Here is a 57,671-nt window from a genome sequence, read left to right on the forward strand (position 1 = left end):
CCTGGATGAAGCAATACCCGGATGAGGCGAAAGCCGCACTCTCCGCTGACGGCAAAATGTACATGTTCCCGAACCAGGGCTTCGGAGAGACGAACCGGATGATCTGGATGTACCGCCAGGATGTTTTTGACAAAGAAGGGATTAAGGCTCCCGCTACCTATGATGAGCTGCATACGGCTCTGAAGACGCTCAAGGCGAAATACCCGGACAGTTACCCGCTGTCGGTCCGTTACGGCCAGATCCCGGATGAGATGAATGCGAATATGACGGTTAACTATAGGACAGGCGAAGGGGCTTACTACGATTTCGATGCAAAAGAATGGCGCTATGGGCCGACAGAGGACAGCTACAAGGAAATGGTCGGCATGTGGAAGCAGTTCTATGACGAAGGGCTGATTCCGCCGGACTTCCTCTCGCTGCAAACCAAGCAGTGGCAGGACATGGTGTCCACCGGCAAATCTTTTGTAACCGTGGATTATATCAGCCGGGTGGACTTCTTCAATAATGCGATGCGCAAGGAGAATCCGGAATTCAATATGCAGTTCATGGCTCCTCCCGCAGGGCTTGAAGGCGGCAAGCAGCTGAACCCTTACTTCCATTACATGGAGGGTGGCCTGACGGTAGCTTCAACCTCCAAGAATATCGAAGATATCATGAGTTATATGGACTTTTTCTATTCGGAAGAAGGCCGGACGCTCAGCAGCTGGGGTGTGGAAGGCGAGACGTATGTGAAGGAAGGCGAGACGATCAAGTTCAAGCCGGAATTCACCGATGTGATTGAAATGCGGAAGCAGACGGGACTTCAGACCAGCGGAACGTATACGTGGATTGACTTCAATGCCCATCTGTCCCTGTTCTCGGCTGACCTGAAGCATGCTTATGAAGAGGCTGTCAAGTATGATCCGGCCAACATGCAGCCGCGTCCGGCCTTCACCGAGAAGGAGAATGAAGTCATCTCGATCACCGGACAGGCGATCAAGAAGCACCGCGATGAGAGCTTCGCCAAGTTCGTGACCGGCTCCCGCAAGCTGGCGGACTGGGATAAATATGTTGAGGAGATCAATAATCTGGGCGTCGACAAGCTGCTCTCGACTTACAAGGAGGCGTATGACCGCGTTCAGAATATTCAATTAAGCAGCAAGTAATTGCAGGACAGAACCGCTGAAGCACAGGCAAGGCATTCAGGGTATTCGCTTGACCATTATAAGGAGGCGCCGCTTATGAAGCAATGGCTGCAGGGCTCTGGTAACCCGTTTGGATGGATTCTATCGGTGTTAGGTCTGATTGTTGTACTCTCAGCAGTGGCGGTCCCGGGCACAGCCCGGGCCGCAGGCACCATTACACTGGATGAACCGCCTGGGGGATACGCTTCCTCCGGCGGGCCGGTTGAAGTCAGCGGCACCTATACCGGACTGTATGATGTCCGGCTGTATGCGAACGGGACGGCACAGTTCGAGGCGCTGCTGGATGACCCGGACGGGGATGACAGCGGCAGCTGGTCTTATACGCTCGACACCTCCCGGTATAACGGTCCGGTGGAGCTGGTGGCCCGCGGGCTGGATACCACCACCCGCTACGGGGTGTGGAGTCCGTCTGTCACCCTTGAGGTGAACAACCCAGCAGGCGTTGCACCAGTGGTGACGATTACGGGTCCGGATGAAGGGATTGCTGTGACCGGATTGGTGACGGTCACCGTTCAGGCAGAATCGGCTACGCCGGTCTCCGCCGTGCAGGTCCGGGTGAACCGGGGCCCTTGGCAACAGGCTGCGTATAACGGCACGGAATATGTATATGCCTGGAATACGGCGGGCATCGGCGACCGCACGGTCAGCCTGGAGGCCCGGGCCGCGAATGCGCCGGGACGTTACGGCTACAGTCCGACCGTCTATGCGCAGGTCGGTGCCGGTACCCACGATCCGGCAATTCCCCTGCCGGATCAGGACCGGGCGATGTGGATCTGGGAGCCGGAGAGCTATAAGCTGCTGCTGAATCCAGGCTCGCGCGAAGTACTGGAGTCCTTCGTTACGGATACCACGACCTTCGGTTCAGAGCCGGTCACGACCCTGTATCTGGCCGTGGGCAACTACGCCGGCTACCGGGCGCTGGAGGAGCAGGAGGATGAGCTGCGATCCTTCATGCGCTGGGCGCATGAGCGGAACTTAAATGTTCATGCCCTTGTGGCGGGCGGAACCTCCCCGGCTTATATGGGCGCATACGAGCGCTATCATAGTCATGCCATCCGTGAGATCGAGCAGATTATCAACTACAATCTTGCAGCGGCCGAAGATGAGAAGTTCGATGGAATCAATGTGGACATCGAGCCGTATATATCCCCGGACTTCAAAGATCCAAGCAAATTTCTGCAAAAGGAATACCTGGATGGCCTGCGTAAAATGATTGACCGCCGGGATACAGCCGGTATCCGGCTGCCCTTTGGCCCGGCTGTGCCTAAATGGTATGACTCCTCTGAGCAGGGGGCGAATATCCAGTGGAACGGCACAACGAAATGGCTGTCCGAGCATATCCAGGATATCTCTGATTATATCTCCATCATGGATTACCGGGATTCCGCAGACGGAACGGCCGGTATCATTGCCGGAGCTGCCGGTGAGCTGGCCTATGCCGAAGCCATCGGCAAGCCGAATTCTGTAGTCATTGGAGTGGAGACGCTGGATATTGCCAACAGCGGCGACCCGGAGACGATCACCTTCCTGGAAGAAGGGCTCACGCATATGGAAGCCGAGCTGGACAAGGTCTATGCCGCTTCCGGGCTGAGCAGCGCCTTCGGCGGAATCGCTGTCCATCACTATGATTCCTACCGGGCCCTGCCTTCGTATTGGGGACCGGGCGGCGTTTTCTGGACAGCACCGGAAGATCATGAAGCCCCGTCCGCCCCTGCGGGTACGCCAACCGCTGTTGCCAGTGACTATCAGAGCATAAGACTGAATTACGGAATGGCTACTGACAATTTAGAGGTAGACCGCTACGTTATCTACCGCAGTACGGTCCCCGGCTTCACGCCAACCTCGGCGGATATCGCCGGACTTGCCCGGAGCCTGAATTATCAGGACAAGGGACTGCTCCCGGACACCACCTACTATTACCGGGTGGCTGCCCGCGATCTGGCGGGCAATATCGGCCCGTTATCCGGTGAAGTGTCTGCTGTCACCGGCAGTACGGCGCTTAAGCCGTTGATTGTGACGGATATGCAGCTCTCCTACACTGGTACCGCTGCGGCAGCTTCGATGAAGGTGCGCGATTATGCCACAGGGGAAGTGCTTACAGGAGCTGCAATAGAAGGCCGCTTCACGTATTCGGCGGGCCGTTATGCAGCGGCAGTTACGGGCGCGGATGGACGGGCAGCCTTCACCTCGGAGGCGATTCCGACCGGCCGTCAAGCCGGGTTCGAGCCGAGAAGAGTTCAGGCTCCCGGTTATTACTACGCCAGCGCCCATGACCTGCCGCACACCACGGCGCTGCTGCCGCATGGCGGGCTTAGCGGATTAACGTTATCGGCAGGAGTGTGGGACAAGCCTTTCGCGGCGGGTGACAAGGCCTATACCGTAACAGTCAACAGCAATGTATCTTCGTTACAGATCACCCCGGTTACCGCCAAGGCATCGGATGCAGTACGGATTAACGGGATGACTGTGGCATCGGGAACGGCCGCGTCCGTTACGATCGGGTCAGAGCCTGCTGATGTGCCGGTCTTAGTCTATCACAAGGATGGAACCGTGGATCTGTATCTGCTGCGTATCGAGAAAAGTGCTCTGGCAGATCCGGTGGTTCCGGTGACCATGGATGCTTATGTCCATGAGCATCAGCCCTCCGTTAATTTCGGGCAGGAGCCTGTGCTGGAGATTGCCGATCTGCCGAATGCACAGGGCGGAGGGGACCGCATCGCCTTCATGAAGGCTGAACTGAATCTCTCCGGGACAGCGGTGCAGACCGTAACTATGAACGTGTATGTCACTGCTGCCCCGGCTTCTCCGGTTACCCTTGCACTGAAAGGGTACACTGGAGCGCAGTGGACCGAGAACGGCATTACGTGGAATAACCGTCCCGTCAGCGGCGGAACTAACCTCGGAACGGTCCGGGTCACCGGGGCTGGGTTGTACAGTGCGGATGTAACTTCTTATGTGCTTACGGCAACGGCAGCGGGGCTTACACCAACCTTCCAGTGGAGTGATCCTAATACATCGGGAATCGTTGTAACGCTGGCCAGTTCAGAGAATTCGGATAACAAGCCTTATTTGTTGGTTAATAGCGGAATGTAAAAGAGAGGGGGCGGTCTTTCCGCCCCCATAAGGAGGAGGGCTCATCATGGAAGAGAGGTTCATTCCGGCAGAGGAGCATTTAGTAGAGCGTATTCGTGTTCTCGTCTATAACGAGCGCAGCCAGATGGGAGCAGCGGCCGCAGGAGCGGTCGGGCGTAGCATCAGAGACTTGCAGAAGCAGTCCACGACTCCGGTCCGTATCGTATTTGCAGCGGCTCCGTCACAGAATGAGTTGTATGAAGGGCTGGTGAAGGAACAGGGGATTGACTGGTCCCGGGTACACGCTTTTCATATGGATGAATATATCGGCCTGCCGGAAGACGCCCCCCAGCGCTTCGGCAACTACCTGCTGGAACGGTTGTTCAGCAGAGTTAATCCCGGACGGATCGAGCTGCTAGGCCGGTCGGGCAATATTGAAGAGGAGTGCCAGAGATACGCAGCGCTGCTGAATGAAGCGCCTATTGATATCGTCTGTCTCGGCATCGGGGAGAACGGGCATATTGCGTTCAATGATCCGCCTGTAGCCGATTTCGCCGATCCGCTTGTTGTTAAGGCGGTCGAATTAGACGAAGCCTGCCGGACACAGCAGGTAAATGACGGCTGCTTCGCCAGCCTGGACGATGTACCTACCCATGCGCTGACGCTGACCGTGCCTGCCCTGATGGCAGGCCGCCATCTGTTCGCCATTGTTCCCGGCTTGGCTAAGAGGGCCGCGCTTCAGGCTGCGCTTCATGGTCCGATAAGTACCGCGTGTCCGGCGAGCGTACTGCGGACACATCCCGCCATTACGCTGTTCACGGACCGGGATGCCTTCAGCTCATGAACGGTGTGATTTCGGGAAGACATTACAGAACCGGCCTGCCGCTTGAGGTCCACGTTAACGGTGGAGTTATTGAAGCGGTTCATACGCTGGCCGAGAACCCGCATATGGCAGATTGGCCCTGGCTTGCGCCGGGGCTGGTCGATTTGCAGGTGAACGGCGGCTGGGGCCTGGACTTCAATACGCTGCCGCTTGTACCGGAGACTGTAGCCGGACTCTCACGCCGCCTGCTGGCCCGGGGAGTCACCTCGTATTGCCCGACCCTTATAACCAATGGGCCGGACCAGCTTACCCTGGCGGCGTCCGCGATTGCTGAAACCGTGCGGACACAGCCGGATATCGCCGGGCTGATCGCAGGCATCCATCTGGAGGGGCCTTTCCTGTCGCCGGAGGATGGTCCGCGCGGGGCGCATCCCCTGGAGCATATCTGCCCGCCTGACTGGGAAGCCTTCTGTCGCTGGCAGGAAGCGGCGGAGGGGCTGATCCGGATTATCACTGTGTCACCCGAATGGCCGGGGGCCGCAGCCTTCATCTCCCAGTGCAGCGCCACCGGCGTCCGGGTATCCATTGGGCACACGGCCGCGTCGCCGGAGCAGATCCGGGAAGCGGTGGCTGCAGGCGCGGTGATGTCCACTCATCTGGGCAACGGAACACACCTTACACTCCCGCGCCATCCCCACTATCTGTGGGAGCAGTTGGCTGCCGATGAGCTGTACGGCTGCATAATTGCCGACGGCTGCCACCTGCCGGATGCGCTGCTGAAGGTGATTCTGCGGGTCAAGCAGAGCCGGGCGATTCTCGTCAGCGATGCCGTCTCGCTGAGCGGCATGGCACCGGGGGCTTACCGGCTGCATATCGGCGGCGACGTGGTGCTGACGCCGGAAGGGCGGCTGCATCTGGCCGGCCATCCGCGGCTGCTGGCCGGTTCGGCCATGATGCTGGCGGACCAGGTGGCCTACCTGGCCCGGGCCGGGCTGGTGCCGCTTGCGGACGCGCTCGATTGCGCTTCGCTTCATCCGGCCCGGCTGCTGGGCCTTCCGCAGGCTGCCGGACTTACCGCAGGCAGGCCTGCGGATCTGATCGGCTTCCGCAAGGGCGGCGGTGGAGACCTGGAGATCCAAGCGGTATGGAAGAACGGCCGGCTTGCAGCGGCCGAGAAGCATTAGGCGGCGCGGTAGCCCATTGTAATCGGAAAACCGATTACAATCAGACTGTGAGCAGCGCGTAGGCCCAATGTAATCGGAAAACCGATTACAATCAGACCGTGGGCGGCGCATAGGCCGATTGTAATCGAAAAACCGATTACATTCGGACTGTGAGCGACGCGTAGGCCCAATGTAATCGAAAAACCGACTACATTCGGACTGTGAGCGACGCGGTAGCTTCGCCTTATTGATCCGATCCATAAATTTAACCAGACGAGGTACTAGGAGGAGAGAGAGCGATGCTTAGCTTAATACCCGAGCCGAAGCAGATAAGGATGACAGAGAAGGAACCATGGCGGGCAGGCGGGGAAGTCCGTCTGCGGCTGGTCATGGAAGTGGATGACCCCCGGCTGGTGCTTCATTGCCGGCGGGCTTTTCCCGGCCGGGAAGTCACCTCTGCCGCTCCGGAAGCAGGTGAGGGATACTCGCTGCTGATTGAGGGGTTTGCAGAAAGTAAGGAAACTGAGAGCATTGGGAGTACTGAGAGTACTGAGAGTACTGAGAGCACTGAGAGTACTGGGAGCACTGGGATCACTTCGGCGCACACTGAACCCGGAGCTTCCGGGCAGGATGCCGCATGGGCAGCGCCTGGAGAAGCCGGATGGAATAACGTCAGGACTTCAGCTCCTGATCTTAATGAGGCGGACCTGTCCGCGCTGAAGGGCCGGACGGAAGGCTACTGGCTGGAGGTTAGCGCAAGCGGTGTGATCATCCGCGCACTGGACGCTCCAGGGCTCTATTACGGCTTGCAGACGCTGCTGCAATTGCAGAGCCTGCACGGTGATAGCGATATTCCGGCGGTGTCCATTACGGATTGGCCCGATACGGAGCTTAGGGTGATGAATTTCGATCTGCGACAGACCTTCTCGAAGCCGGAGCGGCTGACCCTATATCTGGCTGATTTCTCACGCTATAAGACAAATGCGGTGCTCATTGAATACGAGGACAAATTCCCGTTCAGCACGTACCGGGAATTCGCCCATCCGCAGCATGCGCTTAGCCGGGAACAGCTGGAGGCGCTCCAGGCTGCGGCCCATGAGCATTATATCGAGATTATCCCGCTGCAGCAGAGCTTCGGCCATCTGGAGTATGTGCTCCGCCATGATGCCTGGAAGCATCTGCGGGAGACCGAAGAGTCTACAGGCGAGATCTGCCCATCCCATCCGCAGACATATGAGCTGATTACCGGCCTGCTTGCGGAGATGATGGACGCCCATCCCGGATCGCGTTACATCCATCTCGGCTGTGACGAGGTGTACAGCCTGTGTGAATGTGAAGTGTGCAGCAAGGAGTTCGACGGTGTGCGAGAGCGTGCCTTCATCTCCTTCCTGAATCGTCTGATCGAATTCACGGCCAGCCGGGGACGGCAGCCGATCTTCTGGCATGACATGCTGGACAAATACCCGCCCGCAGAGCTGGCGAAGCTTGATCCGCGCAGCGCAGCGATGATCTGGATCTATAACGGCCGCAACATCAAACATGAAGTCACTTCCCTGACCCATAAGTTCAGAGCGCTTGGCATTGAGGTGATGGGTGCTCCTGCGGTCCGCAGCTTCGACTGGGCGGAGCATCAGAACTACCCGGTGATTGATAACCGGACCGACAATCTGCTGCAGTGGGCAGAGACCGCAGAGCAATTGGATATCCGCTGTATGGTGGCAACGAACTGGACGGGTCCCTTCAGCCTTGGCGTTCCTTATGGCGTGTTCGAGACCACCTGGTACCCGATGCTCCTTCATGCCGATCTCGCCTGGAACCGGCGTGCGGATGCCGATACGTTCATCGACCGCTTCCTGGAGCTGTTCCATGGTATCTCACCCGAGACAGGCCATGCACAGCTTGGCAATTACCTGTTGGAGGATTACTACGATATCATCTGGAAGCTGCTTGATAATGTCCAGAGGAATAAGGATTACGCCGAGCTAATCGCAATTATGCATGATTTTGAGGTGGCGACCGACCGTTCCAGGGCAATCCACAAGTATGCCTACCGCTGGGAGCTGTACCCCGGCGACAGCGCGGAATGGCGCTCTCTGCTGAACAATTACACACGTAACCATAACGGACGCGAAGACGTCCGGCCCCGGATGCTGGAGGCACTTATGCAATACCAGCCCCCGGATATGGCTGAGCATTTCGTCACATCGCGTTTCTATCTGCATGATTATCTGGAGCGGACACTCTATCAGGAGCTGGGACTTGTCCACAGCGAGGGTTAGCCAACAAACCGACAGGAGGATGGAGCAGTTATGCAGCTGAATAAAGTGAATACCCCGCAAGATCCGGCAGCCATGAATCTGGAGGACAAAATATCCCTGATGTGTGTGGTCGGAACCCCCTCCACAGCAGCGGAGCCGGAATTCCGTGAACGGATGTCCGGGAACCGCTTCGGCGGGATCGGCCTGTTCCCTCATAATGTTAAGGATGAGCAGCAGACGCTGAAGCTGATGGCGGAGGTTCAGTCCATTACCGGAGACTCGGGCCTTCCGCAGCCTTATTATGTATCAATCGATGAGGAGGGAGGTACGCTCTCCAAGTTCAAGACCTTTTATCCGTACATCCCTGGTAACCGTGCCGCCGGATTAAGCCCGGATGCCGAGACCGCTTATCTCCAGGGTAAAATCATCGGCAGCCAGCTCCACGCGCTCGGCATCCCGATGAACTGGGCACCGGTGCTGGATGTGAATACGAACATAGACAATCCAGTTGTAGGGGTGCGTTCCTTCGGCGAAGACCCTGAAGTAGTAGCCGCCTTCGGCAAGGCATATATCCGAGGAATGCATGAGGCAGGTGTAGCAGTCACGGCCAAGCATTTCCCCGGCCATGGACAAGTCAGCGGGGATTCCCACGTTGTCCTGCCAGAGTGCGAACTCACAATAGAGGAATTAATGAATGGACCGCTGCTGCCATTCATCGCTGCCATCGAAGCCGGGGCCGATTCAATCATGATGGGTCATCTGGTCTTTCCGGCTATTCCCGAGTCGCAAGGACTGCCTGCTTCACTCAGCCCGTTCTTCGCCGGAGAGCTGCTGCGCATGCGTCTGGGCTTCGAGGGTGTCATCTGCACGGATGACATTGAGATGGGCGCGATCAAGAAGAATTTCAACCCGGAAGATGTGGGAGTACTGGCTGTGCTGGCCGGCAACGATATGATTCTGATGTGTCATACGCCGGAATTCCAGGAGCGGGTCATCGCTGGTATCCGACAAGCTGTTCTGGACGGCGTCATCGCCGAGTCCAGAATTGACGAATCGATCAACCGTATCCTCCGCCTCTATGCGAAATTCCAGCAATATCAAGCGGCAGCACAGCCCATTCCGCGCGGGAGCTGGAAAGAGGCGGCCCTACAATACGCGCGACGCACGGTCAAGATCAGCCGTGACCCGCAGCAATTACTGCCGCTGTCTGCAGAACGCTCCTATCTGCTGATCTTGCCGCGGCAGGAGCAGCTCACCATCGCCGACAACTCCGGCGGCCAGACCATCGGCTTGGCCTCACTGCTGGAAGCGCAGGGCTTGCCCGTGCAGGTAGAATATTGCAGCATGAAGCCTGAAGCTGCTGAGATTGCGGGCTTATGCGCCAAGGCTGCCGGACATATCGTGATTCAGGGGACGCTGAATGCCCATCTGTTCCAGGGACAACTCGAACTTGCCGCGCAGCTAGCAGCGACGGGGCCCCTGCTGAACCTGGTGCTGCGCAACCCGTATGACGATGCTTACCTGCCGCAGAACGCCGGAAGCATCCTGCTGTGCTCAACCTCTGATTATTCGCTTCAGGCGCTGGCGGAAGTATTGAGCGGCTGAGCGTCCAAATGTTCACCGCAGTGACGATTACGCTTCAAGTTCGGATTTTATCCTATATAATTCTATCCAGAGCAGACTCTCATCATGAATGAGGTCTGCTCTCATTTGTGTTGATAGAGAAAAAAATAGTACTATGGTTAAAACATAGAATCCCAATTCCTGGAGGGAATACAACACGACACTGAAGGAGGAGACACAGGATGAATAGGAAACGCACTATCTCGATATTAAATCTTTTTTTTCTAATCCCAGTCATCATTCTAAGCTTCTACACCTGGAAAGACTACAGAAATTATCTAGCGAATGTGAAGGACTACTTCCCCGCCATGGAACAGATCTTTCTGCTGGATGGGGGCAAGCAAATGCTAGGCCTGTCCAAGGAAGAAACATTTGATGAGAAATACGACGTATATCTATGGGACACCGCAACCGCAGCGCTGATCCGGCAGACCACCATCCCCACCAGCTTCCAGAGCGAGCCGGGACCAGTCACCTATCAGCAGGATGGTATTCTCATCCCGATCTATACCAAAACCTCTGGACTGATGCTGAATCTCATCCGGCCCACAGGCGAGATCGAGGAGCTGTCGCAAGGTACGCTCCATATTCCGTTCTCCTTGAGTTCGAATGCGTTCTCCTGGCGGGGCAGATTGATTGCCGCCGGGAATGTCACGGACTCCGAATGGGTGATTGCCCAGGTGAAGGACGGCAAGCTGGAACGGGTGATCCTGGATAAGCAGAAGCTTCTCCCGGCCAGACCGGTCCGGATGTCTGAGTTGATAGGCAGCTTCCAGAATGAACTGTCGGTCCCATTATTCTCGGTCAGCTTGAAGGATAACCGTTCAGCCTTGGTCAGCGGAATTCTGGACAAGTCAGGCCAGCCTGCCGTGCTGGTGGGGCAGGAGGATGAAGCCTCATTCGCTCTGCAGGACCAGGCCAGCGCACAGTTCGCTAAGGTCTTTGGCTTCAATAACGCCAAGCTGGTCCGGGTGCATGACGATTATCCGGGCATTGCTGCCTTCTACAACAGAAACGAGAAGGAATGGGGAGCCGCTGTTCCAGTGCCGAATCCGGTCTATCAAGCCCGTGTCTTCCTGCTGAATGACGATGAGTTGCTAATTGCCGGATCTACGGCAGAGGATGAAGTCGAAGGGCAGGTTACCGGATATATTTTCAATGAACGGACCGGACAGTTTCAGGATGCCTCATCACTTCTGAAGCAGTTATCGTATGACCATATCAAGGATACGGACACCCGGTTCTATAAGCAATCAGGCAGCAGCACGCTATATTATAGCAGCGGCAAACTGGAAGTAGGGGTGGCCGATCTGGAGATCGGGAAGTCCAAGGTATACACCAATCAGGAGGTGGAAGGCTGGCTCATAACTGACAGCGATACCCGGGTCTCCCTGATAAGCTTCTGGAATTATGCCAAGCAGGGCGGAGGACTTATCATCAACTGGGCAGTATGGGTCGTGATTACCCTGGCTATGCTGCTGGGCTTTGCCATTATTCCACGGAAGCTGATGAATGCCAGAAGCAAACAGATCCAGTCAGGCCAGATCGTTCAGGGCCACATTAAGAGTATGCAGGAGACAGGTCTCTATGTTAACGAACAGCCGATGGTCCGCTTCGTGGTAGAGTTCGTGGATGAAGGCCGGCTCAAGGAGGTTGAGATTAAGCAAGTCATCTCCTTCCTAAGTCCGCTTAAGGTAGGTGATCCTGTCCGCATCAGCTACAACCGCAGGAAGCATAAAGCCGTGTTCATCACCGAAGAGGATCTGAGGCAGCAATGATTTTTCGCCCGAAGCGAACTTGACGCAATTAAGCTGTATGGATCAACTTTATATTCGTATCCATCATTGGATTAAGAGGCAGGCTTCTTTATAATTTCATTGTGCAATCAACGTCATTCCATGAAGGAGCTGCAGCAATGAGAGAATTGAAAGGCAAACAGGTCATTCTTCAAGATCATGATTTAAAACGCAGGGAAGAGGCCAACCGCCGGTATCTGATGAAACTGACAAATGACAATCTCTTGTTCAACTATAAAGTAGAAGCAGGAAGATATGACGGCAGGGATATTCCAGCGGATGCACACGGGGGGTGGGAGACGCCTGTCTGCCAGATCCGCGGACATTTCCTGGGACACTGGCTGTCTGCGGCAGCGATCCGGTATCATGAGACCGGGGATCTGGAAATCAAGGTGAAGGCTGACCTTATCCTGGACGAGCTGGCAGAATGCCAGAAGGACAACGGCGGACAATGGGCTGCACCGATTCCCGAGAAATATCTGCACTGGGTAGCTCAAGGCAAGGCAATTTGGGCGCCGCAATATAACATTCATAAGTTATTCATGGGACTTGTGGACATGCACCAGTTCACTAGCAGCGGCAAGGCGCTTGACATCGCCAATCGTTTTGCCGACTGGTTCGTCGACTGGAGCAGTACCTTCACCAGAGAGAAGTTCGATGACATCCTGGATATGGAGACAGGCGGTATGCTGGAGGCTTGGGCGGACCTGCTTCAGATTACAGGAGATACCAAGTATACGACCTTGCTTGAACGTTATTACCGCAGCAGATTGTTCCGTCCGTTATTGGAAAATAAGGACCCGCTGACTAACATGCATGCCAACACGACCATTCCTGAAGTACTTGGCTGTGCCAGAGCTTACGAGGTCACCGACGAGCAACGCTGGATGGATATCGTTACGGCCTACTGGAAATGTGCGGTCACTGAGCGGGGAATGCTGGCTACCGGCGGCAATACAGCGGGTGAAGTGTGGATGCCGAAGATGAAGATGAAGGCCCGTCTTGGAGACAAGAATCAGGAGCATTGTACCGTGTATAACATGATTCGTCTGGCTGAGTTCCTGTTCCGGCACACCTCGAATCCGGCTTACGCGCAGTATATCGAATATAATATGTACAACGGGATTATGGCGCAAGCTTATTACCAGGAGTATCATCTGACCGGCAATAAGCACAGCGACCCCGCAACCGGACTGCTCACCTACTTCTTGCCGATGAAGGCCGGGCTGCGTAAGGATTGGAGTACGGAGACGGATAGTTTCTTCTGCTGCCACGGAACGATGGTCCAGGCCAATGCGGCGCTGAACAGAGGCATCTATTATCAGGAGCAGGACGACCTTTATGTCTGCCAGTATTTCCGTTCGGAGCTGACCACCGAGATCCACGGAGAGAGCGTGCGGATTCAGCAATCCCAGGACCATATGAGCGGAAGCATGCTGAACTCCTCGAACACGGCAGGACAGCAGGAATTGAATGAGATTACTGCACTTCATGAGAACATGCCGGATTACAGAAAATATGACTTCACCGTTCATACCGGCTCTGCCAGCGAGTTTGCCGTCCATCTGCGGATTCCAGACTGGATCATGTCAGAAGCTGTGATCTATGTGAACGGCGAGCTGCACGGGAAGTCTGCGGATCACTCCGCCTTCTATACAATACTGCGGAACTGGCAGGACGGCGACCGGATCAGCATCATTCTGCCCGTAGGCATCCGCTTCATTCCTCTGCCCGACGATGAGCAGACCGGCGCGTTCCGCTATGGCCCGGAAGTGCTGGCCGGTATTACGGAGAATGAGCGGATTCTATACACTCCGTTAGCCGATGCAGCCGGTGAGATTATCATGGAGAACGAGCGGGAGTGGGGGAGCTGGCGTTACTTCTTCAAGACCACCCGTCAGGACCCGGGCATCCAGCTCAGAAGAATCCGTGATATCGGGTATGAGCCTTATCAGGTGTATTTCCCGGTGCGAAACGAATAGAGGTTAAAACGGCCACCTGCATCCTTGCAGGTGGTTATTTTATGCGCAAATATATTTTTAAACGATCGGTCGTTAAATTATTGACAGGTCATTAGACTATTCCTTATAATGACATTAATTCAATCGAAGGGAGCCTGAGCGTTATCAAGAAAAAAGAGATTACATCCAGTTACATCATCCAGGCCGCATTTGAGCTTTTTGCTGAGTGTGGCATAGAGAAAACGAGTTTGGGCTTGATTGCCAAAAAAGTGGGAATCACCAAATCCTCTATTTATTATCATTTTGCGACGAAAGAAGAGCTGATCAGCCGGACCTTTGAGCATATTTTCCGGGACCATCATTTTACGGCGTACTTTGACACCGAATCCGCGAATAAAGACAATTTTGCAGAAATCCTAATCAACGGTGGTTTAAACATGCTGCCTAGCGGCGAAGAAGAATATCGTTCCACTTTAAGGGTGCTCAGTGAGTTTGCGATGCTGGCTGAGCGGGATGAACAATTTAGAGCTCCATTCCTGAGCATCCAACAAGATTTTGTAACCGGTTTTGAGCAACTTCTGGCGAAGGGCGCTGAATTGGATCTTATTGCTTCTTTAACCATCGGGGTTAACGCAGCCATACTTGCCCTGCTTATAGATAATTTATCCAGATGTAAGATGATGAAGATGGACCTCGAGTATCAGATGATTTGGGAAGAGGCTGTCCGAAAAATAATTCTTCGTGAAGATAACCAGTAACTTACAGGGGGCAGATACACTTGAAACATATTATTATTACAGGAACATCCAGAGGAATCGGCGAATCCCTCGCTAATCAATTAATCAACCCGGCCCATCATCTGATATGCATATCCAGAACGGCTAACGAAGGACTTCTGGCGCGTGCGAAGGAACTGGATTGTCACCTGGATTATTTCAATTATGATTTAACGGATATCCGTGGTATCGAGCAGCTTTGTGAAGAAATATTCAGCAGAATTGAGCTTCGTTCAAACGATGAAGCCGTCTATCTGATCAATAATGCCGCTATGCTGACTCCTGTAAGCCCGATTGATCAGTTAGAGACAGAGCAAATCATAGAGAACCTCCACTTGAATCTGTTAGCACCGATGGTGATTACCTCCAACTTTTTACGGCTTACTAAGCATATGAATGTGGATAAAAGAATCCTGAATATTTCCTCAGCTTCTGCAAAGTACATACTACCCTCACAGAGCGCCTACAGTACTGCGAAAGCGGGTTTAGACTCTTTTACCAAATGTATAGACATAGAACAGAAGCTGGCTACCTATCCGGTAAAAGCAGCAGCAGTGTATCCCGGTATGATCGACACAAGCTTGCAATCGGAAATACGGTCCGTTCCTGCTGATCTGTTCCCCTATGTTAATGAATTCATTCAGCTATCAGAGGAAGGGAGACTGCAATCGCCGGAATACACAGCATCTAAATTAATTGAGATTCTTGTCAGTGAAGAGTTCGGAAAGAATGTTATTATTGAAACCATAGATTAATGTTGAGAGAGGTGATGAGCATCAGTCCCTCCAGAAAAGTAAGCAGCTTCAGCCAGCTTGACGATTTCATGCGATCCGGCGGGTATATGGAAATCCCGGAGAATCGTGTACGGACGCTTCAGGAGCTTATACTTGACTGTCAAGCCAGCTACAGAAGTGAGCACGGCCTCAGCTTGGAATTTGAGTTCCGGCAATGCAGTTTAACTTTAATCTGCACTACTAAAGGCTATTTCGGTTCGCAGCTTGACTTCAACCGCAGAGGACGGAAAGTTACGGGGGTTGACATGCACCTGTGGCAGAACTTCCCGAAATACCTGGCAGAGCTGGGGCTGACCACCGTCAACTGCACGCAGACCAGCAGGAGTATTAGAGCGCAGTTAAGCAACGGATTGACGGTCATTTTCAAACACTCTGCGGAACATAACGATTATCTGCTAGATCGGATCAGTAGCCGTTATAGCAATCAGAGACAACTGAACCGCATCATCGCTGAGCCAATGATCCTGAAGATGGAGAGCATGGGCTGTACGGTCAGCGAATACCTGAAGCAAGGCGGATTCTTCAAGCTGCCGGGGCAGAAGGAACACCCGTTCACGGAACTGCTCACGCTGTGCACCACCAAAGAAAGCCACAGCAGTATCACGGGCACTATATTGGGATTTCAGTTTAAGTGTTGGCTGCTGGAGATTTTTTATGATGAGGAGTTGCAGTTGACAGGCGAGAATATGAAATTCATCGGGGAACACGAAGGGGATGCGAAAGAGGAAGGGCAGCAGGATAACGAATTCCGCACGTGGGGGGATTTCCAGACGTTTGCCCGGCATAACGGCATTCAGATCATAGAGCAATGCCGCAGCCTCGATGTCATGATCGTGTTCCTGGATACGGGGGCCAACGTACATTTTAATTATTCCGAAGAGCTCGGGGATTATGTTGTCACTGTGTTAGAGGGTGACGGAGCGCGCTTACGCGACAGCTATAGGAGAGTCTATAAGGATTAATGCGTTGTATTGATAAAAGGTAAGTGGAAACGGCTTTGCCGTCCTTTTAAGGACGGTACCGTTTCAGCGAGAAATAGAAGGATAATTTATCATGTGAAACATATAAATTCTTATATTTTAAAGAAAAACCACCGTTGAAGGGCAATCCCTTATCCGGTGGTTTTTTGCAGACTGCCATGGAAATTCAATTGCCATTTTTTTGCGCATCTGCACGTTGATTTGAGTATTTCCATTCATCTACTTCACGGGGATCAACGCCAAACAAATGACTGATTAGAAGCGCCAATGTAACATTCGGGAGGACCACACCGTACTCAATATTCTGGTAGTTGCGCAAGGTGCATTTCATGGTGTCATTAATCTGATGTACGATGGATTCTTGGGTATACCCTGCGGCTTTACGTGCATCCTTTATCCTCAAAATGCAATATCTCCCTCAACTTTTCGGTATGTTTTTATGATAGGGGAGGAGACCTGTTAATTTAACGCTTTATAATACACGAAATATATTGCGTATATTGTTTTTAGGTATATAATAATAGATGTAAACGGATGAAATAGTAAAATATCCCTTTATACTGACCGCCGTTGATTCAGCCTTAGTATCAACTATACGTATGCTTTTAATCCTATTTTATGGAAGGAGGTATATTGGTTTGGGATCGGTAAATTCTATCCGCGAAGAACTGCTCGCGTATATGAATAGCAATCAAATGATACATTCCCATTTTGCGGAGCTATCGGGCCTCAATTCAGGTACGCTCAGCCGGATCTTAAAAGGTAAACATCCAATCTCCATGGCACAGCTTGCGGCGATTACTGCTGGAATGAAGCTGCCGGAGGACTATTTTTTTGAAGACTACATAGAGGAATGCTTTTCTTTTGTAGTCTCCATGCGGCGGATACGGCCCTTTATTTTCCGCTCAGCTGAATTAGATCGTCTGGATTGCCTTGAACAGGTTGTGAACCGTCTGCTGGAGGATTTGTCTTATGCCTCTTTACTGTTTGAATTCGCTGAACTTTTGAATAGAGACAATAAACACCAAGCTGCAAAGATTCTGTATCGGGGTGTGAGCGAAGCCGAGAAGTACCAGCATTCCGAACGGTTAGCGTTATGCCAGTACCGGATATTTCGGATTGAAATAGAAGAACAGCACGATCTGGAGGAGAAATTACGCGCAGCTGCTCAATTTGAGTTGTACGTAAACCGCTTAGACGCAGCCGATCAGCTCGATGCAATGCAACAGCTTATGCATATTTATGGTCTGGTACACAAGTGGAAGAGAGTGGACGAACTCGCTAAGGAAATGCACCGGGTTGCATCCGCTCAATATGAACTGGAAAACCGCCGTACAGACACTATAGAAGAAGGGTTGAAGCGTCCTGAGCGTCCTTTCTACTATTATATCCTGTATGCATACTTAGGCAGAGCTACAGCCAGCGAAGCGTGCGGTGATTTCGGGCGGGCCTTATCCTTTGTACAGCTGTATGCAAATGCCGGGCGCTGGGTACAGGAGAACGATGATCAGTCCCGGCAGATCATTGCACAATTTACGGAATGGGCCGTTGCGAACACCTATCTGTACCGGTTAATGTCCGGAGAATTGGAAGTAATACATGAGTATGCAGACTTTATAGCGCTTCAAGAGAATGAAATATTTGTGGCAGTGCGTTATATCGTTCAAGCGGCGAATGTATTCAAGCTTAATGTCGACAGCATCTTAGAGAGGTTCGCGCCATACATACACTATCCATCCAACAAGACAGAGTCCGGCGGTTACAAGCAGGCCATTCTGCAAGAGAGCTATGCGCAATTCCTCATCGAGCTGGCCATCTATCTTTTCAATCACAACAAGAGTAAGGAGCAGGCATTGAACACTATATTGAATGGCTTGGAAATATCTATTGCCATGAACAGCAGCCGAAATATGCTTGCTTGTATGACACTTTTTGAGGAATATAGGGATTTCGCAGATCAGGAACTGCAGGAAAGGTTCAAAAATCTATCAAGTGAGGTGTATCAGCTCCATGCGAAAAAAGATCTTATTCATCTTGACGCTCTGTAGTGTTTCGATTGTTATTTCGACGACGTTAACCTTGGTGACTACGATGGGACATGGCTGGGGAACTTAATCATTTTCACAAAAATATACAAGGGTGCTCCTGACATCTCGGGGGCGCCTTTTTTATATGTTCCGGGGTCCCCGCAAAGTATCTGATTCTACATCGGGGCAAGCTCCACTTTGTGGGGTTGTTTTATATGTTCCGGGGTCCCCGCAAAGTATCTGATTGACCATCGAAGCTAAAACCTCACTTTGTGGGGTTATTTGTGCAATCAAATAGATATCCTATTATCTGTCATAAAAGCCTAAGATAGCATAAAGGGAGGTTTCTATAGTGAACAGAAATATGCTCGTGCAGGTCCGTATTGAACGCGCCCGGAACCGGCTTCATATTCTGGCGGAGAAACATCATGATCTTCAGCATCCTGCGGTCCTTAAGCAATCCATGGTATTGGATGAATTGATTAACCAGTATAATATGAAGGGAGAGCAGCAGAGATTAATAGAGAGCAGGAAATCACTTGAGAACAAGCATACTTTATATTGAAGATAATGAGAAGATCGGCACTTGGGTAAAAGAGGAGCTGGAGCAGCGGGGATATTCGGTCCAGTGGCTGCTATCTGGTGAAGGTGCCGAGGCTGAGGTCACACAGGTTGATGTCGTTATTCTGGATATCATGTTACCAGGGTTAGATGGATTCACGATAGGCAAAAGGTTAAAAAAAGCGGCACCTGCCATCCCTGTACTGCTGTTGACCGCCCGGACCTCTGTCGACGATAAGGTGGAGGGCTTACAATTCGCGGATGACTATGTCACTAAGCCCTTCCATACCGATGAATTGGTGGCCAGGCTGGAGGTGCTAATCCGCCGGAGCGGCGGAGTCTCCCCGGACCGTATTACACTGGGCACTCATATTGAAGTGGATATGAAGCTCCAGACTCTGTATGACAAGCGCACAGGAGAAGAGATTATATTGACAGGGAAGCAGCATCAGATCCTGATGTATTTCCTGCGCCATCCGAATCAGGTTCTGCCGAAGGAACAGCTCTATGAAGCTGTCTGGGAGGAAGCCTATATTCCTGGCGACAAGACCTTACTGGTACATCTCCACCGGCTTCGGCAGAAGCTGGAGCGTGACCCGGAGACCCCGGAGATTATTGAGACGCTGAAGGGAATCGGCTACCGGGTGAAGCTATGAAGCAGCCCCGTTCCTTGTTCCGGCATTTTCTGAAGCTGCACTTTCTGTTCATCCTTCTTCCGCCCCTAGTGCTGATTGTCTTATCATCGTTCTTCGGGACTTCCGGGCCAGAAGCAAGGTTCAATACGCTGAATCTGTTTTACATTACATTACTTATGTTCACTGGTATCATTGTGGCGTTCGTTGTTCTATCCTGGCTGTTCTTCTGGAGACTCCGCAAACGTCTGACCCGCTTACAGGAAGCTATGTCCGCTACTCCCGCTGCTACCGATTCATGGCCTGAGCCTGTCCTGATTCAAAAGGACCGTATGGATGAAATAGACCAGTTAGGCGGTTCCTTCAACCGGATGATCCGGCAGCTGGAAGACAGCCGCAGGCGGGAGCAGGAAGAGGCCGGGCTGCGGCAACGCCTCATTGCCAACATGTCCCATGATATACGGACACCGCTGACCATCATGAGGGGACATGTCACCCGGCTGAACAATGAACCTATGAGTCCAGAAGGACAGAGCTCCTTAGCCGAGATCGACCAGACTATTACCCGGACCGGCGAGCTGATGGATGATTTGCTCTCGTACACCTTGCTTACCTCTGGAAAATTCCCCTTCGAGCCTGCACCCACAGATATGGGCCGTCTGGTAAGAGCCTCGGTTGCTGCATGGTATCCGGTATTTGAAGAACATGGCATTGAGGTTGATGTTGATCTGCCCGCAGAAGAAAGCTTCCACTGGACAGCAGATCCCAAATGGATGACCCGGGTGCTCGATAATCTGTTTCAGAATATCATTCGCCATGCAGCGGACGGGAAATATGCTTACATCGGCGTGGATGTGCAGCAGGAACGGATTCTTGTCGCTGATCGAGGCTTAGGGATGGATCACTCCGCATACGGTGGCGGGGCAGGAATAGGGCTGTCAACTGTACAATACATGCTGAATACAATGAATCTGAAGGCTGAATTCAACTCAAGCGGGCAGGGGACAAGGGTAGTCATTAGCAGAATGTAACCTGAAGTTAACCCGGAAGTAAACGGCCTGCCCACCGGGGTGTAACCTTGCATCTGTATACTTAGCACCATAACGAAAGGATGTGTTATGGTTGCTTACCATCAATAACTTAGTCAAACGCCGCGGTAAGAAGGAAATTCTGTCCGGGATCACCTTCGAAGCCAGACCTGGAAGAGTCACAGGATTCCTCGGGCCGAATGGGGCCGGCAAAAGCTCTACACTCCGTATCCTGCTCGGACTGGATCATGCCACCTCCGGCAGCGCCTTGATTCATGGCAAGCCCTTCGCAGAATTACAGTATCCGCTGCGAACCGTAGGTGCTGCACTGGACGGATCTGGAGCCCATCCGATGCGGACAGGACGGGCACACCTGCGCTGGATTGCTTCCGCCGCCGGACTCCCCCGCTCCCGTGTCGAGGAGGTGCTGGATATCGTTGGTCTTACTAAGGCAGCCGGCACTAGAGTCAAGCGATATTCTCTCGGCATGGGGAGAAGACTGGGGATTGCCGCAGCGCTGCTTGCAGACCCGGAGATTCTGATTCTGGATGAGCCTGTGAACGGACTCGACCCGGAAGGTATCCGCTGGATTCGGACATTTCTGCGGCAACGGGCTGAGGCCGGGAATACGGTGCTGCTCTCCAGTCATCTTATGGGCGAGCTGGCCGAGACGGTAGACGATGTGGTGATCATTAAGCAGGGGAGAATCGTTGCGGATGGCACACTCGAAGCGGTGACCGGCAAGTACTCCACGCTGGAGCAGGCTTTCTTCGCCCTGACCTCGGGACAAGCGGGTGAGCTGCGATGAGGGCCGTTCATGCGGAATTGTCCAAGCTGTTCTCCCTGCCGGGCATCTGGCTGGCCTTTCTTATAGGAGTCTTGGGACCTGCCGCCTTTGCCGCTCTGGACTGTATCGCGCAGAAGGAGGATATTCTGGCTGGTATTACCACACGGCTGCCGGAAGTAGGGTTTCTTGGATTAGGCTTCGGGGTACAAGGCGTCATTCTTCTGGGGGTGCTGGCGGTCAGCAGTGAGTATGCGACAGAGAGTAGTGAGACCGGACACGGGCAGCAGATCATAACAAGCTTAACGGCGGTATCCTCCAGGCTTCAAGTGCTCTTGGCAAAAGCCGCAGCGGTGAGCCTAATCACCCTCCTGCTGTGCATCATGGCTATAGCGGCTATTGTGCCGGTAACGCGTCTGATTCTCGGAGAATTCGCCCCGGCCATGGAGTGGACCAGACTGGCCGGAGCCATGGGTTACTGGATGTTCACTGCGCTGATCGCCTTCAGCTTCACGGTTCTGACGAAGAACGGCATGATCCCGCTCACAGTGCTTATGATCAATTCATCGCTGGTATCCTTCAGTGTCCTGCTCGCTAAGGTGACGAAGCTGGCCTATTACTTACCGGACAGGGCGGGCATTGACATGTTCATGTCTATGAGCGATGCCTATCACACCCCGCTGGCAGGCGGTCTGGTGATGCTGGCCTGGGCAGCCGTTCTTTTCGCTATTGCAGCAATTGTCTTCCACAGGAGGGATGCCCGAGCATGAATATCCCGGCTGGCAGGAAGTTCACAAGAATCCTTGGTGCAGAATGGGGGAAGTTAGTCACCCTGCCTGCGGTATGGCTCATTCTGGCAGGGACATTCGTCGCTCAGTGCGTAGTGACTGCGGCTTATACTTCTGTGGCTCTGCAGGAAGGACCAGGAATGTATACGATCCTGAATGCAGGACTGGCTTCAATGAAGTATCTGCAAGCAGGCTTCATGATGCTTGGAATAACAGCCACAGCTTCAGAGTATACAGGGGGACAGATAAGGACAACGCTCACTACGCTCCCCTGGCGCGGGCTGCAATTGTCCGTGAAGCATCTGGCATTGGCTATGATTGCGGTGCCTGCGGCCTTCCTTATGGCCGGATCTGGTGTACTGTATAGCTTAACGATGCTCAGAGACACTTCCGCAGACATTGAACCAACCCTGATGGCCGCGAGCTTGGCAGGGGCCACGGGTTATTTAACCTTAACCGCTCTGCTGGGTGCAGCGGCAGGCGCTATTTTGAGAAGAACCGCTCCCGCCCTGGTCATCCTGCTTGGTTATTATTTCATTGTCAGTCCATTGGCTGGAGCGGTTCTGCCTGACTATCTTCCAGATGCCGCTGGCTATTACATGTATGCGCCGCCTTCCCCCGATCCCCACAATACTCTTACACGAATGCAAGGGACAGGCATATCCATATTATGGACAATGCTCTTCATAACAGCAGCGGTTGTGCTACACCGTAAGCGGGATGCTTAGGTTAAGAACTCATCTTTGGATGATGTCTACAATTTGCTTCAAGGCCTTCTTGGCTTCAGGAATAGGGAACACTGGAAACACATGATTCATCTTCGGATACTCGTAATAACAGATGTTAACGGAATTCAGGGAGGCCAGCTTTCTGAATTTCCGGGCATCCGGCAGGAAGAATTCATGCGTCCCGATGAACAGCGTAATGGTTCCCAGATTCGTAAGCTTTCCATAGATGGGACTAACCAGATAGTGTGTCCCCGGAAGATCCCCTGCGTATCTTTTCCCCGCTTCCACTAACGTTTCCCAGTCCAGCATGGGTTCTGCGTCCAGCATATTTGCGATTTCAGGATTGCTTAGGGTAATGTCAAGCCATGGAGACAACAGAATGATGTTGCCCGGCTGCGGCAAGCCTTGTTCAGACAGATATTGAGCGAAGGCCAGGGACAGCCCGCCGCCGGCGGAATCGCCCATAATCACGATATTCTCAGGCTTCCCGTTCTCCAGCAGATGCTTATAGACACTCAGAACACTCAGGACTGCATCCATGACCTGATAGTTCGGAGCCTTCGGATATACCGGTACATAGACTGTGCAATTTAACTGCCGGGTTACCTTGTGCAAAAAATGCCAGTGCCATACCAACGGCTGTTCAACATATCCTCCGCCATGGATAAAGAGAATCTGCTTGGCGTCCGCCTGGGAAGCGGATTTCAGGATATAGGTGTCTACCGGAAAACGGTTGTCCTGGCTGATCTTATATTTGGACTGGAGCTTCACGGGCAATTCATAGGGTTGACTGTTTATCACTCGGCGCTGCTCCATGTACTCTCCGGCGTTAATTTTCTTTTTATTCAGGAATAGCAGCCGCTCTACCAAGAAGCTTCGTATACTGCGCATGTTATCGACCTCCTTCCTTTAGAATACAGGATGATTATGATAAAATATATTTAAATATATTTTAGTTATCTAAACAAAAAATTAAGGATGGGACCGATTGCATGAACATTTCACAGCTGCAATATTTGATGTCGGCGGCAAGTCTGGGCTCATTTACCAAAGCGGCCAGCGTGCATCATCTGACAGTGCCGACCATCAGCCAGTCCATTAAACAACTCGAGGATGAGATGGATACCGTTATTTTTCACCGCACCAAAAAGGGAGTGGCCCCCACCAAAGAAGGTCTGCTCATCCTGCAGCATGCGGCAGCTATCCTTAAAAATATTGAATCGATGCACACCGAATTATCCGGTCTTAAAGAAGAACATGTAGAGAGCATCACCATATCGGCCATTCCCGGCCTGGTTCACCAGGTGGTTCAGGCCACGCTGGAGCTGATGATCAAGTCTCCGTTCCTGAAGGTGCAGATGATCGAAGGGGATACTGAAAGCGTCATGAAGCATGTGCAGGAAGGGGAGGCGAATATGGGAATACTCTCATACAGCCGCGCCCAGCAGAATGCTGTATTTGAATGGCTGCCCCTTGTAGAGGGCACTGCAGTGTTAATCGTGAATGCCGCTTCTCCATTGCGCTACTATACAACTATCACCCCGGAGGATTTGAAGAATGAAGTGTTTGTACTCTACAAGGATGAGCATATCGGGAAGATCGCCCGCCATTTGATGTCTGCACATGCGTCGAACCGCATTGCGCTGGTAACCAACAATACAGATGCCTTATGCCAAATGGTCGTTAAAGCGAACGCGATTACCATCGCCCCGGACTTTATAGTAAATGCTTTATCTTCAGTCTACCATGAACACTTGGTTACTATTCCGTTACAGCAGCTTGCGCTGGATCAGGCCATTCTGGGAAGAATCACCCGGGCCGGAGAACCGGTTTCAGCGAGGGTTGAAGAATTTACAGCTAAGCTAATAGGTTTTGTGGACCCTGGTTTGCCTGCTCCTTAACATCCTGAATTACAAAAAAACTCTGACTGCATACATGCAGATCAGAGTTTTCTTTGTTCTCCATTCATATCCTTAGAAGGTTTGGGCAAGATCTTGTGCACGGCGGATGGCAGCTGCTTTAATCTCCTGAGCCTCAGCCGGAACTTGATTATGACCTTCAACGAACAAGCCTTCGAAGGAAGGGACGCCGAAGAAGTTCATCATCACCCCGAGATGGCGGTGGCCCATTTCAAGCTCTGCTGCAGGTGCTTCAGAGTAGAACCCGCCGCGTGCCTGGATGTGTAGTGCTTTTTTGTCTGTCAACAGCCCTACAGGCCCTTGTTCCGTATACTGGAACGATTTCCCTGCCACCGAGACTGCATCAATATAAGCTTTCATGACTGGCGGGTAGGAGAAGTTCCAGAAAGGCGTTACAAATACATATTTATCAGCCTGGATAAATTGATCCGACAATTCAGCGAGGCGTGTAACCTTAGCCTGCTCCTCAGTGGACAATTCGCTGAATTCTGTGCCTGAACGGAGTTTGCCCCATCCGCTGAATATGTCTGCATCGATATGAGGAATATGCTCTTTATACAAATCAACAGCAATGACTTCGTCCTGCGGATGTGCTTGCTTGTAGGCTTCAATGAACGAGTTGCCGACAGCCATGCTGTAGGACTGCGTTTCATCATGCGGGTGAGCGGTGATGTATAATACTTTTGCCATAATTAGTACCATCCTTTGTAATGTAATTTTTATCTTGTAACCATGTCTGTTACATGTGATTATAATAGTTACATGTCGTACATTTGTCAATACGAAATTATATATTTAACTTAAGGCAGTCCATTGATGCGAAGGAACATATTCCACTATGAGCAGCTGCTGGCCGATAATGTTCACATAGTAAAATTTACCGGATATGCTAAGATGGGAGGGTGTGACATTACATAGCTAAGGGGAAATTCAGATGAGAAAAGTTTGGTTAGCCACGCTGGTTATTCTGCTAACGGTGCTGGGGAGTGTGCCAGGTAGCAGTGTATCCGCAGCGGCAGAGAAGCAGGTGCTGCGGATTGGTATGGATGAATTGCCGATTCTGCTGGACCCGCCAAGCATTGAGGCCGGAGACCAGGATAAGACAAGCGTCATTAAGGCATTGTATGAGGGGCTGGTCCGGCTGGACAAGAACGGCAAACCCGTTCCCGGTGCAGCCCAATCCTGGACGGTAGGAACGGATGGTAAGACCTACACGTTCAAGCTACGGACGAATGCCAAATGGAGCAATGGCAAGAAGCTGAAGGCCGCCGATTTCGTCTATGCCTGGAAGCTGGCGCTTACGCCGGGGCGGGAAGCTGGATATCTGTACAAAATGTACTATGTAGCCGGGGCAGAGAACTATCATACCGGCAAGATGAAGGATTTTGCCAAGGTTGGGGTGAAGGCCATCAATGACAATACCCTCCAGGTCACGCTTAAGGCCAAATATGCCTATTTTCCTACTCTTCTGGCGGAGCCGGAGTATTATCCGGTATCGCAGGAGGCCAAGGAAGCTGGAAGCATCTCGAGTGGACCTTTTCAACTACAAGCACGGACCAATACGGAGATCAAGCTGGTTAAGAATCCTAATTACTACGACGCTGCGTCCATCCGTCTGAGCGAGGTTGATCTGCTGTCTCCCCTGGGCCTGAATTCGGAGAATGCGACAGCGGCCTTCGTCAACGGACAGGTGGATTGGGTGGGGGGCGGAAATACCCCGGTTGATTTTGCATACGAAGCTCAGATAAATGAGGATGACTACACATACGCTCCTTATGCTTCTACCTACTATTATCAATTCAATCTGGGGCAAAAGCCCTTCAGTAACATAAATATCCGCAAGGCGCTGACCTTGGCTATAGACCAGGACGAGATGCCGATGCCCATACCAGCCTATGGCTTCGTTCCTTGGACCCTTTTCGGTTCTAAAGCACAGTACCGTGCAGAGGTCAGCGATACTGCGTTTGACCGGTCTAATGTGAACAAGGCCAAGGAGCTGTTAGCCAAGGGGCTTAAGCAGGAGGGGCTGACCGCGCTTCCGCCGTTCACTATTAATGTCAATGAAGGTGAAGCTCATGCGGCAGTGGCAACAATGGTTATACAGCAATGGAAAGAAAAACTGGGCGTAACCGCCACGATAGAATCGCAGAAGTGGGGGAGCTACCTGGCTAAGCGGTTAAGCGGGAGCTACCAGGTTACCCGCGCCGGCTGGTCCGCAGATTATAATGATCCGGCTTCATTCCTGAATTTCTTCCGTTCGGACAGTGCTGACAACGATTCGGGCTGGTCGAACAAAACGTATGATCAATTCGTAAAACAGGCAGAGCAGACCTTCGATTCAGCGAAGCGAATCCAGCTGTATGCCAAGGCTGAGCAATTGCTGATGAAAGAAGCAGTGATCATTCCGGTGTATAACTATGTAGCCGATATTCTGCGCAATCCCCGGATTGCCGGTGTGTACATCGATTATGACGGCTCCATCGCCTTCAGCCGGGGGTATTGGAAGTAGGCTCCCTTAATCATTCATAATAGTCAGAAGCCAGCGATTCCTAGCGGACGCTGGCCTATTTGGTTGTTTAGGAAATCCTGCCAAAAGTGCAACAATCCTGCTCCTTACAAGCGGCCGGTGAGAGAAGACACCCGCATCCTTCACCCGCAGGGTGATTTTATTCCGTTTTAATGATCCTATAATTTGACAGGTGATTACCTATTATTAGACAGGTTAACTTCATTTTCCCTGTCCGGTATGCTTACATAAGCTGCGCTCTTTGAAGGAGGTTTTGCGGCTTATGAATCCGACCCGTACGTTGATTAAGGAGATATTGTCTAATAGTAAGGGAATCCTTGTTATGATTCTATTCTTCAATATAGTAGCCGCATTTGTCTCGACGCTTCAGCCCCGCCTGTTCAAAGATCTGTTCGATGACATTCTGCCAGGCAAGCAGATCGGTACGGCTGCATTCTCCATGCTTTTGCTAATTCTTATTCCCGTGGTTTACGCCGCCTTGAACAGCGTCACCACTTACTACAATAATGAGCTGGGCAACCATTTATCCAAGAATCTGCGCCTGCGGCTGTTCACTGACATACTCCAGACCCGGCCAAGAAACATGGACAGTATCGGCAAGGGGGAAATCATTAACCGGATCACCTTACAGGTGGGGATGCTGTGTGAAATTTTCGTGGTGGATACCCTGATGTCCATCGTCTCGAATACGATCCTGCTGATCGCTACCCTATGGATCATGTTCTCAATGAGTACGGAGCTTACGCTCGCGGCCATCCTCTCGTTTCCTCTATGTATGTATGGCTTCAGACGTTTCAGGAGTAAAACAGAGCGGCTGGATAAGGAATACTATTGCCTTTTGGAGAAGGGCATCCATTATTTGAATGATTTCTTCACGAATCTGAAGGCGGTCCACCGATGTAACGGACATCAGGCGGAGCAGCAGCGGTGGAGCGACTGGAATGACGAGATGTGGAAGAACTCCAGACGGTCCAGGCTATTTCATCATGTGGTGTTGAACCTGGTCGCGGATACGGTCATTTCCATCATTACGGGTATCATATACGGCTATAGTCTGTTCCTGATTCTGAAAGGGCGCATCTCACCAGGCACATTGCTGGCCTTCATTATAATCCTTCCAAGGCTTTATAGCATTTTCAAGTCGCTGTTTACGCTGAACGTTGATAGGAACCGCATGAGGGTCATTATTAATAACCTGAATGACATCCTTGAACTGGAGAAAATCTCATCAGGAGCTACAGCTCCCGGCTATCACCGTGTCCCTCTCCTGGAGATGAGGAATGTCTCCTACCGGTATGCTCCGGCAGATTCTTTTGGGATCACCGGCTTTAATCTGGACATTCAGCCTGGAACCTTCGTGGGGATTGTTGGATTAAGCGGCTCAGGGAAATCTACGATATTCGAGCTGATACACAGGTTCATAGAGCCGGATGAAGGGGAAATCTGCCTGGGCGGGGTTCCGATCCAAGAACTGGACATCCATGAACTAAGAAGATATGTTGGCTATTCCCCGCAGAAGGGAGTGTTATGGAACAAGTCCATTATGGACAACATCATTTATCCTCTGCAAAAGGAAGACATGAACGAAGAAACATGGCGCAAATTCAGCACTGCTGTTGAGCTTGCCCAAGTGAATTCATTCGTACAAGCCATGCCAGAAGGGTATGACAAGCAGGTGGAGAACCATGGAGACAATCTCTCCGGCGGCGAGGTCCAGCGGATTCTATTAGCACGGGCATTCATGAGTGAACCCCGTATCCTCATGCTGGATGAGTACACCTCGGCCCTGGACGCCTTGACGGAAAGTGACCTGAACGATACCTTGCTGAGCCTGAAGGGGAAGCAGACGATTCTGGTGATCGCACACCGGCTGTCCACTGTGAAGAATGCAGATGTTATTCTAGTCGTGGATAAGGGCCTCATTGTTGAGCAGGGCAGTCCGGCAGAATTACTGTCCCAGCAGGGAGTGTATTATAGGATGGTGGAGAAGCAGAAGATTTAGCGCTTCAGCAGATTAATCTAGCCTTAGACCGACTCAATTATCACCTTTTGGTGACTATATCACAAAAAAGTGGGTACTGTTTTTCTTGTAACTTTTCCCCCATACTAGCGTTCATAGGAACTACAAACCATAAAAGGAGTGTATAATAGTATGGGCAGATTTGACGGGAAGGTAGCAGTTGTAACCGGAGGGACAAGCGGCATCGGGCTGGCGGCGGCACAACAGTTCGTACAAGAAGGGGCTTACGTGTATATTACAGGACGCAGACAACGTGAGCTGGATGAAGCCGTTCAGCAGATTGGCAAGAATGTTACAGGCGTTCAAGGGGATGTCTCAAAGCTGGAAGATCTGGATACCTTATTCGACACAGTAAAGCGGGAAAAGGGGCACCTGGACATTCTTTTTGCCAATGCCGGACTAGGGTCATTCCTGCCGTTAGGCGAAATTACGGAAGCCCACTACTACAAGACTTTTGATGTCAACGTCAAGGGAACTATTTTCACCGTACAAAAGGCATTACCCTTATTCCCTAACCAAAAAGGTTCCATTATCCTGACAGGCTCTACGGCCGGCTCGTCCGGGGTCCCGGCGTTCAGTATCTACGGTGCCTCCAAAGCAGCGATCAGACAGCTCGTCCGCAACTGGATTCTGGATATGAAAGGGACGGAGATTCGGATGAACGTCCTTAGTCCGGGTTCAGTCGTCACACCGGCATACGATGAATTGTTTGGCTCCGAACTTGAGAATTACCTCGAACAGGCCAAAGTTGATATCCCGCTCGGCAGAGTTGGGCAGGTAGAAGAGATCGCAAATGCTGTCATGTTCCTGGCCTCTACGGAGAGCAGCTATTTGAATGGCATTGAATTATTCGTAGACGGCGGAGTGGCTCAAATCTAAATCAGCTTAACGTGTGTGTATCAACCCGGGAGATGATGGATTGTTATGAAAATCTTTCACTGTGAACTGGAAGTAACGCTAGAGGTGATCGGAGGGAAGTGGAAGGGGCTTGTTCTGTATTATTTAATCAAAGGACCCAAGCGGACAGGGGAGCTTAAACGGCTTGTTCATAATATCTCGCAAAAGATGCTAATCCAAACGCTCCGGGAACTGGAGACAGACGGGTTAATCCGCAGAACCATGTACAATCAAGTACCGCCTAAGGTGGTATACTCAACGACAGAGCTGGGGCAATCCCTCGAACCCGTTCTGAGATTACTCTGTAACTGGGGAGAGAATTACGCCGAACAATCCTATGCTCCGGGTGAGATTGAGATTTTGAATTTGGAATAAGTGTTGTCTTTTTTATCCGGACATTGTTAAAGTGGCTGTGTAAGCTGTCACGGCGCGCAATCCGGCATTACAGTATAATATAGGTAACCGGAAGAGCCTGCTGTCAGCAGGCTCTTTTTGACTCGCGGCACAAAAATCATGGATTTTATAAGTTCATACTGTTAGCATAATAGCTATGTCAAAAAAATGAAAAGAAGGTCTGTGCATTGAATCAGCATTCGATCCGCAAACAGCTGGATACTTGGTTTGATTTCAAATTCCGGCTTCTGGCAGGCGGCATAGCCGTAGGCATACTATCAGGTACGGTGGTTGTTATGTTCCGTTTTGTGCTGGAGGAGTCACTTAAGCAATCTTTAATTTTTTATCAGTATCAGAGAAACCATCTATGGGCGGTCCCATTCTGGCTGGCGGTTCTGGTTCTGGCTGGCTGGTGTACAGGAATGCTTGTTAAGAAGCAGCCCGGCATTTCGGGAAGCGGCATTCCCCAGGTAAAGGCCGTGCTTCAGCACCGGCTCCAGCTTAACTGGTGGAAGGCGGTCACCGCCAAATTCGTTGGCGGTGCGGTCAGCATCGGAGCCGGTCTCTCCCTGGGACGGGAAGGACCATCGATTCAGATCGGCGCTCTGATCGCCGAAGGATTCAGCCGTGTGTTCCGCAAATCGAAGACAGAGGCGCACATCCTGATTACATGCGGGGCCAGCGCGGGACTTGCAGCCGCCTTCAATGCGCCTATCGCGGGTGTTATTTTCGCCCTGGAAGAGGTGCACATGAATTTCTCCCCGCTGATTATGATCTCCGCCTTGACCTCGTCGCTGGTGGCTGATTTTATATCCAAAGAGTTCTTCGGACTCGCCCCCGTGTTCAACTTCTCTGGGATGGGATTGCTGCCGCTGTCCAGTTATTATCATCTGGTGCTGCTGGGGATGCTGGTTGGCATATCAGGCATCGGCTTTAATAAGGGCTTATACTTCTTTCAGGATCTGTACGCCAGAGCGAAGTGGATGCCGGCACAAGCCCGGCCGGTGATTCCTTTCGTGCTGGCTGGTGTGCTTGGACTGACATTCCCGGCAGTTCTAGGAGGAGGAAACGGCTTAATCAACGATTTGGTCGCAAGCCCCTATCCTATAAAGGTATTGCTGCTTCTGCTGGTAGTGAAATTCCTGTTCACCCTCGTCAGTTACGGTTCATCTGCACCCGGCGGGATCTTCCTGCCAATGCTTGTTCTCGGAGGGCTTATCGGTACCCTATACTGTCAAATTGCCAACGGCCTGCTGGGAGGCCATACGCTGGATGAAGGTTATTTGCTGATTGCCGCCATGGCCGGCCTGCTGACAGCAAGCTTGAAGGCTCCGATCACCGGCATCATTCTGATTACGGAAATGACCGGCTCCTTTACGAACCTGCTTCCGATCGGTATTGTATGTCTTACCGCTTATATGACGGCTGAATGGTTCCGTTCCTTGCCCGTCTATGAAGTGCTGTTGGAGAGATTCCTGCACGGGAAAGACGCTGTGGATCATACAGATGTAAATAAAATCCTTCTGGAGATCCCTGTGCATCAAGGCTCGATGCTGGATGGAACCGGCATAGGCCAATACCAATGGCCGGACCATTGCCTGATCGTATCCGTCAAAAGAGGAACTGACGAAATCATTCCTACCGGAAGCCTCGTGCTTCAGGCAGGGGATACCCTGGTCATTCTGACCAACGACAGCCATTCCCCGATTATTCTGGATACCGTTCGGCAAGTGGCCCATGTCAGTTCCCTGGTATAGCCCTAGTAGCAACTTCGATAATCATCCGGCTGATCGGTCTGGGAAATTTAGGATGCCAAATGGAACGAGGCCTAGTATAATAGGAGCAGACGGATTCCAAGGAGGAGGTGGTTGTATGAGTGCAGGCGATATTAGCGACATTAGCGGTATTACTCCGATGTTCCAATTGAATATGAAAAGGAGAGGCTTTCATGAGCTACAACCCCGAAATCCCGAGAACCCGGTATGACAACTATGGTGACCGTGAATGGACACGGCTTACGAAGGATGGTCCCGGCGAGCTTTTGTATCAGGTGCATCTGGATATTCTTCAGCGTTACATCCATCCTACAGATACAGTGCTGGAGATTGGCGCAGGTTCAGGCAGGTATACCAAGGACATCGTGACCATGTGTTCTGAGTTGACCGTCGCTGATCTGTCGGGCCATCAGATTGAATTCAACAAGTCCAAAATGCAAGAGCTGTCCCTGGCGGACAGAATCAAGGCATACCATGTACTAGATGTGCTGGATATGAGCGTGTTTGAAGAGGGTACGTTCGACACTGTGGTATGTATCGGCGGTGTCATTAACTATCTCTTGGACAAAGAGTCAGATGGTATCCGGGAGCTCCTGAGAGTACTGAAGCCGGGCGGGATACTGATCCTGGGATCGATGAGCTTCATCGGTGCTTCCATGTATTATCTGGAGGGCATCCGCTATGAGAAAGACCAGTTCGGGATTGATGCTACAAGATGGATCATGAACACAGGAATTCAAGATGAAGAGCATTATCCCGTTCCGAGCAAGCATTACATCCACATGATGAGAAGCTCTGAATTAGATGCTTTATTAGCCCGGTTTCCGGTTAATATTCTGGAGAGAAGCTCTGCCGGACTATATACGCAAGCTGGAGACGCTGCCTTAGAGAACGCCCGGGCTGACCAGGAATTCTGGAAGCTGATTGTCGAACAGGAAATTGCGTTCACCAAACTGCCGGGCACGCTAGATAGTGGAATGAATCTCATTTATGTGGCACGCAAGTTATAAGGCTGCCGCTCAATAAGTATGGCTAAGTCAAAATCCCGTCTGCCACAAACAGGCGGGACTTTTTATATCCGAAGGAATGGGGGATCACGGGAATGGGAGTATGGACTAGCTCAATGAATGGTGCACCTTGGACAAGAGGTAAAATGGATCAGGCGGTGAAGGAGCTCAGACAGCGGGCGCTTATTTCGTATGTCATCGATGTGGACAAGCCTCAGGATCTGCTGGACTTAGATCAGCATGTATTTGCCGAGCGCCCGGATCTGGTCTTGTCGATTAGCCAAGCGGACAAGAAAGTGCGCTATCCGGAGGAATTGCTACAGACTCTAGCGGAACTACGGCACATAACAGCCATAGAGTTGAATCTGTTTCATACTGTGGATCTGAGTGTGCTTGGCAAGTTGGCGCGGCTGCAGTTTTTATCCATTACGGCCAAAAAACCTATAGACCTAAGCTTCCTCGCAAGCTTCAAGCAGCTGCAATATCTCTCGGTCCATGGGCAATTTCAGGACTTAACGCCGATAGGCGATGCTTCCAGCCTGGATACCTTAGTCTTGCGGACTACGATTCATGAGCTGGAGTTTCTCCGCCGGTTACCGAAGCTGCTGTGCCTCTTCATTCATGACTCCATCTTGAAAGGGTCACTGGATACGCTTGCAGATTCTACAGTCCCCATGCTGAGTCTGGCGGCTATCCGTAACTTAACGGAGCTAGATGCCCTGGAGTCCATGAGCAATCTTACATACCTGCACTTATCTTTGCCGAAGGTCGAGGCTTTGTGTGACTTCTCTAATATGCCGGGGCTTATACAGCTTGAACTCGATAACATGAAATCTCTGGAGGATATTGACCCTTTATGGACCGCAACGCAGCTTGAAATGTTACAGCTAAGAGAGATTTCTGCAGCCGTGACTGCGAAGGAGTTAGAGCCTTTGACCGCAATGAAGCATCTGAAGCAGGTGGACTTCCAGTACCTTGATCTCAAAAAAGGAAGGATTGCAGCCTTACGTGAGTCGTTTGCCCAGGCCGGCAAGAGCCAACTATTGTATGAGAATATCACCGAAGCCCAGCGGATCAAGCCCATGTCGCTAGTGCATTTGCGCAAGCATATAGGATAAGTTCAATAAGTTAGTTCAATAAGACAGAAGATAGGGGTGGATACAATGATTGATTTACTACAACTTCAAAAGAGAGTGTATCAGAACAAGCTGGAGAAGGGGTTCAATGTTACTGATATTTATCAGGAATTCTGCCTGACCCACGGCGAACTGTCAGAAGCCTGCGATGCTTACCGGAAGAAGAAAGACGACCTCGGCGAAGAATTGGCGGATGTTGCCATCTACCTGATTGGACTGGCGGAGATTCTGGGGATTAACCTGGAAGAAGAGATCATGAACAAAATCGTCAAAAATGAAAAGAGGAGCTATGAGAATAAAGATGGCGTGCTGTTAAAAGTGACGGAATAATCAATCTTTTGTTCCTCCTTAAGTCCTAATGCAAAGTAATTCATGTTAAAATCATTAAAGTGTGAAAACAATCCAAGTGGTATATTCACTACAAAAAGGAGGATAACAGCTTGATCAGTCCATCCCAGTTCATCCACAATAGCCCTCCTAAGTCTCTGTCGGCCCGCAAGGGCTATCACTGGCTTGTCGTTTCAACCGTATGCATCGGCGCATTCATGGCGGCGCTTGACGCAAGCATCATCAATCTGGCTCTGCCGTCCCTGGTTGCGCAGTTGAATGTATCCATGGCAACGGTGGAGTGGATCAGCCTCGTATATCTGCTCACACTAGCATCGCTTGTCATTCCCTTCGGCCGGTTAGCAGATATGCTGGGCCGCAAATGGATGTACACCGGCGGATTCACAGTATTCCTGATCAGTTCATTACTCTGCGGGCTGGCGCCAACCTTTGGCGTTCTTTTGCTTGCCCGGGTGTTGCAGGCTGTAGGCGCAGCGATGCTCCAGGCGAACAGCGTAGCGATCATTACGGCCGCGACCCCGCCGCAGCATCGGGGCAAAGCGATCGGAATCCAGGCCAGTGCACAGGGCATCGGTCTCAGTCTGGGGCCGGTTATCGGCGGCGGACTTTTGGCCATGGGAGATTGGCGCTGGCTATTCTACATTAACATTCCTATCGGGATCATCGGGACGATTCTCGGGATTCTGCTGCTTCCGCAAGATAATGCCAAGAAGAGGGAATCGTTCGATCTTTGGGGGATGATATTCCTCATTCCGTTTCTGGTTTTTCTGGTCTATATCCTTAATAACGGAACCGCTCTCGGCTGGGCTTCACCGGTTATATTAATCGGGTCATTCAGTGCATTGCTGGCCTTGACCTCGTTCATCCGGGAAGAGCAGCATGCGCCCGTTCCGCTGATGGACCTGGCGTTGTTCCGCAGCAGCATCTTTATCCGTGGAAATCTGACAGGGTTCTTAGCCTTTACCGTCATGTATAGCGTGCTGCTGCTCAGTCCGTTTCTGATGGAGGCTGTCTTCCATGCCAATTCTATCCGTGCGGGACTGTATCTGTCGTTTGTTCCGATCGGGATGACGCTAATGACGCCGGTCTCGGGCTATCTCGCGGACCGGTTCGGCATCCGGCTGCCCGCTATTACCGGTATTGTTGCGCTACTGATAGGCTGTGCCGCTCTGGCGTCGATTCGCAGTGATGGCGACATTGCCCGGCTCCTGCTCGGTTTGGGGCTGGTGGGCGGAGGCATGGGCCTGTTTACGCCGCCCAACAACAGTAATGTCATGGGCAACGTACCGGCGGCACGGCTTGGCGTGGCTGGAGCAACGCTTAATATGAGCCGGACCATCGGCATGGGCATGGGCGTCACGCTGGGCGGGACACTTTACCGTCTGGCCCAGAATATTTTCCCGGAGGCAGGACTACTTACCGCGTTTCGGGCGTCGTTCGCCTGTATAAGCGTTATGGGACTCGCAGCATTGGCCGTTACCTGTATTCCGCAGCCCAATCCGACGAAGTACGATGAAGCCCATATCGAATATTATATTTGACGGCCGGCCTTGTGCTTTACCCGAACACTTGAAGGAGTGAGAGCCTGCAATGAGCGGGCTCTTTCTTACTGGGTCTTCCTGATTCCTTATTGCTTCATAGAGTTAATGAATAATTGGAAAGATCCGGGGTCTAAGTTTTCGGAGAATTTCGTGCATAAGCACAGGGGTATAATGCAAAAACTTATATAGTGCAAATATACAAGAAGATTTGATTTCTCAGGAGGTTGGCACAATGACAACTCAGGACCCTAAGGAGCTTTTGAAGCTGAAGCATGAGCAGGATGAGGAAAAGAGACAGTTCAGTAACTTTGCCCGGGCTGTATCCGAAGGCGGGGAAGTAGAAGCAGGTCAGGAATTCAGCAATGACCGGGTGCCTGACGACCAGAACCGGATGAAATCGGTGGAGAACAGACAGAACTGAGCAGGACCCTGAAGGAAAAGACAATGGATAGACCCTCAGGAAGCCTCTAATGCGTTCTGAGGGTTTTCGTTCTGCCCATTATACATATATAATCACTGGAGGTTCATTTATGGTTTTTATCATCTCAATTACCATTGTAGCGATTTTTGCAATATGGGGAGCTGTAGCGCCTGATCAGATGGCAGCTGCAGCTAATGCTGCGTACAATTTCTCCATTCATAATTTCGGCTGGTTCTATTTGCTGGCGACTTTATTTTTCTTAATCTTTACTTTCTACTTAGCCTTCAGCAGGTTTGGGGGGATTCGTCTGGGAGACGACGATGATGAACCGGAATATTCCACGATATCCTGGCTGTCGATGTTATTCAGCGCAGGGATGGGGATCGGGCTTGTCTACTGGGGAGTGGCTGAACCGTTGTCCCATTACTTATCTCCGCCGGAGGGCGTAGCGGGAGGGACGACAGAAGCAGCTCGGATCTCCATGCGGTATTCTTTTTTCCACTGGGGACTGCATCCATGGGCCATCTATGCCGTCATCGGACTGACGCTTGCCTATTTCCAATTCCGCAAAGGGTATAAAGGCTTGATCAGCTCCGCCTTCATCCCTTTACTGGGGGAGAAGCTAGTTTCCGGCTGGCTGGGCAAAACAATCGATATTTTAGCGGTGATTGCCACTATTTTTGGAGTAGCGACCTCTCTTGGCCTCGGGGCTCTACAGATTAATGGAGGGTTGCACTATTTATTCGGGCTTCCGAACACGGTAGGCGCTCAGATTGCAATTATTGCTGTAGTGACCGTGCTGTTCCTCATCTCAGCTACCAGTGGTCTGGACAAGGGGATCAAGATCCTCAGTAACACCAACTTAGTCATCGCCGTTCTGTTGATGCTGTTCGTATGGATCACAGGTCCGACCTCATTTATTTTTGATACATTTACAACCACATTAGGCAGCTATCTGCAAAATATCGTCAATATGAGCTTGAGACTAACGCCTTTTTCCAAAGGGACCTGGGTCGGGGCCTGGACCTTATTCTATTGGGCCTGGTGGATTGCCTGGGCACCCTTTGTCGGAACGTTCATTGCGAGGGTATCCAGGGGAAGAACCATTAAGGAGTTTGTCATTTGCGTGCTGATTATACCGAGTCTGTTCGGCTTCCTCTGGTTTTCGGTATTTGGCGGAACCGGCATGCAAATGGAGTTGTTCGACGCTGTCCAACTGGCCGAAGCCGTCAAAGGAGATACTACGACAGCCCTCTTCGTCATGCTGGAGCAACTGCCCTTAGGCACCATAGTATCGTTCATAGCTACGATCCTGATTATGATCTTCTTCATTACATCAGCCGATTCGGCTACCTTTGTACTGGGCATGCTGACCTCAGACGGCAAGCTTAACCCAAGTGCAAGAGTCAAATTGACCTGGGGGATTCTGCAATCCTCCATCGCTGTAGTCCTGCTGATTAGCGGCGGGTTGGGCGGACTTCAGACCGCTTCCATTGTAGCAGCGCTGCCTTTTGCCATTGTCCTGATCGGCATGTGCTTCTCCCTGCTTAAGGCACTCAAGGAGGAGGACAAAGAACGCCGTCAACGGGAAAAACGCCAACGCCAGAAGCTGAAGCAGCTGCTGGAGGAACATGAAGCAAGTGATATCAAGGAGCTACTACAGTAGTAACGCTTAATTAAAAAAAATTTCTACAGGCCCTGCCCCATGAACAGGTGGTGTGTGTTAAAGATTACAACAGATAACCTGATACAGGAACCTACAGGGTTGCAGCTGGTTGTAGAGTACTTAACCAAAGGCTTTGGCGATAAGCCTGTATTGACTAGTGCAGGCAGCGATTGCAGACCGGGGCGACGATATAGACGCGCTGTTCGACTTAATGTCTATAGAAGAGAGTGACCGTCACAAGCTGATTAAGCATTATTCGCACGTCGGTACATCATTTACTGCTGTATTACCTCCTCCAGCCTTATATCCCGGATATGACAACGAGTAACCCTTTGTTTACTTGGCTGAATAGCCTGGGTTCGATTGGTTTCCTTGTAGCCTTCTTGCTGCGTCCGGACCCCTGGAGCTTAGCTGTCGTCATTGCCTTACTGGCTGTAGTGTATTTCATTAGTGTAATTCCGCTTGTCTCACGGTACTCAGGCAGCCGGTTTAGCCTGAAATAATATATATTGGATGAACCCTCAGAAACGCTAACCTAGCGTCCAGAGGGTTTTTTCGTAATCAGCCTTCATTCAAAATTCAGATTAATATCTTATAAGAAATTCTTGAAATCACAGAAATTCATCCATACAGGGGGATGCTATTATACCCATATAAACAAAGACGAGGTGATGAGATGCAAGCAAAATTGGCAGCGGACGCCATTCCCCTCCCCAAACAGCGGAATTCATGGATAAGGACGATAAAAAAATATAAAGTGATGTACGCGCTCTTGTTCCCGGCACTAGTATACTTTGCCGTATTCAAATACATTCCTATGGCGGGAATCGTGATTGCGTTTAAAAACTATAACCTTGCTTTGGGCCTATGGGATAGCCCGTGGGTGGGATTTAGAAATTTCACGGATTTTATGAACGGCGTTTATTTTTGGGACATCATGAGAAATACGATTATCATCTCGTTGTATAAGCTATTGTTCGGCTTCACTGCTCCTGTCCTGCTTGCTTTGCTGCTCAATGAAGTGTATACCCAATGGTTTAAGAAAATCGTACAAACGATTACTTATTTGCCCCATTTTCTGTCGTGGGTCATTGTGTATGGAATGATGGTGGCATTATTAGCCCCAGGTGATGGTCTGATTAACATGATTATGAAGGATTTCGGTGTTGAACCCATCTCCTTTCTAACGGAGCCTGCCTGGGGCAGACTGCTGATCATTTTATCTGAAATATGGAAGGATATTGGCTGGGGAGCGATATTGTACCTTGCCGCATTAGCAGGAATCGATCCTAGCTTATATGAAGCGGCCCGGATGGACGGCGCCTCCAAGCTGAGACAGTTATGGCATGTCACACTTCCCGGTATTCGCGGAGTCATGATCCTGATGCTGATCCTTAAGTTAAGCCATATTCTGGATGCAGGCTTTGACCAGATATTTATGTTCGCCAACACCTTTAATCAGGAGAAGATCGACATTATCGACACCTGGGTATACCGTGAAGGGCTTGAGCGGCTTAAGATCGGGCTCGCTACCGCTGTGGGATTGTTCAAAGCTGTCATCGGATTTGGTCTAGTGTTGGCAGCGAATAAGCTTGCAAAAAAATTCGACGGGCAAATTTGGTGAGGTGGTATTCAATATGATTCATATGACAACCGGGGAAAAAGTCTGGCAAGCTATCGTTTATTGTCTTCTTATTTTGCTATCCTTACTTTGCTTACTTCCCTTTCTGTATGTGGTTGCTGTGTCTATGACGCCAGAATCGGAAGTGTTAAGAAGAGGCATTGTTATTATTCCAGAGACCTTTACCTTTCTAGCCTATAAAGAAGTATTCATATCTCATGGGATCGGGCAGGCGTATAAAATCACCTTGTTCCGAACGATTGTCGGCACCCTGCTGAATGTGGTTTTTACGGTAATAGCGGCTTATCCGTTATCCAAAAAATATTTACCGGGGCGAAGCCCATTTTTACTATTCATTGTCTTTACGATGATGTTTGGGGGAGGTTTAATTCCGACCTATTTATTAATCCGCTCGCTGGGACTGCTAAACAGTCCGTGGGTATTGATTATTCCGCAGCTCATCAGTGCATTTAATCTGGTGATTATCAAAGGCTTCTTCGAGCAATTGCCTGCTGAAATCGAGGAATCCGCGAGGGTAGACGGTGCAAGTGAGCTTCAGTCGCTATGGCGGATCATTTTACCCTTGTCCATGCCCGTTCTCTCCACCATTTCCTTATTCTACGCAGTCGGTCACTGGAACAGTTATTTCGACGCTATTGTATATATCAATGATTCCAGTTTAATGCCGCTGCAAGTGATCTTGCGCAACATCCTGCTTAATGTCGCCACCCAAAGCGCTGATTCGCTTGCCAATTCCGGGGCGGTTAGTACGTTCGCTGTGCAGATGGCCGCCGTTGTTGTGACGACGATTCCAATTTTGATCGTGTACCCATTTATGCAAAAACACTTTACAAAAGGTGTGCTCTTGGGATCAGTTAAAGGGTAAAAGGCAATCCAACCTGAGTTGTTACGGGGAAACCGTGATAATATAGAAGCAAAGGAGAGGTCATTATGAAGCGTAGAGTCATTACATCTGCTATTCTGACAGCAATCGTGGGGGTGGGAACGGTATTGTCTGGATGCGGGGAACAAAAAGAAGTGAAATCGACAGCCGAGAGTAATTCGCAAGACGAGTCGAATCCCTATGGAACCAAATTAAAAATCTCGATGTTTAACCAAGGCACCTTCAACGCGGCTGCTCCGATTCCTCCCCGTGATGAAGATATCCAGCGCCAAATGCTGGAAAAAGCAGTGAATATCGACCTCGAAATGATGATTCCGCAATCCGGGCAAGCAACGACTAAATTAAATACGCTGATTGCCGGAGGAGATATTCCAGATTTGATCTTCTTAAAAAGCCGGGCTGATCTCGCGCAATATTATGATCAAGGCGTTCTTGCCGATTTGACACCGTATCTGGATCAATTTCCGGCACTACAGAAACGATTCAGCGACGACTCCTGGGAAGCGATGTCCTATCAAGGCAAAACCATCGGCGTTCCAGGTTATGATAATGTAAATGGGATCAGCCGCAGCTTCTTTATCCGCAATGATTGGCTTAAAAAGCTGAACATGGAAGTGCCAACGACCCCTGACGAGTTATTTGAAGTTATGAAAGCCTTTACAGAGAAGGACCCGGATGGTAATGGCAAGAACGATACGTACGGCTTCATCGGCGGTATGAATAAAGAAGGCAATCTGCAAACCTATGGCTTCGATAGCCTGATGTGGATGTTCGGCGTCAATCCTCCTTCGGCCATTGATGTGAAGGACAACCAGCCGGTGTTCCTGTTTACCGATCCCAAAATGAAAGAAGCGCTCGCTTATATTTATAAAATGATGGAGGCCAAAGTGGTAGATCCGGACTGGGTGACGATGAATACTCCCGAATTGCTGGACCAAAAGTTATTTAAGGGCAAAGTCGGCTTCATGATCAGAGATGCCCGCAGGCTGGAGCCGGATTATCAGCAGAAAATGAAAGAAATCAGCGGAGAAGTCCCGGAATGGATCGTCATTCCTCCAATGACAGGTCCTTATGGTGATCAGATTGTAGAGAGAAAATCGTTCCAGGGTAATTCATGGGCCATCTCCAAAAAAGCGGATGAGGAACAAATCATACGGATCTTGGCCATGCTGAATTATCTCTTTACGGACGAGGAAGCCTATCCGAACTTCGCCTACGGAATTAAAGGGATTCACTGGGATGTGATAGATGGTAAGATCAAGAATAAAACCTCCGAATTATCGAAGGAAATGAAAGAAAAATATCTATGGGTTGATCATTACAGAATGCCGCGTCATGGCGATGATGCTGAGTACTTCAGCTTCCAAAATCCTAAGACGGCTGAAGCTTTTAAGAACAATCAGCAATACGTAGCGCCTACGTTACCCGGGAATTTATTGACCGAGGACCCGAACGATACATTGGCAACAGACCGTCAACGTTTTATTAATGAAAGCCTGGTTAAATTTATGACCGGCAAAGATCCGCTGGAAAACTGGGATGATTTTCTCAATACGCTGGAGACCAAGTTTGACATGCAGAAATATAAGGACACAGTCATCAAGCAATTTACTGAAGCGGGCTTAATCAAGTAGAATGCACGAAGCATATACATTCTTATCTTTTAATAAGAGAGCGGCTATCCTTAGCCCCTCTCTTTATTGTCATAGGCTATGATTTCTTTAATCCGGATTTCAAAGGAAGAGGACCGATGCGAAGAAGAATCAGCTTGCCCTTAAAATTATTTTTACTCGTGTTTGCTTTTGTATTAAGCTGCATTATCCTGATCAGCCAATTGTCTTACCGCTATGTCCAAAAGGAAATAAGAACCTCTGACCTGTATTACACCAACCAAATACTTGACAAGGTAGATCAGTATTTCACCGTTAATTTTTCCTCCTTCCAGACCATACTGTTCTCAGTCGAGTCATCGGTGAAAGCCAATATTGGCAATCTGGATGTGATCAAAAAGCAATTAAGAGAGCTGTATGAACTCAACAGTAATTACGTCAGTAATATTTATCTGATCAAAAGCGATTTATCCATTCTAGGCGGAAGTGCGCCTACCCGGATATTCGATGAATCTTTAGCGGAAAGAGAGCCATTGTTTGACGCGGCTGACAAGAATAGAAGGATTACCTTTGTCAGTGATCCTTACAAATCTAAATATTCCGGCTGGACCGTTACGATGGTCCGTTATCTGAACAACGCTCCGTTTCCTATGGCCATTGCGGTAGATCTGGATCTCAATGCCATTGAAGAAACCTTGTTCAAGATTAATACTCAAGAACAAATGAATCTGGCTCTGCTCACCGCATCGGGAAAAATCATTGCCGGATTTTCAGAAAATAAAGGACCCGTAAATATTCAAGATCATACTTTTTCAATCGGTGATACATCAGCGGAGCAAATTCTGGATACTGCAGAAACCAGCCTTCAACTGCATACCAAGGAGGGCCTGCCCGTCTCTCTGCTGAAAAAACCGACGGAGAAATTCAACTGGACACTGATCTCGATCAACGATGAATCCCGCTTGAAAGCTGCGTTGTCCCGATTGGAGACCTATTATATCGGGCTTCTGGCTGCAGGCTTTGTGTTAAGTCTGTTCATCTCTTTGTTGATAGCCAAGTATATAAGAACCCCTCTCCATGCGCTCAAAACAAAAATGAAGCGGGTGGAGCAAGGTATCCTTACAACTCCAATCCCAATTAACCGGAACGATGAGTTTGGAGATCTCTCCCGGGCATTCGATCGTATGCTGCAGCAGATTGTAGAGCTGATCCGGGGAGCAGAGCTTCATCATGAACTGGAGCGGAAGCTGGAAATTCAAGTGCTTCAGTCGCAAATAAACCCTCATTTTCTGTATAACACACTGGGTTCGATCAGCAATGTCATCCGGCTCGGACGAATAGAGAAAGTAGATGTGGTCATCGAGTCGCTCATTTCAATATTGGAATATGGGATCGCCGATGCTGCGGAGAAGGTCTCCCTGCGTCAGGAATTGCAGAATGTAGCGGACTATATCGCGATCCAGAACATCCGCTATAACCGAAGCTTTCACTTGATTGAAGATATCGAAGCAGGATTAATGGGTTTCCCTGTTTTCCGGATGTTGCTGCAGCCCCTTGTGGAGAATAGTATCTTCCATGGTTATAACGGAGGGGGGATCGAAGGCCCTATTACTATTCATGCCTTCAGGGAGGGCAGCACCGTCATCATAGAAGTCATTGATCAAGGCGAGGGAATTTCAACCGGTATCCTGGAGCATATTCTGGTTTCAGAACCGGGTGATGTGGAAGTAAGAAGGAAAAGAATCGGATTAAACAATATTCATGACCGGATACGGCTTCACTACGGAGAACAGTTCGGGCTCCAAATCATAAGCATACCGAAGCAAATCACCCGTGTTCGCGCCGTATTCCCGGCAGGCTTGTGTAAAGGAGATGCATGATGGTGAGAGACTACACCTGCTTCATTGTTGACGATGAGGATTTAATCATTCAGAGATTGGAATTGTTTTTTGAGGAGCTCTCTCATAGGGATAGACGATTCCGGTTAGTAGGAAAAGCGAATAATGGGGTGGAGGGGTTAGAGGAGATCGTAAAGCTTAAGCCGGATATCGTGATCTCTGATATCGTTATGCCGCGAATGGATGGAATTTCTATGATTGAGCAGCTAAAGCCAAAGCTTTCCCATACCCAGTACATTCTTTTGACTGCCTATTCATCCTTTGAATACGCGCAGCGGGCCATTCAAGCCAACGTATTGGAGTACATTGTTAAGGTTCCGCTAAGGGAAGCGGATTTGGATCGCGCTTTAGCTAAGGCAGCCGGGATTCTAAATGAGGTGAAGACCAAAGAAGCGGAATTTCAATCGTTACACATATCCGTGCTGGAAAATAAATATAGAGTCCGCAAGCAGTTTTTTAATGAGCTGATCCGCGGGGAAATTCCTACTCACCGGGCATCGGATTTTGCCAATCGTATGCAATTCCATTTCTTTCAAGCAAGCTATTGCTGCTTCATTGTGGAAATGAACCGGTATGAGAGCTTCCGGAACGATTATTCAGCTTCAGATCAGAACATCTTGAAATATGCAATTACGAATATCATCGAAGAAACGGTGGTGAGTGGGGGCCGAGGCGTAGCTGCGGATCTATCCGATAATCGTTTTATCGGCTTTCTGTCCTGGGAGAATCATCGCAGCGAGATGGACACAGAATATGCTTGCCATGCATTGGGAAGTCAAATCATCTCCCATTTACAGCAATATATGAATCAAAGGGTATCTGTCGCTTTTGGAGGCCCTCACCGGGGCTGGGAATCCATCAAACAAGCTTACATGGAAGCTAATAGCGTGAGTGAGGATTTCTATTATCATGAAGAGAAGACCGTCACAACACCCATGCATCGCTTACATTATCATAATGACAAACAAGAGGATTTTCAGCAGAAACTGGATGGTTTCCTCCAATGGGTGCAACGAAAAGTATCCAAGGAAGAGCTGGAGAAAGAACTCTCTGATCTGAACCAATGGGTGACGAACTATAAACTTCATAAGTCCATCATGGCGCCTATGCTCCAAAGCTTGTACAGAGATATTACAGCGAAATTCAAATCCCGGAATGCGGTGACTACGGATGTATCAGAGCTTCCGATAAAATTCATGACCTTTCAGGAGCAGCTTGCCTATATTGGCGACTTCACCTTCGAATATGTGCATGCTGGCCAACTTTTACACCGTATAGAAATTATGAGTGCTTTGCGGTATATAGAGCAAAACCTGAAACAGAGAATAACGCTGGAGGCCATTGCCGAGGAAGTGAATTTAGCCCCATCGTATTTCAGCAGCTTGTTCAAAAAAACAATGAATGAGGGCGTGATCAGCTACATCAACCGTAAAAAAATCCAATTAGCTCTAGAGCTGTTAAATATTCAGGATTATTCTTTATTGGAATTGTGTGAGGAAGTAGGAATCGTGAACGAAGGCTATTTTTGTAAATTATTCAAAGATTACACGGGCGTTACCCCTAAGCAATACCGGATCAAAATGACACGGTATGAATCCAAATAAACCTGTAAATTTCTCGCGAAATCCTATAAAAAAAAGGGCAGCTAATGGCTTACCATGATAGCAGGATCTAATCATGGAGGTTATCAAAATGGAGCTAATTAATGCAGATGTAACCGTCGTAGGCGGAGGTATTGCCGGGGTATGCGCGGCCATTGCTGCCGCACGCCAAGGGCTGCAGGTCTCACTTATTAATGACCGGCCGGTGCTTGGAGGAAATGCTAGCAGCGAGGTCAGGGTTCATATCAACGGGTCGGCATATCTCGGAAACAGTCCATCCTATTATGCACGCGAGGGCGGATTAGTGGAAGAGCTCAAGCTGAAGATTTTTCACTACAATCCGTTATACAACAAGAAGCTGATGCTTTCGCTTTCAGACATGGTCTTGCTCGACATGGTTTATGCGGAGCCTAACCTTTCTCTATTTCTAAATACATGCGTGCATGATACGGGCATGGAGAACGGCAGAATTAAATGGGTGGAGGGCCTGCAATTGGCTTCCGAGAGAAAATTCCGGTTCGCAAGCCGAACCTTCATCGATTGCTCCGGTGATGGAGTGGTCGGATATCAGGCAGGTGCGGATTTCCGCCGGGGGAGAGAAGCGAAGCATGAATACAAGGAAGAATTGGCTCCTGAAGCGGCGGATCATTACACCATGGGCGATACGATCCTCTTTCAAGCCCGTGATGTAGAATATTACGTTCCATACACAAGGCCTGACTTTGCCTATGACATTACGAAGCTGGCCTTTTTCGACAGTATCAGACAAGGTTTAAACCACCGGGCAGTACCCAGAAAAATCAATGGACTTGGCGGATTGTGGTGGCTGGAATACGGCGGACAACTGGATACGGTCAAGAATAATGAGGACATCGCATTGGAACTGCGGAAATTGGTGTATGGGATTTGGGATTATATCAAAAACAGCGGCGAATTCGACGATGTAGACAATCTCATCTTGGATTATGTATGCCCGATTCCGGGAAAGCGGGAGTCTAGGCGGTTCATAGGGGACCACATGTTGTCCCAGAACGATCTTACAGCCAAGCCGCATTTCGAAGATGCTGTCTCCGTCGGTGGATGGTATATGGATTTACATGCAAATAAGGGAGTCTACGATGAGGGGCCGGCTACAGCATGGAATTTCGTGCCTGGCTTATACAATATCCCTTTCCGCAGTTTATATTCAAGCAATATTCCTAATCTCATGTTTGCCGGCCGCAATATAAGCGCTACCCATGTGGCTTTCGGATCTACAAGGGTCATGGCCACCTGCGGTTGTATGGGGCAGGCAGTTGGAACGGCTGCTTCGTTATGCGTGAAATATGAGGCAGACCCTGCGGTCATCGCCGAAGCTCATATGGAGGAGCTGCAGGCGCTGCTGCTTCGGGACGGCCAAACGATTGTAGGGCTTCAAGAGGAGTTGAGTCCCTACTTCGCTGACGGATTAACAATTCGTGCCTCGTCTCAGCGCAGTTATGACAATCCTCAGCCAACCGAAGAGCTCTCCCTGGAGAACGGATTATGTTTGGTCTTGCCGATTCAGACATCCGTTGCGGAAAGTGTACGGGTCAAAATTAAAAACAGGTCCGGGCATCCGGAAACCTTGCATGTGAAGCTGTTTGGCGGAGAACGCAAGGAAAACTACATTCCCGCCAGCGGGTTGAACGATTACCGCTTGGAGATTGCAGCCGGTCATGACGACTGGATTACACTGGGCCTGGACTGCAAGAAATCGGCTGACGACAAAATCTACATTGTCTTAGAGGGCTCGGCTAGTCTTGCCGTATACGGCAATGAAGAGAAACTGACCGGAGCGGTCAGCTTCCATTATCGGCCGGAAGAGCCGTCCAGGCTGAAAAAAATCAATAAGAGCATTTGCTTCAAGGACCTGCTCCCGGCTCAGAGTATGTATGCTCCCGAGAATGTTGTCAACGGCTTCTCCAGACCTTATGGCCTGCCGAATGGCTGGATTTCGGAGCGTACGGAAGGACAGGAATGGCTGGAATTCTGTTTTGCAGGACCCAAAAATATAGAGGAAATCCATCTTGTGTTCAATTCACAGCTCGATTTAGAGCATTTCAACGACCCGATCGAGTCCCTTGTGCAAGATTATGAGTTGATCCTGACTCTAGAAGATGGAGCCGAGAGGACCATCCTAACACGCGGGAATTATCTCACATTGAATAAACATCAGGTGGACGCGGAACGTGTAACCCGCGTTCGGATGAATTTCAGCAGAACGTATGGTTCGCCTTATTTTGAAGTGTTTGCAGTAAAATGGTTTGCTCCGAAAATCGATAAATGAGGCAAGGTGATGTCACGATGAAGGAACTATACCCTCGTAGAGGGCTCCCCAATATCATTCAGAAACTGGAAAATGGCGATACCGTAACCCTCGTTTATTTCGGCGGCAGCAATACCCGTTCGGAAGGCTACAGAGTCATGACGGCGGATTGGCTTCGTGAGCAATACCCCCAGGCGGATATCCGTACGGTGAATGCAGGCATTAACGGGACCGGCTCGGATCTGGGCTGTGCCCGTCTGGAGACCGATGTACTGCGTCATCATCCCGATCTGGTATTCGTTGAATTTGTCGGTAACGATGGCGGAGATCCCGAATCCAAGGCGCGGATCGAAGGAATTGTCCGCCAGATCCGCAAGCGGAGCCGGTTTACCGATATCCTGTTTGTGTATACGGTGAAGGAGCGGGATGTGGCCGGATTTCAGTTCGGAGAATACCAGAAAGGGGCTATCCTGCAAGAGGAAGTGGCTGACTATTATGGTATTCCTTCCATTCACCTGGGCGTAGAGGTCTGCCGCCTGGTTACTGAGGGGAAACTCGTGTTCACCTCAAGGGAAGAGCTATCCATTCCCGGAGCTGTTATTTTTACGCATGATTCAATCCATCCGACCATTCCCGAAGGACACCAGATATACACGGATACGATCACCCGGTCAATTGAGACCATGCGCGAACTCAGAAGTCATCCGGGAAGGCTGGTACATCACTTGCCCCGAAATCCGTTGATTCCGGCTAATCCTTGGGAGTATGCGACCATGCTGTCACTGGATAGCCTTCCTGATACTATTATCACCGCAGGCTGGTCTTACGTAACGCCCGAGGAATCTGCTGTAGCGCGTGAGTACAATTGGCTGTTCCCGGGCCTATGGCAGGCAGCCGATCCTGGAGAGGCGATCACGGTTCAGTTCGAAGGAACCCGTATCGGGTTATTCGATATCGGGGGGCCTGATTCCGGCAGATTGAAGGTGTCGGTGGATGGCGGGGAACCCTTTATGATTGACCGGTTCACCCTATACAACGATCATAATCGTAATCAGTATGTATTCCTGCCGGAGCTCCCGAACGGGAAACATACGGTTCGCTTTGAAATCGATCATGAGAAGACAGATAAAGCAGCCGTGTTCGAGGCAGCTGGCAATGAACGAAGTATGGAGCATATCCGGCAGCATCCAGATTGGTATGATCAAATGGTGATCCGGCTTGGGAAGCTGTTACTGGTGCAGCCGCCATTATAATGGATGATTAGACATTGGACAATGGATGAACCCTCAGGAACGCGACCCTAGCGTGCTGAGGGTTTTTAGCTTTGGATGCATTTCTTTTGTCCGTTCATATTCAGTTCATATTGACGTCACGGGGAGTACACCTTCATTGGTTAAGCTTACATTTTACCAGAAGAAGTAGTAGTAGAAAGAGAGGGAGTAAGATGAGATTATTTGAGGTACTTTTAGTTCTATTCTGTTTCGCGCTGCTCGCAGATCTATTGTTTATCAGAAGAAGTGCAAAGACAACAGGACTGGTTTTGGGGATAGGAAGCAGCGTTATATTGGCAGTTCAATTATGGGTAGAGGGATACAGATGGCAATTGCTTGTAGTATATATCATGACGGCGCTGCTCATACTCATCGTTATCCTCAGGCATTTAGGTAAGATGAGGAATATACAGAATATAAAAGCAGGGAAGCTGTTGAAATACAGTTCATCTTCCATAATCGTCATTCTGCTTATAATATCTACCGCCCTGTCTGTATACTTGCCAGTCTTTCATTTGCCGAAGCTTGAAGGTCCGGAGAAGGTGGGGACTCAAACCTTTCATTTTACGGATCAGAACAGAGATGAAGTCTTGACTGAAGATCCAAGCGATAAGCGGGAACTAATGGTTCAAGTATGGTACCCTACAGCAAATAGCAGCAACAAGAAGAGTGAAGCTCTTTTTCCAAAAGATAAAGCAATGTTCAAAAAGTATATCCAGACCTACTCTAATTCATTAAACCTTCCAGACTTTGTCTTCGATTACTGGAAATATAGTAAAACCAACTCTTATGACAATGTAGAACTATTGCCTTCTACAAGCCCTTATCCGGTGGTACTGCTATCGCATGGTATGGGAACCAGCAGAGTTCTACACGCCTCACAGGCCGAGAATCTGGCTAGCCATGGGTTTATCGTGGTCACCATCGATCATACGTATAGCACCTTTGCTACTATTTTTCCGGATGGCCGGGTAACGGACTATACCACCAAGATGACTACCGTAGAAGATCGCAGAAGAATCGGTACTATATGGACGAAAGATGTGGAGTTTGTAATTAACGAAATTGAAAGGCTAAATTCAGGTGCAATCGAAAGCCAATTTAAAGGGAAAATCGATCTAAATCATCTAGGCGTAATGGGGCATTCCTTCGGGGGGGCCACAGCGTTTAATACAACTTATTTAGATCCTAGAATCAAGGCCGGAGTCAATATGGACGGGTCACTGATTGAAGTGGACAATAGAGAGGATCTAAACAAGCCGTTTATGTTCATAAGATCGGGGGCGTTCAAAGGCTGGTTAACCGATTTCAAGAAGGATACCCATCCGGATAACGAAGTCACTAAACAACTTGAAGAAGAGCTGCACATTATTAAAAATGTGATCAATCAGGGAGGGCCTGCGATTTATATAGAGGGTACCCAACACTTCAATTTCACAGACCTTCAGTTCTATTCTGAGCTGATTAAACTGACTGGAATCACAGGAGATATAAAGGGTAAAAGAGGATCAGACCTCGTAAATCAATATGTCCTCGATTTCTTTAATAAGGAATTGAAAGGAGAAGGGGGACAACTGCTTAAGGGTCCAAACGACAGTTATCCAGAGGTGAAATTTATAAAGCCGGAAGAGCTTTAAGATGAAATCATATACGATTTTGACATAATTACAAACGATTTCGGGAGCAGCCTCCCCTTCTTTATACTATTCTGAGAATAGAAATAAGAAGGGGGGGGCTGCTTATGATACTTCAGGTTGCGATAGGAATTCTGTTGCTTCCATTTCTGTTTTTCGGTATACGGGCTATAGTGCATTCTAAATGGTGTGACAAACTAGCCAGTCAGCAGGATGAACGGTTCACTCATTATATCAGTCAAGAATACGTTGACGGCAAGGAGTGCGGCCGTTAAGTACCGTTGCCCGCAGCAGCAGATTGCTTGCGGAAGTCTTGCGGAATTTGTCCTAATTGTTTACCGAAGACATACGAAAAATAACTTGCCGTTTGAAATCCGCAGGCCATGGCGATCTCTCCCACAGGCATCGTTGTCTCTTTCAGCATCTCACAGCTTTTTTGAAGACGATAGCGGGTTAAATAATTATTAGGTGTCCAGCCAACATGCTTTTTGAATAGCTCACAACATCTGCTTCTGCATACTGAACCGGCAGCGGCAATCTCATCAATGGTTAGTTTAGCGTCATAATGCTGATGAATATACCCGGTCATTTTACGGATCGTCATCCATACCTGTTCATCATTCGGATTGCCCGGTGCTTGCTGTATATGATCAGCTATACCCGCACATATGGACACAGCCTGGGATACTAACCGGAGCAGGTTCCCTTCATGGCTGTGCACTTCATTATACAACTCAGTTAGTGCGAGCAGTATCTCATGCTGCCAAGACGTTTGAGAAGATAACAGTAAAAAATCATCGGTTCCGGAACCGAATTTATCTTCAAGATATGCTTTTCCCGCAAGCGTATTTTCGCCTAGAAGTGCAGGATGAATGACGATGACCAGAAAAGTACAATCGCTCTCCCTAGCAGAGAAGCCATAGTGGAGGCGTTTACTGTTAACAAAAATTCCATTCCCTTTACCGAGCTGGACTGTTTGTCCGTTCACATAGTAATCCATTGTCCCGTCCAGCACCAAAATAAACTCCAGATCCGGGTGCCAATGATAAGCGGCCGCGAAGCGGTCGAATTGATGCAGGGCTCCTTTTTTAGCATACAGCGGGAAACCCGGCAGATTATAATTCAGTCTTTCAGATAAATCAGAGAATACCTCGAGAGCGAATTTTTCCATCGCTACACCTCATTCATGGATTATACGATTTTGATACAATAATAACTGATTGAAGAGGGGAAAACAAAAAAAATGTCATAAGGAGCCAAGCTTACTTAGATTAAAATAGGGCATTGGAAGAGACTACGAGCTAACGTATCTCTAACTCAAAAACAAGGGGTGTCTTATAAGCCATGAAATGGCTTATAAGACACCCCTTTTATTCTAAGAAAACCGCACAGCCAATAACGAACATCATTCTTGACGAACACTGTTCGTTATGTTATAAATGTATCAGCTTAACTAATTCATACGCTTATGTAAGGAAAGGAGGAGAGCGTGTATGTCAGATACAAATAGCAGCCAAAGTGTGCAAGCAGCCTTTTCCTTAAAGCAGATTTTGCCCATACTTCTAGCTGTTGCTTCAGGAATGTTCCTGGTGATCTTAGACAGCACCATCATGAATGTGGCCGTACCGAAATTAGTGAATGCCTTCGATACCAATCTCAGTACGATTCAGTGGGTCATTACGGCGTATACCTTATCTTTATCGGCAGTCATTCCGTTAGCCGGCTGGTTCTCTGACCGGTTCTCACCCAAACGGATGTTTATGATTAGCATTGTGTTATTTGTTCTCGCTTCTGTACTGTGTGCAATAGCAACCACTCCTGGTCAGCTTATCGTTTTCCGCATCATTCAAGGTTTGGGCGGAGGCATGGTGGCTCCGATCGGAATCGCCACGGTATTCATGGTCGCTCCACCTGACAAAAGAGGATCTGTCATGGGCATCCTCGGTATCCCGATGCTGCTTGCTCCCATTCTTGGTCCCTTATTATCGGGCTGGCTGATCGAGTACATCAATTGGCACTGGATCTTTTTCATCAATGTACCGGTTGGCATCTTGGCTTTATTCATGGCCTGGAGATACTTGCCTGCATCGGGTGCAAAAGCTAACAACAAGCTGGATGTGACAGGCGCGCTTTTGGCTCCGGTTGCCTTTACTTCAATTGTATTTGCCGTACATCAGGCAGGAGAGAAGGGGTGGTCCAATCTATGGACGTTGGCTCCTCTGGCTTGGGGCCTGGTTACACTGGCCATCTTTATCTGGAATGAGCTGCGGCACAAGCATCCGCTATTGGAGCTGCGAGTATTTCGTTCGCGCACTTTTGTGCATGGCATTTCTGTCGCCTGGCTGAATCAAATCGCTTTATTCGGAAGTATTCTGTTATTCCCGCTGTATTTACAGCAAGTAAGGGGGCTAACCCCTCTTGAGGCTGGGTTATATGTGATCCCGCAAGCCCTGTTATCTACGGTCGGCATTAATGCTGGCGGCCGGTTGTTTGACCGTTTCGGTGTTCGCCCGGTAGCCATCATGGGTATTCTGTCACTTTGCGGGTCCTTACTTGCTCTGACGCAGATTGATGCCCATACCAGTACGTTATACATCATTTGCAGCTTTGCTTTTGCCGGGCTTGGGCAAGGATTAACGATGATGCAGATCAATACACATGTCCTCAGATCAGCTCCCAAGGAATTAATCAGCCGTGTTACACCCATAACCACTTCAGCCCAGCAGATTATGTCCTCCTTCGGCGTTACCATCACGATGGCTTTTCTGGCCAAACAAATCAGGGGACTTCCCGCACAGCATTCACCCGATCAATTAGGTCATGCCTTCGGCTCAACATTCTGGATTACTTTAGGTTTTGCAGTTAGTGCATTGGTTTTATCTTTGTTTTTTGCAAGCAAGAAGCACGATTCCTGAGAAAATAATTTTCAACCAAAAGGAGATGTTTGTACATGACAACAAATAATTCTACAGAACAACGCCAGATCGCAATTATTGGAGGTGGACCAGGGGGGCTAACGCTTGCCCTGATTCTGCAGCAGCATGGTATTTCCTCGACGATTTACGAACGTGAGCACGAGGACCTGAGCCATGAACGCGGAGGCTCGTTAGATATCCATGAAGAATCCGGGCAGCTAGCGTTGAAGGAAGCCGGATTATATGAAGCTTTTCTGCAGGCAGCACGGTTTGAGGGCGAAGACTTCCGGCTCATGGATAAGATGGGGAACATATACCTGGATGAAGTGGCCGACGATGAGAGCGCGGAAGGGCAGAGACGCCCGGAGATTGACCGCGGTGTGCTTTGTGACTTGCTGTTAAACAAATTAGATCCGTCTACCATACAGTATGGTTATAAACTGGAGAAGGCTGTATCCCTTGGGGAGGGTAAAACGGAGCTTCATTTTGAGAATGGACATACCGCTGTGGCTGATCTTGTCATTGGTGCAGACGGTGCCTTTTCCCGCGTTCGTCCTCTGCTTACGGATACAGATGTGGAATATTCAGGTCTGACTATGCTGGAGCTTAACGTTATTGCCGCCGATCACCCGGATCTGGCCGCCTTCAATGCACGCGGCAAAATGTTCGCACTGGACGATCATAAAGGGATTCTGGGCCAGTTGAACGGCAACGGACGGATCAAAGTATATGCGAGCTTCAAGGTAGAGCGGGACTGGTTAGACGAAATTCGAAATGATAAGCCACAGGAGATAAAGGCAAAGCTGCTTGAGCTGTTTCACGATTGGAGTGAACCGCTCAAGAATTATATCCGGTATGCAGAAGATGCGGTTGTGCCCAGACGGATCTACATGCTGCCAGTCGGATTTCGCTGGGAACGCAGCGCTGGTGTCACGTTGATTGGAGATGCAGCGCATGTAATGTCTCCTTTTGCCGGAGAAGGGGTGAATCTTGCCATGCTGGATGCGCTGGAGCTGGCTCTGGCCATAGTAAGGAACAAGGAAATATCTGTGGCGATTGAAGAATATGAGGAGAAAATGTTCCAGTATGCCTCAGAGAAAGCAGATGTGTCTAACGAAAATCTCATCCTCAGCTTCTCAGAGAATGCGGCTCCCAAGTTTGCAGCTCTCATGCAATCTTATCAAGACCTGTACGAGCAGCAAGGCTGATGTTATCTTCCGCGGGTGTATTTACTATTGGCTTCCGGCATGTTATAAGAAAAGTATGATGAAACCTAAACGTGAAATTGTGAGCCGCCGCAACCGGCCAGCCAAAGAACCCCTCAGTCATGAAATTATTATCAAGACCGCGTATCAGCTGCTGAAGCAGGAAGGGACCTCCGGCATGAGTATGAGGAAGGTTGCGAAGCAACTGGACACCGGACCTTCCTCCCTGTATGTGTATGTTAAAAATCTGCAGGAATTGAGTTCTTATGTGCTTGACCTGGGTCTCGGTGAGTTGAACCTGCCGGAGCTTACGGACGATAACTGGAAGGAGCAGTTATTTCAAGCACTCCATGCTTATGCAGAGCTGCTTATCGGGCAGCCCGGATTAGCTGAGCTGTCACTACAGACGATTCCTATTGGGAATAATGCTTTTCGTCTGAATGAGTATTTACTTACCGTCCTGCAGAAGGGCGGAATCACCTCTACGGCCGCTGCCTGGGGAACGGACCTGTTGCTCCTGTATGTGTCTTCTATTGCGTTGGAGAAGGCGAAGAGAGCAAGTGAGTTGATGGAAACCGCCCAAAGTTACTATAATGAAGCAGATCCGGTTCGTTTTCCGTTGATGAATAGTCTGAAGACCGATTTATTCTCGGGGGATACCGCCTCCAAGGAGAGGTTCTTCTGGGCCATTGAGGTGATACTCCAGGGGATATTGCATAAGCAGTTGGGAGACAATGGTAAGTAACCGAGCGACGAAGATCATGAGAGAGGTGTCTATTGAAATGGAAGAGAACCAACCGACGAAAGTAACCGTACAAACCGTGGTACAAGCCCCTATCGAGAAGGTATGGCGGTACTGGACCGAGCCGGAGCACATCACGAAGTGGAATCAGGCGTCCGAGGACTGGCATGCGCCAAGAGCCGAGAACAATCTGCGGCCTGGCGGTACCTTTCTGACACGGATGGAAGCGAAGGATGGCAGCATGGGCTTTGATTTTGGCGGCGTATACGATGTCGTGAATCAGCATGAGGTGATCAGCTATACCATAGAAGACGGAAGAAGAGTGGAGATTACGTTCGTCGATCAAGGAAATGAGACAAAGGTCATTGAAACGTTCGATGCGGAAAACGCCAATCCCGTTGAGCTCCAGCAAGCAGGCTGGCAAGCGATCATGGACAATTTCAAAGCCTATACAGAGCACAACTAACTACCAAAGAAGACGCCGGGGAAGATGCCCGGCGTCTTTCTTTTGAAATCCGAGTACGAGTATACTCTTTGTTACCCTCAACCCTGTGCCGCATCCATGTTCATATAGTTAACCGCCCACAGATGGCCGTCCAAATCCACAAAGCCCCAATGATACATGAACCCATGATCTTCAGGTTCAGCGTGCAACTTCCCGCCTAAGGAGAGTGCGGTGTTCACGATTTCATCGACCTTGCCCCGGCTCTCGAATTCCAAAGCAATTGTCATCTGCGCATACTTACTCGTATCAACAGCTTCCTTCTCCGTGAGAGTATGAAAGAAGGCTTGATCGATCAGCATGACCTGCAGGTTGTCGCCGATCAAGAGGGCTACCGAAGTCTCATTATCTGGATATTGCGGATTGAGCTCAAATCCAAGTCCGGTGAAGAACGCTTTCGATTGTGCTACGTTTTTTACAGGCAGGTTGAGGCTCGTGAATGCGGACGTTAATGCCATTAGCAAAACACCTCTTTGTCAAATATTTTCAAATATTTCTCATGATTATACCACATCAAAGTTCATCTAAAAGAAGAAGAACAGGCACATTAAAATATGTCATTAGATGTCATGATTAAGTTTTATAATGATATTAGATTAGAGAGAGGAGCAATAAATCATGAGCAGAAGAATCATATTAGACTTGGCAGTAACCTTGAATGATTTCTCCTCCGGACTTGATCAGCTTATATACCATTGGGATGGTGAGCTTGGTGCACGCTAATGATATTGTCATTAAAGGCGCGAGAGAGAATAATCTGAAAAACGTGAATGTCCGTATCCCGAAACGAAAAATCACGATCTTCACTGGCGTCTCAGGTTCAGGCAAATCTTCGCTGGTCTTCGACACCATC

At 49.8% G+C, this 57,671-nt stretch carries 48 protein-coding genes (2 of these 48 cut by a window edge); 43 read left to right on the plus strand and 5 right to left on the minus strand.

Translation table 11 applies throughout. The features are described 5' to 3' along the window. The 11 genes from NSS83_RS03110 to NSS83_RS03160 all read left to right on the plus strand — a co-directional run. Positions 1-1,145 carry the 3' portion of an extracellular solute-binding protein gene (locus tag NSS83_RS03110; protein WP_341347637.1) on the plus strand. 424 nt of this gene lie to the left of the window's left edge, so only the last 1,145 of its 1,569 coding nucleotides appear in the window; its start codon lies beyond the left edge, outside the window; the stop codon is at positions 1,143-1,145. Positions 1,146-1,220: 75 nt separating this feature from the next. Next, on the plus strand, positions 1,221-4,277 hold the full coding sequence (locus NSS83_RS03115) for a DNRLRE domain-containing protein (protein WP_341347638.1): 3,057 nt from the start codon (positions 1,221-1,223) through the stop codon (positions 4,275-4,277). A gap of 46 nt (positions 4,278-4,323) precedes the next feature. Then, the gene (locus tag NSS83_RS03120; RefSeq protein ID WP_341185790.1) at positions 4,324-5,100 is read left to right on the plus strand and encodes a glucosamine-6-phosphate deaminase; all 777 of its coding nucleotides are present in this window, start codon (positions 4,324-4,326) and stop codon (positions 5,098-5,100) included. Then, on the plus strand, positions 5,097-6,263 hold the full coding sequence (locus NSS83_RS03125) for an amidohydrolase family protein (RefSeq protein WP_341185789.1): 1,167 nt from the start codon (positions 5,097-5,099) through the stop codon (positions 6,261-6,263). The genes NSS83_RS03120 and NSS83_RS03125 overlap by 4 nt, the downstream gene beginning before the upstream one ends. A gap of 278 nt (positions 6,264-6,541) precedes the next feature. Next, a complete protein-coding gene (locus NSS83_RS03130) occupies positions 6,542-8,521 on the plus strand; it encodes a family 20 glycosylhydrolase (protein WP_341347639.1) in 1,980 nt (659 codons plus the stop codon). A gap of 30 nt (positions 8,522-8,551) precedes the next feature. Then, on the plus strand, positions 8,552-10,105 hold the full coding sequence (locus tag NSS83_RS03135) for a glycoside hydrolase family 3 protein (protein ID WP_341347640.1): 1,554 nt from the start codon (positions 8,552-8,554) through the stop codon (positions 10,103-10,105). 200 nt (positions 10,106-10,305) lie between these two features. After that, positions 10,306-11,901, plus strand: a complete 1,596-nt coding sequence (locus NSS83_RS03140; RefSeq protein WP_341185786.1) for a hypothetical protein — start codon at positions 10,306-10,308, stop codon at positions 11,899-11,901. 137 nt (positions 11,902-12,038) lie between these two features. After that, positions 12,039-13,901, plus strand: coding sequence for a beta-L-arabinofuranosidase domain-containing protein (locus NSS83_RS03145; RefSeq protein WP_341347641.1), 1,863 nt, complete (start codon positions 12,039-12,041; stop codon positions 13,899-13,901). Positions 13,902-14,077: 176 nt separating this feature from the next. After that, positions 14,078-14,638 (plus strand): TetR/AcrR family transcriptional regulator, encoded by a 561-nt coding sequence (locus tag NSS83_RS03150; RefSeq protein WP_341348705.1) that lies wholly within the window; start codon positions 14,078-14,080, stop codon positions 14,636-14,638. Between the two features lie 20 nt (positions 14,639-14,658). Then, positions 14,659-15,411 (plus strand): (S)-benzoin forming benzil reductase, encoded by a 753-nt coding sequence (locus tag NSS83_RS03155; RefSeq protein WP_341185784.1) that lies wholly within the window; start codon positions 14,659-14,661, stop codon positions 15,409-15,411. A 14-nt stretch (positions 15,412-15,425) separates the two neighbouring features. Then, the gene (locus NSS83_RS03160) at positions 15,426-16,412 is read left to right on the plus strand and encodes a hypothetical protein (protein ID WP_341347642.1); all 987 of its coding nucleotides are present in this window, start codon (positions 15,426-15,428) and stop codon (positions 16,410-16,412) included. Between the two features lie 184 nt (positions 16,413-16,596). Here the strand turns inward: NSS83_RS03160 and NSS83_RS03165 are convergent, their stop codons facing one another. Beyond that, positions 16,597-16,833: a helix-turn-helix transcriptional regulator gene (locus NSS83_RS03165; protein ID WP_340753554.1), complete on the minus strand. Its 237-nt coding sequence runs from the start codon at positions 16,831-16,833 to the stop codon at positions 16,597-16,599. 235 nt (positions 16,834-17,068) lie between these two features. On the opposite strand from NSS83_RS03165, the gene NSS83_RS03170 reads away from it, so the two are divergent. The 7 genes from NSS83_RS03170 (at position 17,069) to NSS83_RS03200 (ending at position 22,978) form a co-directional block, all read left to right on the plus strand. After that, positions 17,069-18,478 carry a transcriptional regulator gene (locus NSS83_RS03170; RefSeq protein ID WP_341185782.1) on the plus strand — a complete coding sequence of 470 codons (1,410 nt, stop codon included), beginning with the start codon at positions 17,069-17,071 and terminating at the stop codon, positions 18,476-18,478. A gap of 331 nt (positions 18,479-18,809) precedes the next feature. After that, positions 18,810-19,022, plus strand: coding sequence for an aspartyl-phosphate phosphatase Spo0E family protein (locus tag NSS83_RS03175; RefSeq protein WP_341185781.1), 213 nt, complete (start codon positions 18,810-18,812; stop codon positions 19,020-19,022). After that, positions 18,997-19,674, plus strand: a complete 678-nt coding sequence (locus NSS83_RS03180; RefSeq protein ID WP_341185780.1) for a response regulator transcription factor — start codon at positions 18,997-18,999, stop codon at positions 19,672-19,674. The genes NSS83_RS03175 and NSS83_RS03180 overlap by 26 nt, the downstream gene beginning before the upstream one ends. Then, the gene (locus NSS83_RS03185) at positions 19,671-20,681 is read left to right on the plus strand and encodes a HAMP domain-containing sensor histidine kinase (protein WP_341185779.1); all 1,011 of its coding nucleotides are present in this window, start codon (positions 19,671-19,673) and stop codon (positions 20,679-20,681) included. The genes NSS83_RS03180 and NSS83_RS03185 overlap by 4 nt, the downstream gene beginning before the upstream one ends. A gap of 91 nt (positions 20,682-20,772) precedes the next feature. After that, entirely contained in the window at positions 20,773-21,486 is a 714-nt protein-coding gene (locus tag NSS83_RS03190) for an ATP-binding cassette domain-containing protein (protein WP_341347643.1), read from the plus strand. After that, positions 21,483-22,232, plus strand: coding sequence for an ABC transporter permease (locus NSS83_RS03195; RefSeq protein WP_341185777.1), 750 nt, complete (start codon positions 21,483-21,485; stop codon positions 22,230-22,232). Before NSS83_RS03190 ends, NSS83_RS03195 begins: the two co-directional genes overlap by 4 nt. Further along, positions 22,229-22,978 carry an ABC transporter permease gene (locus tag NSS83_RS03200; protein WP_341347644.1) on the plus strand — a complete coding sequence of 250 codons (750 nt, stop codon included), beginning with the start codon at positions 22,229-22,231 and terminating at the stop codon, positions 22,976-22,978. Before NSS83_RS03195 ends, NSS83_RS03200 begins: the two co-directional genes overlap by 4 nt. Positions 22,979-22,987: 9 nt before the next feature. Here the strand turns inward: NSS83_RS03200 and NSS83_RS03205 are convergent, their stop codons facing one another. Further along, positions 22,988-23,869: an alpha/beta hydrolase gene (locus NSS83_RS03205; RefSeq protein WP_341347645.1), complete on the minus strand. Its 882-nt coding sequence runs from the start codon at positions 23,867-23,869 to the stop codon at positions 22,988-22,990. Between the two features lie 101 nt (positions 23,870-23,970). Here NSS83_RS03205 and NSS83_RS03210 point away from each other — a divergent pair, with 101 nt between their 5' ends. Continuing rightward, positions 23,971-24,879: a LysR family transcriptional regulator gene (locus tag NSS83_RS03210; protein WP_341347646.1), complete on the plus strand. Its 909-nt coding sequence runs from the start codon at positions 23,971-23,973 to the stop codon at positions 24,877-24,879. A 72-nt stretch (positions 24,880-24,951) separates the two neighbouring features. Here NSS83_RS03210 and NSS83_RS03215 read toward each other — a convergent pair whose 3' ends face one another. After that, the gene (locus tag NSS83_RS03215; protein ID WP_341185773.1) at positions 24,952-25,587 is read right to left on the minus strand and encodes an FMN-dependent NADH-azoreductase; all 636 of its coding nucleotides are present in this window, start codon (positions 25,585-25,587) and stop codon (positions 24,952-24,954) included. A 244-nt stretch (positions 25,588-25,831) separates the two neighbouring features. Here NSS83_RS03215 and NSS83_RS03220 point away from each other — a divergent pair, with 244 nt between their 5' ends. The 19 genes from NSS83_RS03220 to NSS83_RS03310 all read left to right on the plus strand — a co-directional run bounded on the left by NSS83_RS03220 (position 25,832) and on the right by NSS83_RS03310 (position 51,457). Then, positions 25,832-27,406: a peptide ABC transporter substrate-binding protein gene (locus NSS83_RS03220; protein WP_341347647.1), complete on the plus strand. Its 1,575-nt coding sequence runs from the start codon at positions 25,832-25,834 to the stop codon at positions 27,404-27,406. 280 nt (positions 27,407-27,686) lie between these two features. Then, complete coding sequence (locus NSS83_RS03225; RefSeq protein WP_341347648.1) at positions 27,687-29,426, plus strand: ABC transporter ATP-binding protein; 1,740 nt, start codon at positions 27,687-27,689, stop codon at positions 29,424-29,426. A 150-nt stretch (positions 29,427-29,576) separates the two neighbouring features. Beyond that, positions 29,577-30,323, plus strand: coding sequence for an SDR family oxidoreductase (locus tag NSS83_RS03230; protein ID WP_341185770.1), 747 nt, complete (start codon positions 29,577-29,579; stop codon positions 30,321-30,323). A gap of 45 nt (positions 30,324-30,368) precedes the next feature. Next, positions 30,369-30,716, plus strand: a complete 348-nt coding sequence (locus tag NSS83_RS03235) for a winged helix-turn-helix transcriptional regulator (RefSeq protein ID WP_341185769.1) — start codon at positions 30,369-30,371, stop codon at positions 30,714-30,716. A 206-nt stretch (positions 30,717-30,922) separates the two neighbouring features. Next, entirely contained in the window at positions 30,923-32,491 is a 1,569-nt protein-coding gene (locus tag NSS83_RS03240; RefSeq protein WP_341347649.1) for a ClC family H(+)/Cl(-) exchange transporter, read from the plus strand. Positions 32,492-32,682: 191 nt separating this feature from the next. After that, positions 32,683-33,519, plus strand: a complete 837-nt coding sequence (locus NSS83_RS03245; protein WP_341347650.1) for a class I SAM-dependent methyltransferase — start codon at positions 32,683-32,685, stop codon at positions 33,517-33,519. A 92-nt stretch (positions 33,520-33,611) separates the two neighbouring features. After that, complete coding sequence (locus tag NSS83_RS03250; RefSeq protein ID WP_341347651.1) at positions 33,612-34,634, plus strand: hypothetical protein; 1,023 nt, start codon at positions 33,612-33,614, stop codon at positions 34,632-34,634. Between the two features lie 45 nt (positions 34,635-34,679). Then, entirely contained in the window at positions 34,680-34,982 is a 303-nt protein-coding gene (locus NSS83_RS03255; protein ID WP_341025366.1) for a MazG-like family protein, read from the plus strand. A gap of 110 nt (positions 34,983-35,092) precedes the next feature. Continuing rightward, a complete protein-coding gene (locus tag NSS83_RS03260; RefSeq protein ID WP_341185765.1) occupies positions 35,093-36,541 on the plus strand; it encodes an MFS transporter in 1,449 nt (482 codons plus the stop codon). Between the two features lie 232 nt (positions 36,542-36,773). Beyond that, positions 36,774-36,962, plus strand: a complete 189-nt coding sequence (locus tag NSS83_RS03265; RefSeq protein ID WP_341185764.1) for a hypothetical protein — start codon at positions 36,774-36,776, stop codon at positions 36,960-36,962. 109 nt (positions 36,963-37,071) lie between these two features. Next, positions 37,072-38,628, plus strand: coding sequence for a BCCT family transporter (locus NSS83_RS03270; protein WP_341347652.1), 1,557 nt, complete (start codon positions 37,072-37,074; stop codon positions 38,626-38,628). A 676-nt stretch (positions 38,629-39,304) separates the two neighbouring features. Continuing rightward, positions 39,305-40,252: an ABC transporter permease subunit gene (locus NSS83_RS03275; RefSeq protein ID WP_341186804.1), complete on the plus strand. Its 948-nt coding sequence runs from the start codon at positions 39,305-39,307 to the stop codon at positions 40,250-40,252. A gap of 13 nt (positions 40,253-40,265) precedes the next feature. Continuing rightward, a complete protein-coding gene (locus NSS83_RS03280; RefSeq protein ID WP_341185762.1) occupies positions 40,266-41,135 on the plus strand; it encodes a carbohydrate ABC transporter permease in 870 nt (289 codons plus the stop codon). A gap of 65 nt (positions 41,136-41,200) precedes the next feature. Continuing rightward, on the plus strand, positions 41,201-42,787 hold the full coding sequence (locus tag NSS83_RS03285; RefSeq protein WP_341347653.1) for an extracellular solute-binding protein: 1,587 nt from the start codon (positions 41,201-41,203) through the stop codon (positions 42,785-42,787). A gap of 116 nt (positions 42,788-42,903) precedes the next feature. Then, positions 42,904-44,643 (plus strand): histidine kinase, encoded by a 1,740-nt coding sequence (locus NSS83_RS03290; RefSeq protein ID WP_341347654.1) that lies wholly within the window; start codon positions 42,904-42,906, stop codon positions 44,641-44,643. Further along, positions 44,640-46,265 carry a response regulator gene (locus NSS83_RS03295; RefSeq protein WP_341347655.1) on the plus strand — a complete coding sequence of 542 codons (1,626 nt, stop codon included), beginning with the start codon at positions 44,640-44,642 and terminating at the stop codon, positions 46,263-46,265. The genes NSS83_RS03290 and NSS83_RS03295 overlap by 4 nt, the downstream gene beginning before the upstream one ends. 73 nt (positions 46,266-46,338) lie before the next feature. Continuing rightward, a complete protein-coding gene (locus NSS83_RS03300) occupies positions 46,339-48,570 on the plus strand; it encodes an FAD-dependent oxidoreductase (RefSeq protein WP_341185758.1) in 2,232 nt (743 codons plus the stop codon). Between the two features lie 17 nt (positions 48,571-48,587). Beyond that, complete coding sequence (locus NSS83_RS03305) at positions 48,588-49,802, plus strand: GDSL-type esterase/lipase family protein (RefSeq protein WP_341347656.1); 1,215 nt, start codon at positions 48,588-48,590, stop codon at positions 49,800-49,802. A gap of 191 nt (positions 49,803-49,993) precedes the next feature. Continuing rightward, on the plus strand, positions 49,994-51,457 hold the full coding sequence (locus NSS83_RS03310) for an alpha/beta fold hydrolase (protein ID WP_341347657.1): 1,464 nt from the start codon (positions 49,994-49,996) through the stop codon (positions 51,455-51,457). 268 nt (positions 51,458-51,725) lie between these two features. Here NSS83_RS03310 and NSS83_RS03315 read toward each other — a convergent pair whose 3' ends face one another. Then, positions 51,726-52,625 carry an AraC family transcriptional regulator gene (locus NSS83_RS03315; protein ID WP_341347658.1) on the minus strand — a complete coding sequence of 300 codons (900 nt, stop codon included), beginning with the start codon at positions 52,623-52,625 and terminating at the stop codon, positions 51,726-51,728. A gap of 322 nt (positions 52,626-52,947) precedes the next feature. On the opposite strand from NSS83_RS03315, the gene NSS83_RS03320 reads away from it, so the two are divergent. Genes NSS83_RS03320 through NSS83_RS03335 form a run of 4 tightly spaced genes read left to right on the plus strand, consistent with a single transcriptional unit; the run spans position 52,948 to position 56,782 of the window. Next, complete coding sequence (locus NSS83_RS03320; protein ID WP_341185754.1) at positions 52,948-54,369, plus strand: MDR family MFS transporter; 1,422 nt, start codon at positions 52,948-52,950, stop codon at positions 54,367-54,369. A 35-nt stretch (positions 54,370-54,404) separates the two neighbouring features. Continuing rightward, complete coding sequence (locus NSS83_RS03325) at positions 54,405-55,577, plus strand: NAD(P)/FAD-dependent oxidoreductase (protein ID WP_341185753.1); 1,173 nt, start codon at positions 54,405-54,407, stop codon at positions 55,575-55,577. A gap of 55 nt (positions 55,578-55,632) precedes the next feature. Next, positions 55,633-56,319 carry a helix-turn-helix domain-containing protein gene (locus tag NSS83_RS03330; protein WP_341185752.1) on the plus strand — a complete coding sequence of 229 codons (687 nt, stop codon included), beginning with the start codon at positions 55,633-55,635 and terminating at the stop codon, positions 56,317-56,319. A gap of 37 nt (positions 56,320-56,356) precedes the next feature. After that, positions 56,357-56,782 carry an SRPBCC family protein gene (locus NSS83_RS03335; RefSeq protein WP_341186803.1) on the plus strand — a complete coding sequence of 142 codons (426 nt, stop codon included), beginning with the start codon at positions 56,357-56,359 and terminating at the stop codon, positions 56,780-56,782. Between the two features lie 77 nt (positions 56,783-56,859). Here NSS83_RS03335 and NSS83_RS03340 read toward each other — a convergent pair whose 3' ends face one another. Further along, positions 56,860-57,276, minus strand: a complete 417-nt coding sequence (locus NSS83_RS03340) for a VOC family protein (RefSeq protein WP_341347659.1) — start codon at positions 57,274-57,276, stop codon at positions 56,860-56,862. 242 nt (positions 57,277-57,518) lie between these two features. Here NSS83_RS03340 and NSS83_RS03345 point away from each other — a divergent pair, with 242 nt between their 5' ends. After that, positions 57,519-57,671: the 5' end (the start) of an excinuclease ABC subunit UvrA gene (locus NSS83_RS03345; protein WP_341186802.1), read on the plus strand. 2,130 nt of this gene lie beyond the right edge of the window; only the first 153 of its 2,283 coding nucleotides appear in the window; it begins with the start codon at positions 57,519-57,521; its stop codon lies beyond the right edge, outside the window.

Source organism: Paenibacillus sp. FSL H3-0469 (assembly GCF_038051945.1).
Taxonomy (GTDB): Bacteria; Bacillota; Bacilli; order Paenibacillales; family Paenibacillaceae; genus Paenibacillus_AQ.

Excerpts from the sequence above, each read along its gene's own strand:
- NSS83_RS03115 (WP_341347638.1), top strand. The coding sequence starts at position 1,221 with ATGAAGCAATGGCTGCAGGGCTCTGGTAACCCGTTTGGATGGATTCTA.
- NSS83_RS03120 (WP_341185790.1), top strand. The coding sequence starts at position 4,324 with ATGGAAGAGAGGTTCATTCCGGCAGAGGAGCATTTAGTAGAGCGTATT.
- NSS83_RS03125 (WP_341185789.1), top strand. The coding sequence starts at position 5,097 with ATGAACGGTGTGATTTCGGGAAGACATTACAGAACCGGCCTGCCGCTT.
- NSS83_RS03130 (WP_341347639.1), top strand. The coding sequence starts at position 6,542 with ATGCTTAGCTTAATACCCGAGCCGAAGCAGATAAGGATGACAGAGAAG.
- NSS83_RS03135 (WP_341347640.1), top strand. The coding sequence starts at position 8,552 with ATGCAGCTGAATAAAGTGAATACCCCGCAAGATCCGGCAGCCATGAAT.
- NSS83_RS03140 (WP_341185786.1), top strand. The coding sequence starts at position 10,306 with ATGAATAGGAAACGCACTATCTCGATATTAAATCTTTTTTTTCTAATC.
- NSS83_RS03145 (WP_341347641.1), top strand. The coding sequence starts at position 12,039 with ATGAGAGAATTGAAAGGCAAACAGGTCATTCTTCAAGATCATGATTTA.
- NSS83_RS03160 (WP_341347642.1), top strand. The coding sequence starts at position 15,426 with ATGAGCATCAGTCCCTCCAGAAAAGTAAGCAGCTTCAGCCAGCTTGAC.
- NSS83_RS03185 (WP_341185779.1), top strand. The coding sequence starts at position 19,671 with ATGAAGCAGCCCCGTTCCTTGTTCCGGCATTTTCTGAAGCTGCACTTT.
- NSS83_RS03195 (WP_341185777.1), top strand. The coding sequence starts at position 21,483 with ATGAGGGCCGTTCATGCGGAATTGTCCAAGCTGTTCTCCCTGCCGGGC.
- NSS83_RS03200 (WP_341347644.1), top strand. The coding sequence starts at position 22,229 with ATGAATATCCCGGCTGGCAGGAAGTTCACAAGAATCCTTGGTGCAGAA.
- NSS83_RS03205 (WP_341347645.1), bottom strand. The coding sequence starts at position 23,869 with ATGCGCAGTATACGAAGCTTCTTGGTAGAGCGGCTGCTATTCCTGAAT.
- NSS83_RS03210 (WP_341347646.1), top strand. The coding sequence starts at position 23,971 with ATGAACATTTCACAGCTGCAATATTTGATGTCGGCGGCAAGTCTGGGC.
- NSS83_RS03215 (WP_341185773.1), bottom strand. The coding sequence starts at position 25,587 with ATGGCAAAAGTATTATACATCACCGCTCACCCGCATGATGAAACGCAG.
- NSS83_RS03220 (WP_341347647.1), top strand. The coding sequence starts at position 25,832 with ATGAGAAAAGTTTGGTTAGCCACGCTGGTTATTCTGCTAACGGTGCTG.
- NSS83_RS03225 (WP_341347648.1), top strand. The coding sequence starts at position 27,687 with ATGAATCCGACCCGTACGTTGATTAAGGAGATATTGTCTAATAGTAAG.
- NSS83_RS03230 (WP_341185770.1), top strand. The coding sequence starts at position 29,577 with ATGGGCAGATTTGACGGGAAGGTAGCAGTTGTAACCGGAGGGACAAGC.
- NSS83_RS03235 (WP_341185769.1), top strand. The coding sequence starts at position 30,369 with ATGAAAATCTTTCACTGTGAACTGGAAGTAACGCTAGAGGTGATCGGA.
- NSS83_RS03245 (WP_341347650.1), top strand. The coding sequence starts at position 32,683 with ATGAGCTACAACCCCGAAATCCCGAGAACCCGGTATGACAACTATGGT.
- NSS83_RS03250 (WP_341347651.1), top strand. The coding sequence starts at position 33,612 with ATGGGAGTATGGACTAGCTCAATGAATGGTGCACCTTGGACAAGAGGT.
- NSS83_RS03255 (WP_341025366.1), top strand. The coding sequence starts at position 34,680 with ATGATTGATTTACTACAACTTCAAAAGAGAGTGTATCAGAACAAGCTG.
- NSS83_RS03265 (WP_341185764.1), top strand. The coding sequence starts at position 36,774 with ATGACAACTCAGGACCCTAAGGAGCTTTTGAAGCTGAAGCATGAGCAG.
- NSS83_RS03270 (WP_341347652.1), top strand. The coding sequence starts at position 37,072 with ATGGTTTTTATCATCTCAATTACCATTGTAGCGATTTTTGCAATATGG.
- NSS83_RS03275 (WP_341186804.1), top strand. The coding sequence starts at position 39,305 with ATGCAAGCAAAATTGGCAGCGGACGCCATTCCCCTCCCCAAACAGCGG.
- NSS83_RS03280 (WP_341185762.1), top strand. The coding sequence starts at position 40,266 with ATGATTCATATGACAACCGGGGAAAAAGTCTGGCAAGCTATCGTTTAT.
- NSS83_RS03285 (WP_341347653.1), top strand. The coding sequence starts at position 41,201 with ATGAAGCGTAGAGTCATTACATCTGCTATTCTGACAGCAATCGTGGGG.
- NSS83_RS03290 (WP_341347654.1), top strand. The coding sequence starts at position 42,904 with ATGCGAAGAAGAATCAGCTTGCCCTTAAAATTATTTTTACTCGTGTTT.
- NSS83_RS03295 (WP_341347655.1), top strand. The coding sequence starts at position 44,640 with ATGATGGTGAGAGACTACACCTGCTTCATTGTTGACGATGAGGATTTA.
- NSS83_RS03300 (WP_341185758.1), top strand. The coding sequence starts at position 46,339 with ATGGAGGTTATCAAAATGGAGCTAATTAATGCAGATGTAACCGTCGTA.
- NSS83_RS03305 (WP_341347656.1), top strand. The coding sequence starts at position 48,588 with ATGAAGGAACTATACCCTCGTAGAGGGCTCCCCAATATCATTCAGAAA.
- NSS83_RS03310 (WP_341347657.1), top strand. The coding sequence starts at position 49,994 with ATGAGATTATTTGAGGTACTTTTAGTTCTATTCTGTTTCGCGCTGCTC.
- NSS83_RS03315 (WP_341347658.1), bottom strand. The coding sequence starts at position 52,625 with ATGGAAAAATTCGCTCTCGAGGTATTCTCTGATTTATCTGAAAGACTG.
- NSS83_RS03320 (WP_341185754.1), top strand. The coding sequence starts at position 52,948 with ATGTCAGATACAAATAGCAGCCAAAGTGTGCAAGCAGCCTTTTCCTTA.
- NSS83_RS03325 (WP_341185753.1), top strand. The coding sequence starts at position 54,405 with ATGACAACAAATAATTCTACAGAACAACGCCAGATCGCAATTATTGGA.
- NSS83_RS03330 (WP_341185752.1), top strand. The coding sequence starts at position 55,633 with ATGATGAAACCTAAACGTGAAATTGTGAGCCGCCGCAACCGGCCAGCC.
- NSS83_RS03335 (WP_341186803.1), top strand. The coding sequence starts at position 56,357 with ATGGAAGAGAACCAACCGACGAAAGTAACCGTACAAACCGTGGTACAA.
- NSS83_RS03340 (WP_341347659.1), bottom strand. The coding sequence starts at position 57,276 with ATGGCATTAACGTCCGCATTCACGAGCCTCAACCTGCCTGTAAAAAAC.